The sequence below is a fragment of the Candidatus Methylomirabilota bacterium genome (assembly GCA_036002485.1).
Classification (GTDB): domain Bacteria; phylum Methylomirabilota; class Methylomirabilia; order Rokubacteriales; family CSP1-6; genus AR37.
This window is the reverse complement of the sequence record DASYTI010000033.1, coordinates 57,672-106,029: the sequence shown is the minus strand read 5'-3', so window position 1 is coordinate 106,029 and position 48,358 is coordinate 57,672. Positions and strand designations below refer to the sequence as shown.

Annotated in this window: 44 protein-coding genes, 3 tRNA genes and 1 other RNA gene (1 of these 48 running past the window's edge); 35 read left to right on the top strand and 13 right to left on the bottom strand. The window is 67.1% G+C overall.

Annotation, left to right across the window (positions count from 1 at the left end):
- Positions 1–220, top strand: a 220-nt coding sequence (locus tag VGT00_04085; protein ID HEV8530575.1) for an ATP-binding protein, incomplete at its 5' end; no start/stop codon positions are given.
- A gap of 401 nt (positions 221–621) precedes the next feature.
- On the opposite strand, the gene VGT00_04080 is transcribed toward VGT00_04085, so the two are convergent.
- Positions 622–708 (bottom strand) — tRNA-Leu (locus VGT00_04080).
- Between the two features lie 67 nt (positions 709–775).
- Here VGT00_04080 and smpB point away from each other — a divergent pair.
- The 6 genes from smpB (at position 776) to VGT00_04050 (ending at position 5,924) form a co-directional block, all read left to right on the top strand.
- Positions 776–1,237: an SsrA-binding protein SmpB gene (smpB, locus tag VGT00_04075; GenBank protein HEV8530574.1), complete on the top strand. Its 462-nt coding sequence runs from the start codon at positions 776–778 to the stop codon at positions 1,235–1,237.
- 2 nt (positions 1,238–1,239) lie between these two features.
- Positions 1,240–1,595: a transfer-messenger RNA gene (gene ssrA / locus VGT00_04070) on the top strand.
- A gap of 118 nt (positions 1,596–1,713) precedes the next feature.
- Positions 1,714–3,255, top strand: coding sequence for an N-acetylmuramoyl-L-alanine amidase (locus tag VGT00_04065; protein ID HEV8530573.1), 1,542 nt, complete (start codon positions 1,714–1,716; stop codon positions 3,253–3,255).
- A complete protein-coding gene (gene rph, locus VGT00_04060; protein HEV8530572.1) occupies positions 3,252–3,992 on the top strand; it encodes a ribonuclease PH in 741 nt (246 codons plus the stop codon). The genes VGT00_04065 and rph overlap by 4 nt, the downstream gene beginning before the upstream one ends.
- Positions 3,925–4,587, top strand: coding sequence for an RdgB/HAM1 family non-canonical purine NTP pyrophosphatase (rdgB, locus tag VGT00_04055; GenBank protein ID HEV8530571.1), 663 nt, complete (start codon positions 3,925–3,927; stop codon positions 4,585–4,587). Before rph ends, rdgB begins: the two co-directional genes overlap by 68 nt.
- Positions 4,588–4,679: 92 nt before the next feature.
- Entirely contained in the window at positions 4,680–5,924 is a 1,245-nt protein-coding gene (locus VGT00_04050) for an amidohydrolase family protein (protein HEV8530570.1), read from the top strand.
- A 2-nt stretch (positions 5,925–5,926) separates the two neighbouring features.
- Here the strand turns inward: VGT00_04050 and VGT00_04045 are convergent, their stop codons facing one another.
- The 6 genes from VGT00_04045 to VGT00_04020 are packed head-to-tail and all read right to left on the bottom strand — an operon-like array spanning position 5,927 to position 11,293.
- Positions 5,927–6,820, bottom strand: coding sequence for an NAD(P)-dependent oxidoreductase (locus VGT00_04045; GenBank protein ID HEV8530569.1), 894 nt, complete (start codon positions 6,818–6,820; stop codon positions 5,927–5,929).
- 23 nt (positions 6,821–6,843) lie between these two features.
- The gene (locus VGT00_04040) at positions 6,844–7,731 is read right to left on the bottom strand and encodes a branched-chain amino acid ABC transporter permease (protein ID HEV8530568.1); all 888 of its coding nucleotides are present in this window, start codon (positions 7,729–7,731) and stop codon (positions 6,844–6,846) included.
- Positions 7,732–7,741: 10 nt separating this feature from the next.
- The gene (locus VGT00_04035; protein HEV8530567.1) at positions 7,742–8,602 is read right to left on the bottom strand and encodes a branched-chain amino acid ABC transporter permease; all 861 of its coding nucleotides are present in this window, start codon (positions 8,600–8,602) and stop codon (positions 7,742–7,744) included.
- A 14-nt stretch (positions 8,603–8,616) separates the two neighbouring features.
- Positions 8,617–9,831, bottom strand: a complete 1,215-nt coding sequence (locus VGT00_04030; GenBank protein ID HEV8530566.1) for an ABC transporter substrate-binding protein — start codon at positions 9,829–9,831, stop codon at positions 8,617–8,619.
- 20 nt (positions 9,832–9,851) lie between these two features.
- Positions 9,852–10,559 carry an ABC transporter ATP-binding protein gene (locus VGT00_04025; protein ID HEV8530565.1) on the bottom strand — a complete coding sequence of 236 codons (708 nt, stop codon included), beginning with the start codon at positions 10,557–10,559 and terminating at the stop codon, positions 9,852–9,854.
- Entirely contained in the window at positions 10,556–11,293 is a 738-nt protein-coding gene (locus VGT00_04020; protein ID HEV8530564.1) for an ABC transporter ATP-binding protein, read from the bottom strand. The genes VGT00_04025 and VGT00_04020 overlap by 4 nt, the downstream gene beginning before the upstream one ends.
- A 520-nt stretch (positions 11,294–11,813) precedes the next feature.
- On the opposite strand from VGT00_04020, the gene VGT00_04015 reads away from it, so the two are divergent.
- From VGT00_04015 to VGT00_03935, 17 genes are all read left to right on the top strand, one after another.
- Positions 11,814–14,990, top strand: a complete 3,177-nt coding sequence (locus VGT00_04015; GenBank protein HEV8530563.1) for an adenylate/guanylate cyclase domain-containing protein — start codon at positions 11,814–11,816, stop codon at positions 14,988–14,990.
- A 108-nt stretch (positions 14,991–15,098) separates the two neighbouring features.
- A tRNA-Pro gene (locus VGT00_04010) sits at positions 15,099–15,175 on the top strand.
- Between the two features lie 95 nt (positions 15,176–15,270).
- Positions 15,271–15,684 (top strand): hypothetical protein, encoded by a 414-nt coding sequence (locus tag VGT00_04005; protein HEV8530562.1) that lies wholly within the window; start codon positions 15,271–15,273, stop codon positions 15,682–15,684.
- Positions 15,685–15,703: 19 nt separating this feature from the next.
- Positions 15,704–16,420 (top strand): carbonic anhydrase, encoded by a 717-nt coding sequence (locus VGT00_04000; protein ID HEV8530561.1) that lies wholly within the window; start codon positions 15,704–15,706, stop codon positions 16,418–16,420.
- Between the two features lie 42 nt (positions 16,421–16,462).
- Positions 16,463–17,179: a DUF3047 domain-containing protein gene (locus VGT00_03995; protein ID HEV8530560.1), complete on the top strand. Its 717-nt coding sequence runs from the start codon at positions 16,463–16,465 to the stop codon at positions 17,177–17,179.
- Positions 17,180–17,375: 196 nt separating this feature from the next.
- Positions 17,376–17,726, top strand: a complete 351-nt coding sequence (locus VGT00_03990) for a hypothetical protein (protein ID HEV8530559.1) — start codon at positions 17,376–17,378, stop codon at positions 17,724–17,726.
- The gene (locus VGT00_03985) at positions 17,723–18,292 is read left to right on the top strand and encodes a glycine zipper family protein (GenBank protein HEV8530558.1); all 570 of its coding nucleotides are present in this window, start codon (positions 17,723–17,725) and stop codon (positions 18,290–18,292) included. Before VGT00_03990 ends, VGT00_03985 begins: the two co-directional genes overlap by 4 nt.
- A gap of 100 nt (positions 18,293–18,392) precedes the next feature.
- Positions 18,393–19,025: an ABC transporter substrate-binding protein gene (locus VGT00_03980; protein ID HEV8530557.1), complete on the top strand. Its 633-nt coding sequence runs from the start codon at positions 18,393–18,395 to the stop codon at positions 19,023–19,025.
- A 74-nt stretch (positions 19,026–19,099) separates the two neighbouring features.
- A tRNA-Arg gene (locus tag VGT00_03975) sits at positions 19,100–19,176 on the top strand.
- A gap of 1,081 nt (positions 19,177–20,257) precedes the next feature.
- Positions 20,258–21,619 carry a sigma-54 dependent transcriptional regulator gene (locus tag VGT00_03970; GenBank protein ID HEV8530556.1) on the top strand — a complete coding sequence of 454 codons (1,362 nt, stop codon included), beginning with the start codon at positions 20,258–20,260 and terminating at the stop codon, positions 21,617–21,619.
- A gap of 1 nt (position 21,620) precedes the next feature.
- A complete protein-coding gene (locus VGT00_03965; GenBank protein ID HEV8530555.1) occupies positions 21,621–23,423 on the top strand; it encodes an ATP-binding protein in 1,803 nt (600 codons plus the stop codon).
- 1 nt (position 23,424) lies between these two features.
- The gene (locus tag VGT00_03960) at positions 23,425–23,967 is read left to right on the top strand and encodes a hypothetical protein (protein HEV8530554.1); all 543 of its coding nucleotides are present in this window, start codon (positions 23,425–23,427) and stop codon (positions 23,965–23,967) included.
- A 357-nt stretch (positions 23,968–24,324) separates the two neighbouring features.
- Positions 24,325–25,134, top strand: a complete 810-nt coding sequence (otsB, locus tag VGT00_03955) for a trehalose-phosphatase (GenBank protein ID HEV8530553.1) — start codon at positions 24,325–24,327, stop codon at positions 25,132–25,134.
- On the top strand, positions 25,131–27,401 hold the full coding sequence (locus VGT00_03950) for a trehalose-6-phosphate synthase (GenBank protein ID HEV8530552.1): 2,271 nt from the start codon (positions 25,131–25,133) through the stop codon (positions 27,399–27,401). Before otsB ends, VGT00_03950 begins: the two co-directional genes overlap by 4 nt.
- Positions 27,385–27,843, top strand: a complete 459-nt coding sequence (locus VGT00_03945) for a CBS domain-containing protein (GenBank protein ID HEV8530551.1) — start codon at positions 27,385–27,387, stop codon at positions 27,841–27,843. The genes VGT00_03950 and VGT00_03945 overlap by 17 nt, the downstream gene beginning before the upstream one ends.
- A gap of 260 nt (positions 27,844–28,103) precedes the next feature.
- Positions 28,104–28,760, top strand: coding sequence for an OmpA family protein (locus VGT00_03940; GenBank protein HEV8530550.1), 657 nt, complete (start codon positions 28,104–28,106; stop codon positions 28,758–28,760).
- A 97-nt stretch (positions 28,761–28,857) separates the two neighbouring features.
- Complete coding sequence (locus VGT00_03935; GenBank protein ID HEV8530549.1) at positions 28,858–29,310, top strand: response regulator; 453 nt, start codon at positions 28,858–28,860, stop codon at positions 29,308–29,310.
- A gap of 67 nt (positions 29,311–29,377) precedes the next feature.
- On the opposite strand, the gene VGT00_03930 is transcribed toward VGT00_03935, so the two are convergent.
- Together VGT00_03930 and moeB are read right to left on the bottom strand one after the other, a co-directional pair.
- Positions 29,378–29,914, bottom strand: coding sequence for a hypothetical protein (locus tag VGT00_03930; GenBank protein ID HEV8530548.1), 537 nt, complete (start codon positions 29,912–29,914; stop codon positions 29,378–29,380).
- An 11-nt stretch (positions 29,915–29,925) separates the two neighbouring features.
- Positions 29,926–31,140: a molybdopterin-synthase adenylyltransferase MoeB gene (gene moeB / locus VGT00_03925; GenBank protein HEV8530547.1), complete on the bottom strand. Its 1,215-nt coding sequence runs from the start codon at positions 31,138–31,140 to the stop codon at positions 29,926–29,928.
- 149 nt (positions 31,141–31,289) lie between these two features.
- Between moeB and VGT00_03920 the strand changes: the two genes are divergently transcribed.
- From VGT00_03920 to greA, 11 genes are all read left to right on the top strand, one after another.
- Positions 31,290–32,351, top strand: a complete 1,062-nt coding sequence (locus VGT00_03920) for a glucose-1-phosphate thymidylyltransferase (GenBank protein ID HEV8530546.1) — start codon at positions 31,290–31,292, stop codon at positions 32,349–32,351.
- Positions 32,351–32,890, top strand: coding sequence for a dTDP-4-dehydrorhamnose 3,5-epimerase family protein (locus tag VGT00_03915; protein HEV8530545.1), 540 nt, complete (start codon positions 32,351–32,353; stop codon positions 32,888–32,890). The genes VGT00_03920 and VGT00_03915 overlap by 1 nt, the downstream gene beginning before the upstream one ends.
- A gap of 9 nt (positions 32,891–32,899) precedes the next feature.
- Positions 32,900–33,898, top strand: a complete 999-nt coding sequence (rfbB, locus tag VGT00_03910) for a dTDP-glucose 4,6-dehydratase (protein ID HEV8530544.1) — start codon at positions 32,900–32,902, stop codon at positions 33,896–33,898.
- A gap of 3 nt (positions 33,899–33,901) precedes the next feature.
- On the top strand, positions 33,902–34,921 hold the full coding sequence (locus tag VGT00_03905; GenBank protein HEV8530543.1) for a S1C family serine protease: 1,020 nt from the start codon (positions 33,902–33,904) through the stop codon (positions 34,919–34,921).
- 10 nt (positions 34,922–34,931) lie between these two features.
- Positions 34,932–36,338, top strand: a complete 1,407-nt coding sequence (locus VGT00_03900; protein ID HEV8530542.1) for an HD domain-containing protein — start codon at positions 34,932–34,934, stop codon at positions 36,336–36,338.
- 16 nt (positions 36,339–36,354) lie between these two features.
- Positions 36,355–37,527 carry an acyl-CoA dehydrogenase family protein gene (locus tag VGT00_03895; GenBank protein ID HEV8530541.1) on the top strand — a complete coding sequence of 391 codons (1,173 nt, stop codon included), beginning with the start codon at positions 36,355–36,357 and terminating at the stop codon, positions 37,525–37,527.
- A 98-nt stretch (positions 37,528–37,625) separates the two neighbouring features.
- Positions 37,626–38,846 carry an MFS transporter gene (locus tag VGT00_03890; protein HEV8530540.1) on the top strand — a complete coding sequence of 407 codons (1,221 nt, stop codon included), beginning with the start codon at positions 37,626–37,628 and terminating at the stop codon, positions 38,844–38,846.
- A gap of 13 nt (positions 38,847–38,859) precedes the next feature.
- Positions 38,860–39,693, top strand: a complete 834-nt coding sequence (locus tag VGT00_03885; protein ID HEV8530539.1) for a tRNA (adenine-N1)-methyltransferase — start codon at positions 38,860–38,862, stop codon at positions 39,691–39,693.
- A gap of 3 nt (positions 39,694–39,696) precedes the next feature.
- Positions 39,697–41,082, top strand: a complete 1,386-nt coding sequence (locus VGT00_03880) for an NCS2 family permease (GenBank protein HEV8530538.1) — start codon at positions 39,697–39,699, stop codon at positions 41,080–41,082.
- A gap of 86 nt (positions 41,083–41,168) precedes the next feature.
- Positions 41,169–43,079, top strand: a complete 1,911-nt coding sequence (locus tag VGT00_03875) for a peptidyl-prolyl cis-trans isomerase (GenBank protein ID HEV8530537.1) — start codon at positions 41,169–41,171, stop codon at positions 43,077–43,079.
- 68 nt (positions 43,080–43,147) lie between these two features.
- Complete coding sequence (gene greA, locus VGT00_03870; protein HEV8530536.1) at positions 43,148–43,636, top strand: transcription elongation factor GreA; 489 nt, start codon at positions 43,148–43,150, stop codon at positions 43,634–43,636.
- A 67-nt stretch (positions 43,637–43,703) separates the two neighbouring features.
- On the opposite strand, the gene VGT00_03865 is transcribed toward greA, so the two are convergent.
- From VGT00_03865 to VGT00_03850, 4 genes are all read right to left on the bottom strand, one after another.
- Positions 43,704–44,831 (bottom strand): DGQHR domain-containing protein, encoded by a 1,128-nt coding sequence (locus tag VGT00_03865; GenBank protein HEV8530535.1) that lies wholly within the window; start codon positions 44,829–44,831, stop codon positions 43,704–43,706.
- 286 nt (positions 44,832–45,117) lie between these two features.
- Positions 45,118–46,812: an IlvD/Edd family dehydratase gene (locus VGT00_03860; GenBank protein ID HEV8530534.1), complete on the bottom strand. Its 1,695-nt coding sequence runs from the start codon at positions 46,810–46,812 to the stop codon at positions 45,118–45,120.
- Positions 46,813–46,831: 19 nt separating this feature from the next.
- Positions 46,832–48,181: an MmgE/PrpD family protein gene (locus VGT00_03855; protein HEV8530533.1), complete on the bottom strand. Its 1,350-nt coding sequence runs from the start codon at positions 48,179–48,181 to the stop codon at positions 46,832–46,834.
- On the bottom strand, positions 48,181–48,358 hold the 3' end of the coding sequence (locus VGT00_03850) for an amidohydrolase family protein (GenBank protein HEV8530532.1). Its footprint extends 1,247 nt past the window's final position; only the last 178 of its 1,425 coding nucleotides appear in the window; its start codon lies beyond the right edge, outside the window — the gene reads right to left on this strand; its stop codon occupies positions 48,181–48,183. Before VGT00_03850 ends, VGT00_03855 begins: the two co-directional genes overlap by 1 nt.

The following is a 48,358-nucleotide window of genomic DNA, read 5'->3' as shown; positions in this document are numbered from 1 at the left end:
CTCGGTGACGGATACCGGCATCGGCATCGCGCCGGAGGATCAGGAAGCGGTGTTCGAGGCGTTCCGCCAGGTCGGGAAGGCGGAGAAGAAGGCCGAGGGCACGGGCCTGGGTCTGGCGCTGTGCCGCAAGTTCGTCGAGCTGCACGGCGGACGGATCTGGGTGAAGAGTCAGCTCGGGCAGGGATCGACGTTTACGTTCACGTTGCCGTTGAGTCAGTAACGGGAGACGCCGCCACTACAAGCGCCGCGAGGTGCCGATGCGCGACAAGGTCTACGAGATCCTCTCCAAGATGCCCGAGCCGCATAAAGGCCGGGTGTTTCCCACGTCGAGCATCCGCGCGGCCTTTGAAACCGCGGTGGAGCAGGCGAAGGTCGAGGACTTCCGCTTTCACGATCTCCGACACTCCTTCGCGAGCCAGTGGATGATGTCGGGTGGGCGGCTGGAGAGTCTGAGCAAGGTTCTAGGACATAGCACATTGGCCATGACCATGCGTTACGCACACCTGTCGCCTGACTTCCTCCAGGGGGAAATGCTGAAGACCGCCAGAGTAGTGACAGCAAGTAGTGACAGCAGCAAACTGGCCGAGAGACTAGCCGAGAGGGAAGTGCTTGATTTGAGTGTGGTGCCGAAGGGGGGACTCGAACCCCCACACCCTTGCGGGCACATGACCCTGAATCATGCGCGTCTGCCAATTCCGCCACTTCGGCCCGGAGAGCGCCATTAGAATACCGAGCGAGACCGTGAAGTCAAGGGGCCCGCGGGCTCCCGCCAGCCATGGCCGCTGACAAAGTCGTCGCCACCAACCGGAAGGCCTTTCACCACTACGAGGTCCTCGAGACGTTCGAGGCCGGGCTCGTGCTGCGGGGCACCGAGGTCAAGTCGCTGCGCGAGTCCCAGGTCAACTTCAAGGACTGCTATGCCGCCGTCGACAACGACGAGGTCTGGCTGATCGGCTGCTATATCAGTCCCTATCACCACGGCTCGGACGCCAACCACGACCCGGAGCGGCGGCGCAAGCTGCTCCTGCACCGCCGCGAGATCGCGCGGCTCGTGGGCAAGGTCGCCGAGCGCGGGTTGACCCTCATCCCACTTCGTCTATACTTCAAGGCAGGGCGCGCCAAGATCGAGCTGGGCCTGGCGCGCGGCAAGAAGCTCCACGACAAGCGCGCAAGCCTCCGCGAGCGCGAGGCGAAGCGCGAGATGGCCAAGGAATCACGGGCGCGGCAACGCGCCTGAAAGGGGGCGACTGGTTTCGACGGGGATCAGTGACGCACAGGTGGCATCCCGAGGTGCTCGCTCCTCGTAAAACTGTGGGCACGGTTATAGCTGCCGACACTCAGCTAGCTCTGGCGGCCTAACACCCGCTAGCGTCCTCCGGGTCGAGTCATCGGGGCCCGGGTTCGGACGTCATATTCCGGTGACTGGCCCCAAGTCCCGCTCTTGGGCAAGGGGCGAGATCTTCAAGGAGCTGGCCGCCCTGACAACCAGCCGGTTGGAGGGAGGGGTGGCGAGAGCACAAGAGAACCGGCTATGGATGTAGATGCCTGTTGCTGAGGATTTCCGGACGTGGGTTCGATGCCCACCGCCTCCACCATTTCCGAGCTGTGGGAGCCGCCCTCCGGGCCCGATCCGAGACCCTGGAGGGCGGTTTTCTTTCTCCTGCCCGCCTGTCCGCGATTGGTAGAATGACCGAACCGCAGAGGCTTGACACGATGGCTCGATGGCCGGCAGCGCTGCTCTTCATGTGCGCGGTCCTCATGGGAGCGATTCCCGTCGAGGGCGCGACGCCCGCGCGCCCGGCCTCCGTCGAGGTAAGAGGCAAAGCAGGTTCACTCGGCCAGCTGACTATCGTGAGCTTGGACGATGGCGGCTCGTACGTCTCTGCCGAGCGCCTCGCGGGGCTGCTCAAGGGTTCGTGGAGCGTCAAGGGCTCCCGCGCCACCTTGACGGTGTCGAAACGGGTGGCCCAGTTCACGCGGGACCAGGCTCGACTGACCGTCGCGGGCGAACCCCTCACGCTCGAGGCGCCCGCGCGGGCCACCGCCAAGGGTTGGCTCATCCCGGAGGGCTTCCTCGCCAAGGGACTCGGCAAGCTCGCCCCCGGCATCACGGCGGCGCGACCAATGGCGGCCCTGGAGAACCGGCCGCGCCTCAAGCGCGTCAACGCCAGCGTGCCGTTCGAGGAGCTGCGATACCGCTCGTACCCGTCCTTCACGCGAATCGTCGTCGAGGCAGGCGCGGAGCTTTCCTATCTCGTCGCCCCCGGTCAGAAAGAGATTCGCGTGCGCCTGTCCAGCCTGGCCGTCCCGAGGGTGCGCGTCGAGGAGATCGATGACGGGCTCGTCAAAGAAGTGCGTCTCGAAGCGACCGGACCGGATGCCCTCCTCAGGATCGTGCTGGAGAGCAGGGCGGCCGACGTCAAGACCGCGTCGCTCCAGGATCCCTTCCGGGTCGTCGTGGACATCTACCGCCCGAAGGAGAGCGCGAGTGGCGCCGCTCCCAAGACCAATGGCGGCGTCACCCCCCTCCAGCTCATCGTGATGGACGCGGGCCACGGCGGCCACGACCCCGGGGCCACCGGTCCCACGGGCGTCATGGAGAAAGACGTCGTGCTCGACGTGACGCGCCGCGCCGCCCGCATGGTCGAGGACGGGCTGGGGGTCAAGGTCGCCCTCACTCGGAGCACGGACGTCTTCGTGCCATTGCGCGAACGGACCAATTTCGCCAATAAACGGCGCGCCGATCTGTTCGTGTCCATCCACGCCAACGCGCACCCGCGGTCGGTGTCGGAGGGGGTGGAGGTGTACTTCCTGTCCTCGGAGGCGACCGACAATGAGGCACGCCAGACGGCGGCCATCGAGAACGGCGTGGTCGAGCTCGAGAACCCGCAGTCGCGTCAGAGGACGGATCTGCTCAAGAGCATCCTCTGGGACATGGCGCAGTCCGAGTTCCAGCAGGAGTCGAGCTTCCTCGCCGAGACCGTGCTGGACTCGACCACGCGCACGCTCCGCCTCGTCAACCGGGGCGTCAAGCAGGCGGGCTTCTACGTCCTGGGCGGCGCCGCCATGCCTGCCATCTTGATCGAGATCGGCTTCCTCACGAATCCGCGGGAAGAAAAGAAGCTCGCCTCCGTGGAGCACCGCGAGGCGGTGGCCAAGGCGATCTATGTGGGCCTCGCGGAATACAAGCGGCGGTACGATCAGCGCGTGCGGACCGTCCAGACCGAGCCGGGCAAGAGCGGGACCTCGCGATGAGCGCGCGGAGCGACGGGCGGCAGCCGGACGACCTCCGTCCGGTGCGGGTGACGCGCGACTACCTCAGGCATCCGGAAGGGTCGGTGCTCGTCGAATTCGGCGATACCAAGGTCGTCTGCACGGCCTCCATCGAGGAGAAAGTCCCGTCCTTTCTCAAGGGCCAGGGCAAGGGCTGGGTGACGGCTGAATACGGCATGCTGCCGCGCTCGACCAATACGCGCATGACCCGCGAGCGCAACGGACCGAGCGGCCGCTCGCAGGAGATCCAGCGGCTGGTCGGGCGCTCGCTGAGGGTCGTGGTCGAGATGGCCAAGCTGGGCGAGCGCACGGTGTGGGTGGACTGCGACGTCCTCCAGGCGGACGGAGGCACGCGGACGGCGGCCATCACCGGGAGCTTCATCGCGGTGGCCGATGCCATCGGCACCCTCGTCAAGGCAGGCACGCTGCCGGGCTCTCCGGTGCGCGACTGCGTGGCCGCCATCAGCGTGGGCATCGTCAACGGCACGCCCGTGCTCGACCTCAACTACGTCGAGGACTCGTCGGCGGAAGTGGACATGAACGTGGTCATGACGGGGGCGGGCGCGTTCGTGGAGGTGCAGGGAACGGCAGAGCAGACGCCGTTCGGGCGCGACCGCCTCACCGCCATGCTCGCCCTGGCCGAAGGCGGCATTGGCCGCCTCATCGCGCTACAGCGACGCGTCCTCGAGGCGCGCGCCGAGCTCTCCTTCGGCCTCTGAGCGTCCGCTCGTCCTCGCCACGGCCAACCACGCCAAGGCGCGCGAGATGGCCGCCCTGCTCGCCGGCATCCCGTTCCGTATCCTGAGTCTCGGCGATTTCCCGGGGATTGTCCTGCCTCCAGAGGGCGAGATCTCCTATGCCGCCAATGCGCGGGACAAGGCCCGTGCGGTCGCCACGGCGACGGGCGAGCTCGCGCTGGCAGACGATTCCGGGATCGAAGTGGATGCCCTGGGGGGAGGTCCGGGCGTGCTCTCCGCGCGATATGGCGGTCCGGGTCTCAGCGATCCCGAGCGTTGCCAGGTCATGCTGAGGGCGCTGGCGGGCGTGCCGAGGGAGCGCCGGACGGCGCGGTTCCGATGTCTCATCGCCGTCGTCTGCCCGCATCGACGCCAGGAAGCCTCAGTCGAAGGAGTGGTCGAGGGCGTCCTGCTCGAGTCCCCCCGAGGGGAGGGAGGCTTCGGGTACGACCCGCTCTTCTTCTACCCGCCCCTGGGTCGGAGCTTCGCGGAGCTGGCGCCCGAGGAGAAGAATCGGGTCAGCCATCGGGCCAAGGCTCTTGCCCAAGCCCGCGCCTGGCTGGTATCCCAGCCTTGAACGGTCTTCCGGCGGGGCGGTATACTCGCGGCACTTCACCGGCCTGCGGCGCAGCCCGGTAGCGATCGGCGAGAACCGAAAAGGAGCATGCCATGACCGACCGACCCGATCTGGTGATCGACGGCGACGGACACGTGATCGAGGTCAACGAGACCTACGAGCGGATCGATCCGAAGTACCGCGAGCGGCGTCCCGTCTATACCCAGGTGTCCCGGGGCAACATCGTTCGTCTCGTGGACGGCAAGGTCTGGGGACCCGACACGGAGTGCGGATTCGTGGGGGTCAATGGCAACCTGCCCGCGCCGCACGGCAAGGCCATTCACTATCGTCGGATGGGGACCTACAATCCCTGGGCTCGCCTGGCCGACATGGACCGCGACCAGATCGATGTGGCCGTCATCTATCCCACCGACGAGCTGCCGCTGACCGTCACCCACGACGCGGGCTTCGCCGCGGCACGGGCCCGCGCGTACAACGATTGGCTGTACGACTACTGCGAGGTGTGCCCCCAGCGGCTCAAAGGCATCGGTCTTGTGGCGCTCCAGGACGTGGAAGGCGCCATCGAGGAGATGCGCCGGGCGACGAGCCGATTGAACATGGTGGGCATCCAGATCGGGTGCACCGTGCGAGAAGACACGTTGCTGAGTGACGCGCGGCTCTCGCCCTTCTGGGCGGAAGCGGAGCGATTGAACGTGCCCATCGCCGTCCACGGTCCTGCCCTGCCGTCGTTGTTCCGGAGCTATTTCGACATCAACCGGCCGGACCACATGCTCGAAGCCTCGCACATGGCCCACACCTTCGCGCAGATGCTCGCGTGCTCCAACATCATCACGGGCGGGGTGCTGGAGCGGTTCAGCCGGCTGAAGGTCGCGTTCCTGGAAGCGGGCGCGGGATGGGTGCCCTACTGGATGCACCGCATGGACGAGTACAACGAGGTGGCGCCCGAGCGGTGGGCGCACATCTCGGCGAAGCCCAGCGAGTACGTCAAGGGGGGCCGCGTGTTCTTCAGCTGCGAGCCCGGCGACGAGTTCATCCCGTTCTTCCTCGACCACGTCGGCGAGGACGCCATGCTGTTCGCCTCCGACTATCTCCACTTCGACGCGCTGTTCGTCGGGGAGCGGGGGCACGACGGCAATCCTTATCCCGGGACGGTGGCGACACTCCTCGGGCGGAAAGACGTTCCCGACTCCGCCAAGCGCAAGATGCTGCTCGATAACAGCCTGAATTTCTACTCGATGGACAAGTCGAAGCTTGGCCGCCGGGGCATGCCGGTGGCGCGGCCGGAGCCGGAAGAAGCGCGGCGGGCCACCATGCCGGGGTCGATCTCCGCGCGGTAGGTCTACATTCTCAGCTTCACGCCGGCGCGCTCCTCCTGGAGCGTCGAGGCCTTCGTGCGGTCCTGATCGCCCCACCCGCGATTCATGGCCTCCAGCAGCTCCAGCTGACAGAGGTCGAGCAAGCGGGTGGGCACCCCGTGCTGCGTCGCGAGATCACCGGCGAGCCGGAAGTCCTTGTACGCGAGAGCCAGCGCGAACCGGGCGGCGAAATCTCCGCGGAAGAGCGTGGCAGGCATGCGCTTCGTGAAGGTCATGTTGTTGCTCACGATGCACCCCTCGCGGAACGCCTCGACGAGGCGAGGGACGGCGACGCCGGCTTTCGCGCCGAGGGTCAGGCACTCCGCGAGCAGCAGATCGATGCTCATGGCCAGGGCGTTGTGGACGATCTTGGTGACCGACCCCGCCCCCAGCTCGCCGACCCACACCACGCTCCGGGAAAACGTGTCGAGCACCGGCTTCACTCGGCGCAGGATGGCCTCGTCGCCACCGACGAACAGGGTGAGCTGCCCCTCGAGGGCGCCTTCGCGTCCGCCGTCGAGGGGCGCGTCGAGCAGGTGCGCGCCGCGCGCCTCCAGCGCGCCGCCGACCTCCCGCACGAGGCCAGGGGCGTTCGTCGTATGGTCGATCACCACGGCGCCTGGTTTCACGCCCTCCAGAATCCCTCTAACCCCGAGGGTGACGGCTTGCATCTCCAGGGGGCCGGGCACGCACGTGCAGATCACATCGCATCGGGCGGCCACCTCCGCGGGAGAGTCGGTCCAGATCGCCCCCTGTTCGAGCAGCGCGGCCGCCGCCTCTCTCCTGATGTCGTGGACCGCGAGCGAGAACCCCGCCTTGAGCACGAAGCTCGCCAGCGGCCCCCCCATGTTCCCCAAGCCAATGAATCCTACCCGCATCGCATCCTCCTTGGTCTGAACCCTTAGTCCGAACCCGGCTTCTCCGGCAGCAATCCCTCGGGACGCCGGACCATCAACACCACGAGAACCACGCCGACGAGAATCTGCTGCGCCGCGGCGAGTCGCACGCCCGTCAGGAACGGGATCACGTCCTTTGCGAATCGGCTGCCTTCGAGAAGACCGAGGAGCACCACCGAGCCGAGGAGAGCGCCGCGATTGTTGCCGCTGCCCCCGAGGATGAGGGCGAGCCAGACGAACAGGCTTTCCTGGGGCAGGAACATGTTCGGCTCGACGTACGCGAGATAGTGCGCGAAGAGAATGCCCGCGAGTCCCCCGATGCTCGCGCCGAGCGCGAAAGCTTGGACCTTGAACCGGAAGACGGGCTTGCCCGCGACGGCGGCGACGATCTCGTCCTCGCGGATGGCGCGGAGCACGCGGCCGAACGGCGACCGACGCAGGCGCTCGAGGGCGGCGTAGACGAGCGCGACCACCACGAGCACGAGGGCGAGGTAAAACACGTCGTAGTGCCGGGTGAACTGCGCGTGGAGCGGGCGCGGGATCGCCGTCACACCGTTGGCGCCGTGCGTGAGCCACGCCTCGTTCAGGAGGAACAGCCGCAAGACCTCGCCGAAGCCGAGGGTGACGATGGCGAGGTAGTCCTCTCTGAGTCGCAGGGCAACCATGGCCAGCCCGGCCCCGGCCGCCGTGGCCATCCCGACCGCGGCGGGCCACGCGAGGGCGAGCGGCGTCCCCCCCACGGCCAGCAGGGCGGACGTATAGGCGCCGACGGCGAAGAACGCGACGGCGCCGAGGTTCACGAGCCCGGTCAGGCCCCATTGGACGTTCAGGCCGAGGGTCAGCACGGCGCGGATGCCGACGAGCGTCGCGATGGCGGTGAGATAGGCGATCACTTGCGCGCGCTCACGATCGCGCGCCGGCGAGGCCGGTTGGCCTCACGAGCAGCACGGCGAGAATGATCGTGAAGCCGATCGCCGTCTTGTACGTCGGCGGGACCACGAGCATCCCGACCTCTTCCATGATGCCGACGATCAAGGCGCCGGCGAGCGCCCCCGGCGCCGAGCCGATGCCCCCGAGGATGGCGGCGGCGAAGACCGAGATGATGAGGCCACCGCCCATCAGGGGATCGATGCTGGCGTCGAGGCCGAGGAACACCCCGGCCCCGCCCGCGAGCCCGCCGCCCCCCAGGGTGGCGAGCGCGATCACGCGTTCGGTGGGCACGCCCTTGACCGCGGCGAGCAGCGGATTGTCGGCGGTGGCGCGCATGGCGATGCCGAGCCGGGTCCGGAGCAGAAACGCCTGGGCAAGCGCCATCAAGACCACCGCGACGCCGAGGATGAGGAGCTGCTCGCGGCCGACGCGGAGCCCGGCCACGCTCATGCCGCGCGTGACCGGCACGTCGAAGCTCCGAAAATCGTTGCCCCACACGAAGCGCACGACGTTCTCGAGAACGAAGGCGACGCCGATCGACGCGATGGCCAGCGAGAAGGGACGCCGATCGCGCATCGGCCGGAACGCGATGCGGTCGACGACGAGCGCGACGGCGCCGGTCACCACGAGCGCGCCGAGCCAGGCCAGCTCGATCGATGCGCGCACGCCGTGGTTCAGCACCAGCGCGACGTAGGCGCCCACCGTGAGGTACGTGCTGACGGCGAAGTTCGGAAAGCGCAGGAGTCGCCAGAGGAGCGAGAAGGCGACCGCGGGAAGAGCGAGGATGCCGCCCGTCACGATGCCGTTGAAGACGTACTGCGCGATGGGCGGCATCCCCGAGGGGACCGTCAGGGATTGATGATCATCACACGCTCGGACTTGCCCTTTTGCACTTGCTGGACGCTGAAGGGGGCCGAGAGGATGTCACCGATCTGATCGAAGTCGCACGAACCCGACGCGCCCTCGTAGTTGATCTTCTTTCCCTCGCTCAGGAGCTTCGCGCCCTCGGCGAAGGAATACACGACGGTGCCCGGCGGGTTCGAAACCGTCCGCAGATGGTCCTTGATCACCGTTCCCGACACCTCGCCCTTGGCGGCCGCGAGGGCCAGCGCGACGAGCGTCATCTGATCCCACGCCTGCGGCGGGTACGGGCTGCCGTCCCCCCGCGGCACCGCGGCGGAGAATTCCTTGTAGGCCGGCGAGTCGAACAGCGGCGCCCGGTCCATGTTCCAGATTCCCTCCGCCACTTCGGCGCCCACGCCCTCGATGAACTTCGCGTTGATGGCGAAGCTTGGCCCGAGGATGGCGCCCTTGTAGGCGGCCTTGTAGATGTCCTTCGCCATGACGACGGAGTCGGGGGTGTAGCCCTCGAGCATGATCAGGTCGGGGTTGGTGGCGAGCACCCGCGTGACCTCGCTGCGATACGAGGGCTTCTTGTCCTCGTAGATCAGGCTGTCGGTGATCGTCAGGCCGGCCGCCTTCAGCACGCCCGCGAAGGCGTCGCCGAAGGACTGGGCGTACGGGGTTTGGAGCGCCATATAGGCGACCCGCTTCCACTCCTTCTTGGTCACGACGAACTTCGCGTACATGCGCCCCTGGAGCTGCGTGTTCGGCTGGGTGCGCGCGATGTAGCCCTTGTGATCTCCCTGGGTCACGCTGTCCGCGCCCGACACGCCGATGACGAAGACCTTCGCCTCGACACAGAGCGGCTTGACGGCCAGGGTCACCGCGGAGGCCCACGTGGAGACGATGGCCACCACCCTGTTGACGTCGATCAGCTTGCGCGCGGCGCGCACCCCGGCCTCGGCGTTCGTCTGGTCGTCCTCGTGGAAGAGCTGGACGGGCCGGCCGTTGATCCCCCCGGCCTTGTTGATCCGCTCGACGACCGCCACCACCGCCCGCTGCATATCGGGACCGTACGAGCCGCCGGCGCCCGTGAGGGGACACAAGGTCCCGATGGGGATGGGCTCCTTCGATTGCGCCGAGAGGATGGCTGGCGCGCCCAGCACCAGTCCGGCCGTTCCTGAAGCTTTCAAGAGTTCACGCCGTGTCATCGTCGTCATGTCTGGATCTCCCTGTGAGGTCAGCCGCCGAGATAGAGACGTCGGATCTCCGGGTCATCGCGAAGCACCCCGCCCGGCCCTTCGGCGCGAACCCGACCCATGGCGAGGACATACGCTCGTTGGCAGAGCGCGAGCGACTCGCGCGCGTTCTGCTCCACGAGGAGGATGCCGAGCCCGCGCGCGTTGATCTCGCGAACGCGGTCGAACACCAGGCGCTGGAGGGCGGGCGCGAGCCCCGCCGACGGCTCGTCGAGGAGGAGCAAGCGAGGCTCCACCATGAGGGCCATGGCCATCGCGAGCATCTGTCGCTCACCGCCCGACAGCGTTCCCGCCCGGGCGCGCCGGCGCTCGGCGAGGACGGGGAAGAGCTCGACGACGGCCCGGGCCCGCTCGCTCAACGCTCCGGGAGCCGTCCAGGCGCCGATGGTGAGGTTCTCCCACACGCTGAGCGACGCAAACACGTTTGCCTCCTGGGGCACGTAGCAAAGCCCGCTCGCCACGATGCGCTGGCTGCCCGCGCCCGTGATGTCGGCGCCGCCCAGCGCGATGTGCCCGGAGCGCGGGCGCACGAGCCCGGCCAGGGTCTTCAGCAGGGTCGACTTTCCAGCCCCGTTCGGTCCGATGACGGCGACCAGCTCACCGTCGTCGACGTGAAGCGAGAGACCATGGAGGATGTCGTTGTCGCCGTAGCCGGCGGAAAGATCGTGCACCTCGAGAAGCGCGGTCACCGGGCTGTCCCGAGATAGGCTTCGAGCACCCGCGCATCGTGCCGGACCTCCGCGAACGGGGCCTCCATGAGCTTGCGCCCCTGGGCCATCACGATGACCGGATCGCAGAGCTCGGTGACGAGATCCATGTCGTGCTCGATCAGGAGGAACGTCCGCCCGGCCGCCCGGAGCGCCTGGATCGCCTCGACGAGCGACCGCATCAGCGTCGGGTTCACGCCGGCGCCGGGTTCGTCGAGCAGGATGATGCGGGGATCGCTCATGAGCGCTCGCGCGAGCTCGAGCAGCTTCTTCTGGCCGCCGGAAAGCGTCTCCGCCCGCGCGGCCGCGAGATGCGCGAGCTCCACGGACTCGAGCAACGCATGCGCGCGCTCGCGCGCGTGGTTCTCCTCGGCCCTCACGCGCTTCGGCGCCGTGAACACGCGGGCGAGCCTTTCGCCCGGCTGATCGTGGGCGTAGACGAGCACGTTCTCCAGCACGGTCATCCGCCCGAGTGGACGCGGGATCTGGAAGGTGCGCCCGACGCCTCGCCGGGCGATGGCGTGCGCGGGAAGCCCGTCGAGACGATCGGTGCCCAGACGGATCTGGCCGCCGTCGGCCGGGGTGAGGCCGCTGATCACGTTGAAGAGCGTTGTCTTGCCCGCGCCGTTCGGCCCGATGAGACCCGTGATGGAACCTTCGCCAACGGAGAGGGTGCACCCGGCGAGCGCCTCGACGCCGCCGAAGCGCTTGGTGATGCTGGTGACGGCGAGGAGCTCAGCCGTGACAGGGTCCCCCGTGGCCTCGGCGCTCGGGACAGCATCGCCTCTGGGCTTTCGAATCGCCGCGTATCATACGTCAGGCCCGGGGACCCCCGCAACGTAGCACGGCTTCCTGCGTGTCACGGCGACTGGCGAGGTCCACCGAGGCAAGCTGTGCTACGGTGGCTGCGCGTCGTCGACCGAGGCAAGGTGCCGGCAGAGCCTGCCGACGGGTATTCGAGACGCTTGGGTGGGCCGGCCACGGCGAGGGTGCGCGCAAACCGGGACTGGAGGTTGCGACATGAAATGTCCCCGGTGCCAGGCAGAGAATCGCGAGGAGGCACGATTCTGTCGCGAGTGCGGTGCCCTGTTCGCTGCCGTCTGTTCGAGCTGTGGCGCGAAGACCGAGGCCGGGAGCAAGTTCTGCGATAGCTGCGGAGCACCGCTGGCCCCGATTCCCGCACCGACATCCGAGCCAATACATCTTGGCCGGGCGGAGGCCGCCCCCGCCGCCGACGTGACCGAGATCGACCGCTCCTCGAAGAGTCCTGCAGAGGCGCAACGCCGGCAACTGACCGTGATGTTCTGCGACCTCGTCGGATCGACAGAGCTGGCCGCCCGGCTCGATCCCGAGGTGCTCCGCGACGTCGTGCGTTCCTACCAGCAGGTATGTGATGCCGTGATCGGCCAGCTTCACGGCAATGTCGCGCAGTATCTTGGTGACGGTCTGCTCGTGTATTTCGGGTATCCGGTCGCCAGCGAGCACGACCCTCGGCGCGCCGTACGCGCCGGCCTCGGTATCATCGACGCGATGGCGACGCTGAATGCGCGCCTGCAGCGCGAGAGAGGGATCACCCTTGCCGTCCGGGTCGGCATTCACACGGGGCCGGTGGTAATCGGAGAAATCGGGGGAGCGGGCCGCCGCGAAGAGCTGGCGCTTGGTGAAACGCCGAACGTCGCGGCGCGCCTCCAGGCGATCGCAGAGGCCGATACCGTCGTGATCAGCGCCGCGACGCATCGACTCCTGCGGGGATCGGTCATGGCGACTGACCTCGGCGCGCAGGTTCTCAAGGGGCTGCCGGTACCGCTGCGCGCGTACCGGGTCCATGGTGACGGCGGGGCGGCGGATTCGCTGGAAGGTTCGGCGGCGGGGACGCTCACGCCGCTGGTGGGGCGCGATCAGGAAGTCGGCCTGCTCCTCGATCGCTGGGAGCACGTCAAGGATGGACGCGGCCACGTGGTGTTGCTCAGTGGCGAGCCCGGGATCGGCAAATCACGGCTGGTTCGGGTCTTGAAGGATCACATTGCGGCGGAGCGGCACCTCAGGTGGGAATCTCGCTGCTCTCCCTACCATCAAGATAGCGCCCTCTATCCGCTCATCGACCTCTTCGAGCGCTCGCTCCGGTTCGATCGAGACGACGCGCCCGCCGAGCGGTTCGGGAAGATCGAAGCGGGACTCGTCCGCTATGGGCTGGCCCAGCCCGAGGTGGTGTCGCTCTGGGCCGCGTTCCTGTCCGTTGCCGTTCCCGAGCAACACCCGCCCTTGAGTCTCACGCCTCAACGCCAGAAGGAGAAGACGTTCGAGGCCATCGTCGCCCTGCTCTTGGCGCTCGCCGCCGAGCAACCGGTCCTCTTCATCGTCGAAGATCTTCACTGGGCCGACCCGTCCACGCGCGAGCTCGTCGATTTCGTCGTCGGTCAGGTGCCGGCCGCATCGATCTTGTTGCTCATGACGTCGCGGCCGGAATTTCGACCGCCGTGGGCCAATCGCAGCCACTTTACGTACCTCACGGTCAACCGAGTGACGCGACAGCAGACCGAGTTGATGGTCGAGCGAATGGCGGGCGGAAAGACCCTGCCCGCCGAAGTCCTGCAGCAGGTCGTGGCAAAAACCGACGGCGTTCCCTTGTTCGTGGAAGAACTCACGAGAATGGTGCTCGAATCCGATTGGCTTCGGGAGCAGGATGACCGCTACGAGCTCAGCAACGCCCTTCCTCCGTTGGCGATTCCCTCGACGCTCCAGGACTCGCTCATGGCCCGGCTCGATCGACTGGCCACGGTCAAGGAGGTGGCGCAAGTCGGCGCGGCGATCGGACGCAGCTTTCATTACGAGCTGCTGCGCGCCACCGCGTCCATCGACGACACGACGTTGCAACGGGCGCTGGCCAAGCTCGGCGAGTCCGACCTGCTTCATCAGCGCGGCGTGCCCCCCAATGCCACGTACATCTTCAAGCACGCGCTGATCCAGGACACCGCCTACCAGTCGATGCTCATGAGCCGGAGGCAGCAGCTCCACACGAGAATTGCCGACACCCTCGTCGAACGATTCCCGGAGACGACGGGAACGCAACCGGAGCTCGTCGCCCACCACTACACGGAAGCCGGTCTGGCCGACCAGGCGATCGCCTACTGGCAGCAAGCGGGTCAACGCGCGGTCGAACGTTCAGCGAACGTCGAAAGCATCGGGCATTTCACGAAGGGGCTGAACCTCCTCGCGAAGCTGCCCGACACTCGCGGCCGGCTCCAGCGCGAACTCACCCTGCGGACAGCCCTGGGGCCGGCCTTGATGTCCACGAAGGGTCTCGGAGCGCGCGAAGTGGAGGAGAACTACACGCGAGCGCTGACTCTGTGCCGGCAGGGGGGCGAGCGGTCAGAGCTCTTCGCCGTGCTGAGAGGCCTCTGGGAATACCACGAGCTCCGTGGCGATCTGAAGACCGCACTGGAACTGGGCGAAGAGCTGCTCCGACTGGCTCAGACGGCCGGCGACCCGGTGTTGCGGCTGGTCGCCCACGACGTCCTCGGCGACACGCTGTACTGGTGCGGCGACTTCACTCGCTCCCTGGAGCATCTGGAGCAGGGCATCGAGCTGTATCGCCCGGACGAGCATCGCACTCTCGCCCACCAGCATGCCGGCTATGACCCCGGTGTCGCATGCCGGGGTTTCTCAGCATATGCGCTGTGGTACCTGGGCTATCCCGACCGAGCCGCTCGGCGTGCCGAGGAGGCCATCGCGCTCGCGGATGACCTGTCCCAGACGGTCAGCATGATCCTGGCTGTCTGGTTCGGCGCCCTGGTACATCATCTTCGTCGAGAGGGCCCTCGTGCCAGGGCCCTCGCCGAGACCGCCATTGCCTTGTCGACGGAACAGGCGGCCGTCAATTTTCTCGGCAATGGCCTGGTCGAGCACGGCTGGGCGATCGCGCAGGAAGGCCGAACGGACGAAGGCGCCACGGTCATCATCCGCGGAATGGACGTTTGTCGGAGCGCGGGGGCCGTGCTCGAACAGCCACACGGTTGGGCGTCACTCGCCGAAACGTATCGCGGCGCTGGCCTCATCGACCAGGCGCTGGAGGCGGTCAGCAAAGGCCTGGCGCGCGCGCGAGAGACGTCGGCCCGCTTCAACGAGGCCGAGCTGTTCCGGCTCAAAGGGGAATTGCTCCTGGCCCGCGACGGTCCCGACGCAGACGACGCGGAACGCTGCTTCCGGGAGGCCGTCGACATCGCTCGGCGGCAGAGCGCGAAGTCGCTGGAGCTGCGAGCAGCGATGAGCTTGAGCCGCCTGCTCCGACGACGGGGCAACCGCGAGGAGGCCCGACGCCCTTTGGCGGAGGTCTACGGCTGGTTCACCGAAGGATTCGATACCGCCGACCTGAAGGATGCGCGGGCGTTGCTCGACGCGTTGGCGACAGACTGATAACAAAGGCGCATACCTCAGCTCTCTCCCAGGCAGCTCTCCCAGGCACACCTGTTGACGTAGGGAGATTCGCGGAGGCGGTTAATAGTGATAACATTCACGCAAGTACGGGGTGTGGCGCAGCCCGGTAGCGCACCTGCTTTGGGAGCAGGGAGTCGGAGGTTCAAATCCTCTCACCCCGACCATTCCACGCCTCGCCGACGGCCGAGGAAATGCGCGGCCGTCGGCGAGCGTTCCCTGACATTCACGATCGACGGGAGATCTCAAGGAGGAGACGCTCATGGCGGATAGCGTGAAGCGCGTGACCTACTTCAAGATGATGGTGCCCAACCGCGCGGGGCAGGGGGCGCGGGCGCTCGCCGTGCTCCATGAAGCGGGAGTCAACTTGGTCGCCTTCTCCGGCTTTCCGCATCGAGGGAACGCGCAGATGGACTTCGTGCCGGCGAATCCGTCGGCCTTCCGCAAGGTGGCCAAGAAGGCCAAGTGGAAGATCGCGGGGCCCAAGCGCGCCTTCCTCGTCTCGGGCGACGATCGCGTGGGCGCGGGAGCGCGGCTGCTCAGCAAGCTCGCGGCGAAGCGGATCAATGTCATCGCCATCGATGCCGTGCAGGCGGGCAAGGGACGCTACGGCGCCATCCTGTGGGTCTCGCCCGCCCAGTATGGCAAGGCGGCGCGCGTTCTCCGCGTTCGCTAGATCGGCGGCCTCCACGCTCGTGTCCGGCCGGGGAGCGGGCTTCTCGCGCCGCGATGTGCTGCGCCTCACCGCCCTGGGAGCAGGGCTTGTCCTCGCGCGGAGTCCCGCGACGCACGCCGCGGGGCCGGGCGGGGCGGGACCACCGCCGGATGAGGTGCTCCGACGGCTGCGCGAAGGCAATGAGCGGTTCGTGAGGGGGGCGCCGCTGAGTCCGCGCCGGAGGCCGGAGGACTTTCGGCCGCTCGCGGAGGGCCAGCGCCCCCTGGCCGTGATCGTGGGCTGCGCGGACTCGCGCGTGCCGCCCGAAATTCTCTTCGACCAAGGGGTGGGCGACCTCTTCGTCGTACGCGTGGCCGGCAATGTGATCGGAGGGGCGGGCGCCTTCGTCAAGGGGAGCATCGAGTACGGCATCGTCGAGCTGGGCACGTCCCTCGTCATGGTGCTCGGACACAGCGAGTGTGGCGCGGTCAAGGCCGCCGTCAAGCACCTCGACGATCGCGATGCCTTGCCCGGCTCCATCGGTCCCCTCGTCAACAGCATTCGTCCCGCGGTGCTGAAGGCCAAGTCCCGCTCGGGAGATCCGCTCGACAACGCGATTCGCGCGAACGTGGAGATCGGAGTCGGGCAACTCCGGAGCCTCCAGCCCATCGTGGCTCCCGCGGTGAAGCGAGGCGCGGTGCAGGTGGTGGGTGCGGTCTATGATCTGAGCACCGGGAGGGTCAGCCTGATCGGGTGAGTGAGCCATCCAGGTGGTCGAGCTCGCGGTGAAGCGCGTGTCATGAGATTACCGGGTACGCTCGCGTGTGCCCTCGCCGTGGCCCTCCTCGCCGTCTCGTCCTCGGACGCGGAGGTCAATATCGTCGAGGACTGGGCCCAGCATGCCGTCGGCGCCACGGGCGTTCCCTCCGGGTGGAGGCCGTATGAGACGTTTGGAGGCCGGCCGGCCTACGACTTCTCCGTGACCGAAGACGAAGGGCGTCGGGCCCTCCATCTCAAGAGTCGGAACGAGCACTCGACCATCGCCAAAGAGGTCCGTATCTCGCTTCGCTCCACGCCGACCCTGGAATGGAGCTGGAAGGTCGTGCAGCATCCGGTGGGAGCCGATCTTCGCAAGCGGGAGACCTCGGACCTCACCGGGCACGTCTTCGTGGTGTGGCCGCGCTTCCCTGGCCCTTTGCGCTCCCGCCTGATCGGGTACGCGTGGGACGCGACTTTGCCCGCCGGCGCCATGGAACGAAGCCGCAAGACCGGGAGCGTCATGTTCGTCATCGTGAGATCGGGAACTCGAGAACTCAACCGATGGGTGACGGAGCGGCGCAACGTCTACGAGGACTACCGGAAGGCGTTCGGCGAGGACCCCGAGGATCCCCGGGCGGTCGCCATCTCCATCGATACGAACGACACGCACTCGACGGCGGAAGCCCTGGTGGGTCGTATCGTCTTCACGAGTGGTACGGCCGGTGCCTCGCTGCGGCCACATCGTACGCCCGGGTAGTCCGCTCCACGCCTCTTCGCTTCACAGTTCTTTACCCCTGGAATATACACGCTTTACGCCTCGATTCCGGGGTCCTGGAGCTAGGGGAAGATGGGGGTCGGGAACATGCCGGCGACGAGGCAGTGACAGAGGCAACGCAGCGTCCCGGGTGGTATCCTGAGTGCGGCCCGATCGATTCTCGTTCAATGAGGCAACCATGAAAAGGTCGGCGGTGGTCGTGCTGGCGGTGCTGTTGTTTGGCCTGCTCGTCTTCCCGGTTGTCCCGAGCTATGCGTGGCATGGCCGTGGCGGTGTGTTCATCGGGGTCGGTCCGGCGTGGTGGGGCCCACCCTATCCCTACTGGTGGTATCCGCCCCCGTACTATCCTCCGGCCCCCGTCGTCATCGAGCAGCCGCCCGTATATGTCGAGCAGCCGCAGACTTCGCCGCCTCCGCCACCGTCAGCGCCGCCTGCTTACTGGTATTACTGCTCGACCGCCCAGGCGTACTACCCTCAGGCGCAGTCATGTCCCGAGGCATGGATCAAAGTGCCGGCGAGGGCGCAATGACGAAGCGAGTCGTTGTTCTGCTCGTAGTGGCCGCTTTGTTTCTGACGTCATGCGCATCAGTGCCGACGGGTCCGAGTGTCATGGTGCTGCCGGGTACCGGCAAGGGCTTCGAGCAGTTTCAGAGTGACGACGCCGTGTGCCGTCAGTGGGCGGCGCAGCAAACCGGGACGACGACGGGCAAGGCCGCGACAGAGAGTACGGTCGGCGGAGCCGCGATCGGGACGCTGGTGGGGGCCGCGGCGGGGGCAGCCCTTGGCGCTGCCGCCGGCAGCCCCGCTACCGGAGCGGCCGTGGGAGCCGGCGTGGGACTGCTGGGTGGCACCGCGGTCGGCGCCGGCAATGCCCAAGGTGCTTCCATCTCCGTGCAGCGTCGTTACGATGTAGCCTACATGCAGTGCATGTATCTCAAGGGTAATCAGATTCCCGTCGCGCGGGGCTCGCGGCCGGCCTATACGGCGGCCCCGCCACCGGCCCCGCCCGCTCCTCCGAGTGCGACGCTCCCTCCGGGTATCCCTCCTCCGCCTCCGGGTACGCCGCCGCCCCCACCGCCGGGGCCGGCGCGCTAGGCGGTCGCGGCAACTCGGGAATACTTTCGCCGAGAGACAGTCGAACACCTTAGAGACAGTCGAATACCAAAGAGGACTACTGTCGGTGCCAAGGACTCTTGTGCGTAGGCTGCTGATCATCCTGCTCGGCGTGATCCTCACGCTGGGTGCCGTGCAATTCTCGTGGGCGGGGGCACCCACGGACCAGCTGCGCGCCTATACCGATCAGGTGCTCAAGATCCTGGAGGATCCCGGCCTCAGCGCGCCTGATCGGCGCACGGCGGTGCGGAAGCTTGCCAACGAGGCCTTTGATGTCTCCGAGACCGCCAAGCGGGCATTGGGCCAGCACTGGCCGCAACGAACGCCGGCCGAGCGCGAGGAGTTCACACACCTCTTTGCGAGCCTGCTCGAGCAGACCTATATCTCTCGGATCGGCGAGTACGGTGGTGAGCGCATCACCTATGTGAGCGAGCAGATCGAGGGTGATCGGGCTACGGTCCGGGCACGCATCGTCACCAGCAAAGGCACCGAGGTACCCGTCGAATCTCGGCTACTGAAGAACCAAGATCGATGGCTCATCTACGATGTCCTGATCGCGAACATGAGCTTGATCTCCAACTACCGGACGCAGTTCGATCGAGTGATCCGGACGAGCTCATATTCAGACCTGGTCCAGCGCCTAAAGACCCGAGGGGAGCTTCTGAACGAGAAGGAAAACAGCGCGCCGCGGGGCTCGGCCCCCGGCAAACGCTAGGACATCGACCGCTTCAAGGGTTGCCGCACTTCTTCGTCCTTCCCCGCCCTGCATTCGGGCGATAATCCCGTCGGGCGCCCGTAGCTCAGGTGGACAGAGCATCGGCCTTCTAAGCCGAGGGTCGGGGGTTCGAATCCCTCCGGGCGCGCCATTTGTGCAACAGTGGTGGCGCTCCGCTCAGTAAATCCTACACGCGAGTCGGAAATTTCTTCCCCATAGCCGTTCCAGTAGAGCGGCTCATGTGATCCGAAGATTGCCGAGATCGTTCAGTCAATCGGAGCATTAGGGTTCAGGAAGCTGTCTGATTCTTGGGCAGTCGCTGGCACATCGGATGCAGCCCCGCGGAGGCGGAGGTGACGGCCATGCGATTGACTCGGTCGGCAAGCCTCGGCATCCCGTTGAGCGCTTCGCTCTTGATGTTCGCATCAGCCGTGGGGGCACAGACCCCCGTGCGGGTTCAACCTACGGCAGCAACCTCAGCTTCGACCACGCCTGCGGACCAAGTGTCGCAGCCAGGTAAGTCGCTCATCAGGCAGGCACAACAGGAACTCCAGAAGAAGGGCTATGACCCAGGTCCGCACGATGGAATTCTCGGACCGCGCACCCAGACGGCCATCAAGGACTACCAGCAGGCCGAGGGACTCCCGGTGACGAGTCTGCTAGACCAGGCCACCACGAAAAAGCTCGGCCTGCGGGACGAAAGGCGTGGCGCCACCCCTGAACGCATCCGCGAGGTACAGAAAGCCCTCGTAGAGACCGGACACGATCCTGGGCCCATTGACGGAGTGTTGGGACCACGAACGAAGACTGCCCTGAGGCAATACGCGTCGGTGCCTCCTCCCCAGGTGCCGACGGCCGCCCAGGCGATCATCGCGCGCTTCAAGAGGGGGAATGACCGAGCCGAAAGCCCGTGAAGATGGTGAGCTTCCTCAGGCGCCCACGCCCCATGATTCCCAATCCGCCCGGATCGGTGCTCGGGATCTGAATCGCCTGGTGCGACACTGAAGAGCCGGATTGCCGATCCCGCCGCCGGGCGACACTAGAGCCCGGCGGCACGCCAACGGGAAGGTCCGGCCGGTGGCCAGAATCAGCCCATAGCACCTGAGCGGGAGCAGGTCCATGCTCCGACCCTTCGGTTCGGCATCCCGCTCGGAAACCCCCAGTCCTGCTATGCTATCCGGACGGTCAGCGAGAGTGAACCCGGCAAGGTCCGTGGTCAACATGGGACACGCATGGCACTGAGAGTCCTGGTCGCCGACGATGAAGCGGCTGCCCGTAAGGGCCTGACGTCGCTGCTGTCGGGCTGGGGATACGAAGTCGAGGAGGCGAGCGACGGCGAGGAGGCGCTCCAGAAGGCGACCGTCTTCCTGCCATCGGTCGTCGTCTCCGACCTCGTCATGCCGAAGCTCGACGGCCTTGCCCTCCTCAAGTCCCTTCAACAGGAGCTTCCCTTCGTGAGCGTCATCCTGCTCACGGGGCAGGGCAGCATCGACAGCGCCGTGGCCGCCATGAAGGAAGGTGCCTACGACTATCTGATGAAGCCGGTGCATGTCGGACGACTCAAGGCGCTTCTTCCCAAGGCCGCGGAAAAAGGCGAAGCCCTCCGCGAGATCATCCTGCTCAGGCGACGGGTCAGACAGGTCTGGGGCCTGGGCAAGCTCGTGGGCACCAGCGCGCCGATGCAGGAGGTCTACCGACTCGTGGAGCTGGCGGCGCCGACCCCCGCGCCGGTCCTGATCACGGGCGAGAGCGGCACGGGCAAGGAGCTGGCCGCGCGCACGCTCCACGAGCTGTCGCCACGCGCCCAGGGTCCTTTCGTCGCCGTGAATTGCGCGGCCATCCCCGAGACCTTGCTGGAGAGCGAGATCTTCGGCCATGAGAAGGGTGCCTTCACGGGCGCCCTGGAGCGTCGACTGGGGTGCTTCGAGCTGGCCCATCAGGGCACGCTGTTTCTCGATGAGATCGCCGAGATGAACTCCGGGACGCAAGCCAAGTTCCTTCGCATCCTGCAGGACGGCACCATGCGACGACTGGGGAGCAAGACCGAGGTGAGGGTGGACGTCCGCGTGCTCGCCGCCACCAACAAGGATCCGATCAAGGCGCTGCGCGACGGAACGTTTCGCGAAGATCTCTACTACCGCCTCAACGTGGTCAGCCTGCCCATGCCCACCCTGCGAGAGCGGCCGGAGGACATTCCTATCCTGATCCAGGCCCTCGTGGAGGAGTTCAACGCGAAGTACGACAAGCACATTCGCTCGGTGGACGACGACGTCCTCAAGATCTTGATGGCGCATCCATGGCCGGGAAATGTGCGAGAGCTCCGGAACACCCTCGAGCGAGCCGCCATCGTGTGTGACGGAGAGCTCATCGCGGCCAAGCATCTGCCTCCCGAGCCTCCCGTCCGGCCCGAAGCCGACGTGCTCGAATCTCCCGATACCGTCTCGTTCCGAATCGGCACCAGCCTTGACGAAGCGGAAAGGCAGCTGATCCTCCGGACCCTCGCCGCTCACGGCAACAACAAGACGCGAACGGCGGAAATCCTGGGGATCAGCCTGAAAACTCTTCATAACAAGCTGAAGTCCTACGGCGCCTAGCATGCGATTCGGCATTCGTAGCAAGGACGCCGTGGCGGTGACGCTGCTCACTTTCCTCGTGGTGGCCACCACCACCATGGTGCATATCTCCCAGCTCACCCGAGTGGTCGTCCAGGAAGCCTCGGGACAGGCGCAGCTGGTGGCCAAGCAGATCTACGCGCAGATCGGGCAGGCGCTCACGCGCGCCCCCGGACGCCCTCCTCTCGAGGCCCTGCGCCGGGACCGCGAGCTGCGAAACCTGCTCGAGGCCAGCGTGGGGTACTCGCCGCATCTCGTCTATGCCTTCGTGTCCGACGGCGGCGGGGCCGCCCTGCTGGATACGCGGCGGGATCGCGAGGGCGCTCCCGCTCTCCAGCCGGGCCGACTGGACGATCTGCTCGGCCTCGGCACCATCCGGCGCTTCTCCGCGCTGTACCGGAGCGGCGAGACCTACGAGACGGTGCTGCCCATGAACCTCAATGGGCAGCCCTTCGCGAGCATCCATCTCGGTGTCTCCACCACCCTATTGAGAAAGGAGCTCAACGCCTCGGTCGGACGGAGTCTGGCCCTCGCGGGCATCACGCTTCCCGTGGCCTGGCTCGCGGCCATGGCCCTGGCCCAGCTCACCCTGCGCCCGCTCCGCGCCCTGGGCGGAGAGCTGGATCGCCTGCGCCGCGGCGAGTTCGACGTGGGGACCAGCCTGGGGGGCGGGAACGAGTTTCAGGAGCTTTCCTCCCAGCTCCAGCAATTGGGGCAGGAGATGCAGGCTGATCGGACGGCGACCTTGAGCGAGAAGGCCCAGCTCGAGCATATCGTCGACCAGCTCGAGGACGGTGTCATCTTCCTCAATACGGATCAGCGGATCCTCTTCTTCAATCGGGCGGCAGCGGCAGCGGTAGGCCGGCCGCTGGAACAGGTCGTGGGCCTCCCGCTGACCGAGGTCCTTCCCGACGACCATCCGCTCTGCGAGCTCATGGCCGAGAACGGCATGGGCACCGCAGCGCCGCACAACCGGACCCTGGCCTTTCCCCAGGACGGGAGCACGCGCGAGTTCCTGGTGTCGATCGTGGCCATGCGAGACAAGAACCGGGCCATGGGGGCGGCCATCCTCATGAAGGACCTCGATTCCATCAAGACGGTCCAGTCCCTCGTCAGCTATTCGGCCAAGCTCGCGGCCCTGGGCCGTCTGACCTCCGGGGTGGCGCACGAGGTCAAGAATCCGCTCAACGCCATGATGATCCACCTCGAGCTGCTCAAGGAGCGCCTGGAAGCGCCGACCGCCGAGGTGCAGCAGAGTCTCGAGGTGATTGGCTCGGAGATCCATCGCCTGGACCGGGTGGTCCAGGGCTTTCTCAGGTTCATGCGACCGCAAGAGCTGGTCCTGAAGACGATAGACATGAACGGGCTGCTGCGGAACTTGACCGCGTTGATCGAGGCGGAGTGGCAGGGCGAGGGGATCCGGATCGCCTGTGAGCTGGATCCTACCCTCCCGCCCGTGGGCGCGGACGAGGAGCTCTTGCGCCAGGCCTTCCTGAACGTGCTGCAGAATGCCAGTCAGGCCATGCCGAAGGGCGGGACGGTCACCATGCGCACCACGTGCGAGGGCCGGGACGTGGTGCGCGTGGACATCGCGGACGAGGGCGTGGGCATCGCCCGGGACGATCTCGAGCGAATCTTCAAGCTCTACTACACCACCAAGCCGGAGGGCACCGGGATTGGCCTCTCCGTCGCCTATCGCATCGTTCAGCTGCACGATGGGGTGATCGATGTGGACTCCGAGCTCGGGCGCGGGACCACCATGACCATCCGGTTGCCCGCGAGATAGCATGCGGCCACTGGCCTGGGTGCTCGTGTTTGCGCTGAGCCTCTCCGGATGCGCGTCCCTCAAAGAGTTCTTTTCCCCGGCGCCGGCCGCGCCACCCCTGCGCTCAGCGCCCGCCCCCGCCGAGCCTTCCGTTCCTCCCGCGTCCACGCCGGCGGTGCCCGCGGTGCCCGCAGTGGCCGCCCCGCCCGCGCCCCCGCCCCCGCAGCGGCCGGCCTCGCCGGGCGATTCTCCCTTCCGGACGGTGCCTCCGCCTCCGGAGCCATCGCCGTCTCCGCCTCCGCCCGTCCTGTCTCCACAGGTCAGCAGCGAGGAGGACGCGCGACTGCGTGGCGATGCGCAGAACAGGATGACGGGGACGGAGACGCTGCTGCGTCAGGTCGATTCGAAAAAGCTCGGGGGACAGCAGCAGGAGAACTTCCGGATCATCGAGAGCCTGCTCGCCAGCGCAAAGGACGCGCTCTACGCGCGCGACACGCACCGAGCCCGCACGCTCGCCGAGAAGGCATATCTGCTCGCCGAAGATCTGGTCCGCAGTCTTCGCTGACCGCCCGTGTAAGGCTTACACCCGTCCGGTAAGTCTTGCTGTGCGCTCGCGGACCCTCTCCGATAACGCGTCGCGTCTGCAAGGTCTAACTCTTCGAAACTCTGAGGGTTCTGAGTCCTGATCTGCATGGCATGCCCGTTGCGATATTCCTTCCGACAATGCGCGGATCAAACGGGCGACCCGAGCCGCGCGCGCATCGCCTAGACTTGCATCGCCTAAAAAGGAACATGGAGACTTCTCGCATGCTCCTATTCGCCTTTGTTCTCCGGCTAGACCTGTCGAGTGGCGGCAGGGACTGGGCGTCGCCGCGAGCAGCATTGTGCGCGATCCCTGTTCTCGAACCCGGGAGGCGCCGCCATGCCTGAGACCGCCGTGCATATCCCGGAGTGGCTTGGCGACTGGGTCGGAGGCGGGGGCAGCCTCCTGTTGATGACGGACTATGACGGGACCCTCACGCCCATCGTCAACGATCCCGAGGATGCATGCCTGACCGATGGGGTGCGCGAGCGCCTCCGCGCCCTCGCCCGGACGCCGGGAGTGCGAGTGGCCGTCATATCCGGACGAGATCTCGAGGATCTTCGTGAGCGCGTCGCGGTGCCCGAGCTCATCTATGCCGGCTGTCATGGGCTCGAGATCAGCGGGCCGAATCTCACCTTCAGCCATCCCGACGCGGAGGCGCAGCAGGATGACGTGCATGCGGTGAGCATGGCCCTCTGCCTCGGGGCACCCTTCATCGAAGGGATGCGAGTGGAGCCGAAGCGCCTCGGGGTGGCCGTGCACTATCGGCACGTGGCCTCGGCGGCCCGCCAGGAGCTGGAGACGGTGCTCGCTCGATCCCTCCACCGTAAGGGCGGGCGGTTCAAGCTCATGCACGGTCACAAGGTCATCGAGGTCCTGCCCCAGGTCTCGTGGAACAAGGGACTGTGCGCCCTCTGGATCCGGGATCGCATGATGGTCGAATTGCCAGCGCCCATGATCGTGTTCTACGTGGGTGACGATTGGACGGACGAGTACGCCTTCGAGGTGCTGGTGGGGAAGGCGGTCACCGTTCGCGTCGGGGACGGCTCTGAGCCGTCGAAGGCGGACTACCGGATCAGCGACGTCGACGAGGTTGAGCGTCTGCTCACCAATATCGCGTCAGCGGTGGTGGAGAGGAGAGCCTCGTGAGAGTCACGACCAGACTCGTCCTGGCCATCTGGGTAGCCGCCCTCGCCGTGGGGGCGAGCTTCGCGTATCTCCAGGTCTCGGAGGAGCGGCAGCGTCTGCGTCAGGAGCTTGAGCGGCGAGCCGCGCTGCTCGGAGAAGGGCTCCAGGACGGGGTGGAAACCGCCCTGAGCCGCAACTCTCGCCCCGCTCTCGAGCGGCTGCTGAAGCGCTTCGGGCGGTCCGGCCAGAGGCTCGCCGTGTATGACAAGACGGCGACCCTGATCGCCTTGGCGCCGGAATCCTTCGTGCCGCGACCCGAGTCCGTCTCCGACGTGACGGCGGCCATGACCAGCGGCTCGGTGCAGCAGGTCTTCCGAGAGATGAGCGGCCGGACGTTTTACGTCTACGTCATCCCCGTTCCGCGTGACGAGAAGCCCGTGGGCGCGGTGGCCGTCGTGCTCGATGCCTCCTACCTCGCGGAGGCCGAGCGGGCCCTCTGGCGTGAGAACGGGATCCGCTTCCTGGTCCTGGGAGCCGTCCTGTCGCTCATCGCGCTGCTCGTCGTCCGCATCAGCATCACGGGTCCGATGGCCAAGATCGCCAGATGGACCAAGGCGGCCCGCCGCGGCCAGCCCCTCGAGCCCATGAAGCTCGGAGATCCGAGCCTCTTCGGTCCCATCACGCGGGAGGTCTCGGTGCTGGCCCGGAGCCTCCAGCGGGCGCGGGCCGCCGCCGAGGAGGAAGCGGCCCTGCGCCTCAAGGGAGAAACCCTCTGGACAGAGGAGCGGCTCAAACAGTTCGTCAAGCTCCGGCTCGGGGAGGCCCCGCTCTTCGTGGTGTCCAATCGCGAGCCGCTGAGCCACGTATGGAAGGATGACCGGATCATCGCCCGCCGGCCCGCCAGCGGTCTCGTCACGGCCATGGAGCCGGTCATGCGGGCGTGCGGCGGCGTGTGGACCGCTCAGGCCAGCGGCGATGCCGACCGCGAGACCACGGACGCCCGAGGCCACCTGGGCGTGCCCTCGGACGATCCGCGCTATGTGCTGCGACGGGTCTGGCTCTCGAAGGAAGAAGAAGACGGCTACTACTATGGCTTCGCCAACGAGGGGTTGTGGCCGCTGTGTCACATCGTGCACACGCGGCCGCAGTTCCGCCCGGGCGACTGGGCCCAGTACCGCGCGGTCAACGAGCGCTTTGCCGACGCCGTGCTCGAAGAGATCAAGCAGACGGAGTCGCCCCTCGTGCTCATCCAGGACTATCACTTCGCGCTCCTGCCCGCCCTCATCAAGGCGCAACGCCCCGATGCGCGCACGGCCATCTTCTGGCACATCCCGTGGCCGAACTACGAGGCGTTCAGCATTTGCCCCTGGCAGGAGGATCTCCTGCGCGGCATGCTGGGCGCCGACCTCATCGGCTTCCACACCCAGTACTTCTGCAATAATTTTCTGGAGACCGTGGAGCGCGTGGTGGAGGCTCGCATCGACAGGGAGAACTTCTCGGTCAATCGAGGTCCGCACACCACCTCCGTCAAGCCGTTCCCCATCAGCGTGGCCCCCACTTTCGTCGACGATCCGCCCAAGACCTCGCGGGAGGAGCTGCTCGCGGAGCTCGGTATTTCCGCCGAGTTCGTGGGGGTGGGGGTCGAGCGGCTCGACTACACCAAGGGGATCCCCGAGCGGTTCCTCGCCATCGGGAGGCTCTTTGAGCGATTCCCCGAGTATCGCGAGCGCCTCGTCTTCATCCAGCTCGCGGCGCCGAGCCGCAGCACCATCCGGCGCTACCAGGAGCTCGAGGCGGAGGTGGAGGCGGCCGTGCAGGCGGTCAATCGCGCGTTCCAGACGCGGCGCTGGCGCCCCATCGTCTACCTCAAGGGCCATCACGAGCATCGGGACATCTGGCCGTTCTATCGGCACGCCGACTTCTGCATGGTCACCTCCTTGCATGACGGGATGAACCTCGTGGCCAAGGAGTTCATCTCCGTCCGCGACGACGATGACGGGGCGCTGATCTTGAGCCAGTTCGCCGGCGCCTCCTCCGAGCTCCGCGATGCCTTGCTCGTCAATCCGTACGACATCGACGGGGTGGCCGACGCCATACGGGCGGCGGTGGCCATGACGCCGGAGGAGCGGCGAGCGCGAATGGTGCGGATGCGCCAGACCGTTCGCGAGCACAACATTTATCGGTGGGCGGGGCTGCTCCTGAACGATCTGTCGCGGATTCCGGAGGAAGGTACCGCGATGCAAACGGCGACGACGCCGGGGAGGTCCAGCGATGAAGAAGCTGCGTGACATCATGCGCCCGGATTTTCTCTTCACGGTGCAGCGTGACGCGATGGTGACCGAGGCGGTGCGGACGATGGCCAAGGAGAATGTCGGCATCGTCATCGTGCTGGACGGTACCCGGCTCGTGGGCGTGCTCTCCGAGCGGGACGTGGTCCGGCGGGTCGTCGACGCGGGGCGTGACCCCGGCCGGACTCCCGTCATGGACGTCATGACCGTGGGGGTCATCGGGGCCGATCCTGACGACGACTATCAGTCGGCGATCCGCCAGATGGACGACGCGAATATCCGGCACCTGCTCGTGGTCAAGGACGGACGCATGCTGTCCATGGTTTCCATTCGAGATCTGATCCGGGTGGACATGCACGACAAGAGCGAGGAGCTGCGCTACCTCCGGGAGTATCTCTACCAGGTCCCGCCCGAGATTGCCGGTCGCCACGATGCGGCATGAGCAACCCGACGGCCGGGGTCCAGACGGCGGCCGGGCGCCCAGGGCCGGGGCTGCCTCGGGATTTTCTCCAGGATGTAAGGCTTACAAGGCCCGCATGTAAGGATTACGAGAAAGTGACGGTCTCTCGGGGCATGAGCCCTACAATTCCATCGCGGGAGGACGAATTCTCCCGCGTGGAGATCAGGGGCCTCGTGGCTCGGATGTTGCACGGCTCCCTGGTTGCGGTTCGAGCCGGGCTTCGACACTTCAAGGAGGTGTATATGCGGAAGGTTGCCAGCCTCGCGGTACTCCTGCTGGCCATGGTCATTCTTCTTTCGGGATGCGCCACACGGGACTGGGTGCGGGACCTTCTGGGCAAGAAGGAAGTCGAGATCGGGGAGCGGGTGGACAAGGTGTCGGGCCGGGTGGATGAGCAGGGCGTGCAGGTGAAGACATTGGAAGGCTCGCTGGGCGACGTGCGAGGCCGCTCGGATGCCGCGCTCGCCAAGGCGGATGGCGCGTTCGCCAAGGCGGATGGCGCGTTCGCCAAGGCCGACGGAGTCGACAGCCGACTCTCGCGGCTGTGGGGCAACCGCCACAAGCGCAAGGTGGCTGACAGCATGGATGTCTACTTCGGCTTCGACCAGGCCGAGCTGAGCGATGGCACCCAGACGGCGTTGCTCGGCCTCGTCAAGGAGCTACAGTCCAACCCGGGCACCACGGTCGAGCTCGGCGGCTTCACGGACCCCAAGGGGTCTCGCGACTACAACTATCAACTCAGCCAGCGTCGCGTGGAAGCCGTGCGTCGTTTCCTCATCGAACAGGGTGTCGAGATCACAAGGATCCTGTCCGTGGGGCTCGGCCCCCTCGCTGATCGCGGCGTGCCCGATGAGAAGAAGCGGCGCGTCACCGTGCGGCTGATGGTCGATCAGGACTAAGCCGCGCCGGCGTGCGACGGAGCCGGCGAGCGCTAGCGCCGGCTCCGCTCGCGCGTTGGATGCGCCACCAGTGAACTCGCAGCCAGGGTATCGCGCCATGCCGGATGCTGGAGGCGCCGTCAAACGGGTGCAGGGTGAAACGGAGCCGACGAGGATTCTCATCGTCGACCCCTACGGTCACAGCCGTGACGGATTGAGCCTGGCCCTCCTCGGCCGCCTCTCCCAGGTCGACACGGCGTCCACGAGCTGGGAAGCCATCAAGAAGATCAAGGAGCGCCCCTTCGATGTCGCCGTGGTCGACGCCGAGCTTCCGTCGACGCACGGCCTCGCCATGACGGGCTGGGATGTCGCGCGTATTCTTCGTGCCTTCAATCCGGCGCTGACCATCGTCGTCGTCACCGCCGAGAAGGGGCCCGACGCCCAGAGGCAAGCCGATCGGCTCGGGATCTCGAGGCTCCTGGAAAAGCCCATCAGCCCTCGGGAGCTGCGGACGTTCCTGCAGACGCTTGAGCCGGGATCAGTGGGCGGACGTCAAGGCGCCGGACGCTAGCCGGACAGGCCCCCTGGCGTTCTCGTCGCGCCAGGCGCGGGAGCCCCCTTTTCTCCGAAGAGCGACACTAGGCTGACGCGGCTCGTTGCCAGGCGCGCCAGGTCTCGTTCGCGAGGATCGCCATGGCCGTCAGGATCAAGCCGAGACCGAGGAGCCAGGTGAGGCGGCCGAGGAGGTCGGTGGCGCCGAGCAGGTGGAGCTGGGCGAGCAGGTAGTTCCAATCGTGGGTGACGCCCTCCCCGCCCAGGAGGGGCAGCGCCTGCTTCTTTGCGTCCGCCATGTAGATCGCCACATCGATGATGCTCTCGCCCGTCCAGAAGAGGGCGACCGCGAAGGAGGCGGGCTGGCCCTGGCGAAGGAACGTCACCGCGCACACGGCGGGAAGGATGACCTGGAGCGCCGAGCCGGCCAGGATGTAGAGGAAGCGCGGCAGGAAGAATGCGAAGGTGTGCCCGGCCTCGTGAATGACGAGGTCGATGCCGTGGATGAAACGAAGCGCTCCGCTGGCGGCATTGAAGTCGAGGCCGCGGGCCAGGACTTGCCACGCCAGGACCATCATCAAGAGGAGACCCGCGCCGCGACCGAGGACGGGCGCCAGACGCACTGTTGCCGGAGCTAGCCTCCGGCCTTGGCAACGGGCGCGGCGGGCGCCGCGGCCGACGCGGGATGGCCATTGCCATCGACGGCGCAGGCGGCCGCCCCGCCCTCGCGATGGATGGAGAGATCCGTGATGCTCGGATGCTCGCCGCACACGGGGCACTTGGGATCGCGGCGGAGCTTGACCTCACGGACGCGCATGCCGAGCGCGTCATAGGTCATCAGCCGGCCGATCAGGGGCTCGCCGATCCCGAGCAAGAGCTTGATGGCCTCGGTGGCCTGCACCACTCCGATCACGCCTGGGAGCACGCCCAGGACTCCCGCCTCACTTCAGCTGGGGACGAGGCCCGCGGGCGGCGGCGTCGGGTAGAGGCAGCGATAGCACGGGCCCTGGTTCGGGGCGAACACCGTGGCCATGCCCTCGAACTGGAAGATCGAGCCGTGGACATTGGTCTTGCCCGCCAGATAGCAGGCGTCGTTGACGAGGTAGCGCGTCTCGAAGTTGTCCGATCCGTCCACCACGAGGTCATAGTCCTTGATGATGTCCATCACGTTGTCCACGTCGATACGCGTGGGCAGCTTGATGACCTTGACGTCCGGATTCAGGGCCTGGATCGTCTCCGCGCCGGAGTTGACCTTGGATCGCCCGATGCTCGCCGTGGTGTGGAGCACCTGACGCTGAAGGTTGGAGACGTCCACCACGTCGCCGTCCATGAGCCCGAGCGTGCCGAGTCCGGCCGCGGCGAGATAGAGCGCCGTCGGCGAGCCCAGGCCTCCCGCCCCGATGAGCAGGACCTTGGAGCGGAGGAGCTTGCGCTGCCCCTTCTCCCCCACATGGGGCAGGAGGAAATGGCGGCTATAGCGCTGGATCTGCTCGGAGGTCAGCGGCGTGTCCTTGACCACGGGCAACCCGGACTGTGCCCACCGCTGGAAGCCACCCTGAAGATTGACCACGTTCTTGTAGCCCAGATCGTGGAGCGCCTTGGCGGCCAGCATGGAGCGCAGTCCCGTCTGGCAGTAGAGAACCAAGGGCGTCGAAGGATCGCTCGCGACCGAGCCGATGCGAAACTCGAGGAAGCCGCGACTGATGTTGTTCGCCGCCTCGATGGAGCCGTCGCGGTACTCGTCGGGATCGCGCACATCGATGACGACGACGGGCTCGCCGGCATCGAGGCGCTTTTTGAGCTCGGCCGGTAGCTGTTCCGGAATGATCTGTCGCGCTTCGGCCAGCATTTCCTTCAGCGTCTTCATATCAGCACCCCTTGCGCCGGTTCTCGCTTTCGAATTGCGGTTTTCATATTACCACCCTTCCCGACCGGAGCAACGGACAAGGCCCACCACCCTGTCGAAGCCGCGACAAGACTGCTATAATTGGCCGCGAAATGAAAGGGTTAATCCTCTCAGGCGGACGCGGAACCAGGCTCCGCCCCATTACCTTCACCTCGGCCAAGCAGCTGGTCCCCGTGGCCAACAAGCCCATCCTCTTCTACGGGATCGAGGCGCTGGCCGCCTCGGGCATTCTTGAGATCGGCATCGTGGTTGGCGACACGCATCAAGAGATCCGGGACGCGGTGGGCGACGGCAGCCGCTTCGGTGTCGCCGTCACCTATATCCAGCAGGACGCCCCCCTCGGGCTCGCCCACGCCGTCCTCGTCTCGGAGTCCTTCCTGGGCTCGGACCCGTTCTGCATGTACCTGGGGGACAACTTGATCCGTGAGAGGCTCGAGCCCCTGGTCACGCGCTTCCGCGAGGAGAAGCCCCAGAGCCAGATCCTCCTGGCCCGCGTGCCGGATCCGACCCAGTTCGGCGTGGCCGAGCTCAAGGACGGCAAGGTCGTGCGCCTCACCGAGAAGCCGAAGGTGCCGCCGTCCGACCTCGCCCTGGTCGGCGTCTACATGTTCGACGCGACCGTGTTCCGGGCGGTCAAGGCCATCAAGCCGTCGGCCCGGGGCGAGCTGGAGATCACGGACGCCATCCAGTGGCTGATCGACCAGGGCCATGTCGTGCGGCCGCACGTCATCGAGGGGTGGTGGAAGGACACGGGCAAGCTCGAGGACATGCTCGAGGCCAACCGGATCATCCTCGACACCCTCGTGCCGAGGACGGATGGCACCATCGAGCGCTCCGACATCACGGGCAAGGTCGTCATCGAGGCCGGCGCCCGCGTGGTGGCCAGCAGCGTCCGGGGGCCGGCCATCATCGGCAAGGGCGCCCAGATCGAGAACGCCTATGTGGGGCCCTTTACCTCCATCGGAGACGGGGTGATCGTGCGAGGCAGCGAGGTCGAGCACTCGATCATTCTCGAGGGCGCCAGCATCTCGGACATCGGCGGCCGCATCGAGTCGAGCCTCATCGGCCGCAATGTCTCCATCTACCGCAGCCAGCACAAGCCGCGGTCGTTCAATTTCATGCTCGGCGACCGCAGCGAGGTCGGCCTCATCTGATGCGTCTCAACGACGACGCGCAGCGGGCATTCTCGGTCCAGGACTACGGCGCGCCCCCCGCCATCCAGGGCGTGGAGATCGTGGATCTCAAGCGCTTCAGCGACGACGGCGGGTCCTTCATCGAGCTCGGACGGCTCGGGAAGGGGGGCGTGCACGCGGCCTTCCCCGGCTTCGAGTGCCGGCAGATCAACTACAGCGAGATGGATCCCGGCGTGGTCAAGGCCTTTCACATCCACCGGCGCCAGACCGACGTGTGGTTCGTGCCGCCCGGAGACAAGATGCTGCTGGTGCTGGTGGACGTGCGCGCCGGCTCGCCCACCGAGAAGGTCGTCCGCCGGCTCGTCCTGGGCGAGGGGGCGGCGCGGCTCGTCCGCATCCCGCCGGGGGTGGCCCACGGCGTGAAGAACCTGGCCGCCTCGCGCGGGCGCATCTTCTATTTCGTGGACACGCACTTCGAGCCGGCTCCCGAGGCCTGCGACGAGGGGCGGCTGCCCTGGGATCATGCGGGCGCGGATGTCTGGGACGTCGCCAAAGGCTGAGCGCCCCTCGTGAAAATCCTGGTCACGGGCGGGGCGGGCTTCATCGGCTGCAATTTCGTCCGCCACATCCTGACCGCGCATCCCGACGATGCCGTCGTCAACTTCGACAAGCTGACCTATGCGGGCAATCTGGAGAACCTTCGCGACGTCGAGAAGGACCCGCGCTACCGCTTCGTTCGCGGCGATATCTGCGACCGCGCCCAGGTTCGGGAGGCCATGGAGGGGGTGGAGGCGGTGGTCCACTTCGCCGCCGAGACGCACGTCGATCGCTCCAACGCGGGCGCCGCCGAGTTCCTGAGCACCAATGTCACGGGAACCTTCACCCTGCTCGAAGCGGCCCGCGAGCTCAAGGTGTCCCGGTTCGTGGCCATCGGGACCGATGAGGTCTACGGCAGCATCACCAAGGGCGCCGCGCGCGAGCTGGACCCGCTCAACCCGTCCAACCCGTACTCGGCCTCCAAGGCCGCGGCCGACCTCCTGGCCCGCGCGTACTGGACCACGCATCGCCTGCCCGTCATCGTCACGCGCAGCAGCAATAACTTCGGGCCCTACCAGTACCCGGAAAAGATCATCCCCCTCTTCATCACCAATGCCATCGAGGACAAGCCGCTACCCCTCTACGGGGACGGCAAGAATGTCCGCGACTGGCTCTACGTGCTCGACAACTGCGCGGCCATCGACCTCGTGCTCCGCAAGGGCAAAGATGGCGAAATCTACAACATCGGCGGGAGCCACGAGGTGGAAAACATCGTGCTGACGCGACAGGTGCTGCGCCTCGTGGGCAAGCCGGACACCCTGATCACACCGGTGGCCGACCGTCCCGGACACGATCGCCGCTACGCTCTCGACTCCGCCAAGGCTCACGGGCTCGGATGGAAGCCGGCGCACACCTTCGCCAAGGCCCTCGAGGCGACGGTGAGCTGGTACAAGAGCCACGAAGCCTGGTGGAAGCCGATCAAGTCGGGCGCCTTCCGCGCATACTACGAAAAGCAGTACTCGCCAAGCTAAGCCATGCCCCGCTCTCTGTTCGCCTGGGCCGTGCTGCTGGCAATGCTGCCGACGTTGCTCGAGGCCGCGCCCCAGGGCGCCGCGCCCAAGCCCGATTCCAAGGAGATCTCCGCGCTCCCGACCTACGTCCGGCGCGTGGCGCCGGCCATGGTCGGCCTTCGCGTCCAGGTGCCGCCCGACCGGCCCTCCGCGGCGACCCTCGGCGTGGAGCGGGGGGGCAGCGGTGTCATCTTCGATCAGGCCGGCTATGTCCTCACCGTCAGCTACGTGGTGCTGGACGCCGCGCGAATCGAGGTGGCGCTGCGCGACGGGCGCAAGGTGCCGGGCAAGCTACACGCCCTCGATCTCGAATCCGGGCTCGGGGTGGTCAGGCTCGAGGGAGCCGGGCCTTGGCCCGCCGCAGCCCTCGGCGATTCGAGCAAGGTCGCCGCCGGCGATGTCACGGGGACGATCGGGATCGACGAGGACGGAGACCTCGTGGTCGCGCAGAGCCGCGTGCAAGCGATTCGCCCGTTCTCCGCCTCCTGGGAGTACATGCTCGACCGCGCGTTCCTCGTCGCCCCCCACAACCCCGCCTTCGGGGGCGCGGCCCTCGTGGATCAGACGGGGGCGGTCATCGGCATCACATCGCTCCGGCTCGGCCAGTCCCCCATCGTCAACCTGGCCATTCCCGTCGAGAAGTTCCTCGCGGGTAAAGACGAGCTGCTCGCCAAGGGGCGTGTGGAGAGCCGTCCGCCGCGGCCATGGCTCGGTCTCTACACCCAGGAGCGCGCGGGGGGCGGGGTCGTGGTCGCCGGCGTATCTCCGGCGGGGCCTGCCCGGAACGCCGGCTTCCGCCGGGGCGACGTCATCGTCCGTATCAATGGCGAGCAGGTCTCGACCCAGGAGGAATTCTACCGGCGTCTCTGGTCGGGAGGGATAGGCCAGGAGGTCCAGCTCGTGGTCCTCCGCGACCAGCGCTTCGAGGCCATCACGGTACGCCCCGTGGATCGCTACCGCATCTACCGCACCGGCGATCGCTGAGGATCACCGCATGCGTGGGGTGGATACGTACCAGGGGCGCGGGCTCATCGCCGACCCCATTCACCGGTACATTCTCTACACGCGTCCGGATGGCGTACCCGGGGAGGCGACGGAGCAGGACCTGATCGACTCGTCCTGGATGCAGCGCCTCCGGCGGGTGCCGCAGCTCCAGTCGGCGCGCTGGGTCTTTCCGGCCGCCGAGCACAGTCGCTTCCAGCATTCCCTGGGCGCCATGCACCTGGCCGGACGCTTCGCCCAGCAGCTCCACCCGTCGCTCAAGGCCGAGTTTCCCGACGCCCCGTCGGCCGCGCTCATCGAGGAGCTCCTGCGGATCTCGGGCCTCCTCCATGATATCGGGCACGGGCCCTTCGGCCACTTCTTCGACGACAACTTCCTCGTGGATTTCGACTTGACGCACGAAAAGCTCGGCCAGCGCATCATCACCGAGCAGCTCGGCGACCTCGTCCGTGGCCTTCGCCGTAGCCCCTCGGGACCCTTCGAGCCCGGCGAGGCCATAGACCCCGAGTGGATCTGCTATCTCATGGGCAAGAGCTACACCAAGCCCGAGCTGGCCCATCCGCGCTGGCTCGCGCATCTCAAGCCACTGCTCTCCGGCATCTACACCGCCGACAACATGGACTACGTCCTGCGAGACTCCTACATGTGTGGGGTGGGCGTGGTGGGGCCCATCGAGATCGATCGGATCATCTACTACTCCTTCTTCAGCGAGAAGGGGCTCACCCTCGACCGCGGGGGCATCCAGGCGTTCCTCATGTTCCTGAACGCGCGCTTTTACATGTACACCAATGTCTACTACCACCGCACCACGCGCGGCATCGACCTGCACCTGAAGGAGATCTTCCGCGACACCATCCGGCTGGTCTTCCCCCACGATCTGCGGAAGGACATCCATCCGTACCTCCAGCTGACGGAGTGGACCCTCCTGGAGGAAGTGGCGCGCTGGCAGGACGCCGACGATCCGGAGAAGAAGGCCCTGGGGCAGGAGTGGCGGCATATCCTGGACCGGCGGCTCAAGTGGCGGATGTCTCACGAGGTGGTGCTGGACATCTTCGAGCCGCGCCGGGGTTTGGGCTTCATGCAGGCGGAAGAGGTCGAGCGCCGGGTGCGCGAGCACCTGCCCGCGGCCCTCAAGGATTTTTCGTTCAAGATCGATATGGCCCAGCAGGATCCCCGTCCGCTGAACCCCATCGGCATGCAGGACCGCCAGATCTACGTGTACGATTCGGCGTCGAAGGACGTCTCCCCGGAGCCGCTCAAGGAGCTGCTCAAGCACCTGCCGGGGAAGGTGGCGCAGTGCCGGATCTTCGCCCAGACGCACGAGCACGACCAGCTCTTGGCCCGGGCCCTCAACCAGGCCCTCGGCGAAGAGCGGCCCGCCCACCCGACCAACCTCTAGTAGAAGGGACAGGACGATGGAAAGCTTCCGCGGCGTCGACTACTACGGCATCGAGGCCTTGCTGACCGAGGAGCAGCGGATGGTGCGGGATGCCGTCCGCGACTGGGTGGAGAAGGAGTTCATGCCCATCGTCGCCACGCACCATCGGGACGAAACGTTCCCGCTGGAGGTGGCCAAGCCGCTCGGCGAGATGGGCGTCTTCGGAGCCACCCTCAAGGGCTATGGCTGCGCCGGGCTCGACAATGTCGCCTACGGGCTGATCATGCAGGAGCTCGAGCGCGGGGACTCCGGCCTGCGTTCCTTCGCCTCCGTCCAGAGCGGGCTCGTCATGTACCCGATCCATGCCTATGGCTCGGAGGCGCAGAAGGAGAAGTGGCTGCCCCGGCTCCAGTCCGGCGAGAGCCTCGGCTGCTTCGGCCTCACCGAGCCCGATCATGGGTCAGACCCGGGCTCCATGGCCACCCGCGCGATCAAGAAGGGCAATGAGTACGTGCTCAACGGCACCAAGCTCTGGATCACCAATGGCTCGGTGGCCGAGGTGGCCGTGGTCTGGGCCAAGGGAGACGACGGCGAGATCGGCGGCTATCTCGTCGAGCGCGGCACCCCGGGCTTCTCCACGCTCGACATCCACGGCAAGTTCTCCATGCGCGCGTCGATCACCTCGGAGCTCGCCTTCGCGGATTGCAAGATCCCGCTCGAGAACAAGCTGCCCGGCGTCAAGGGGCTCAAAGGCCCGCTCGGCTGTCTCTCCCAGGCCCGCTACGGCATCGCCTGGGGCGCCATCGGGGGGGCCATGGCCTGCTATGACTGGGCGCTGCAGTATGCTCAGCAGCGCATCCAGTTCGGCAAGCCCATCGCCTCCTTCCAGCTCGTCCAGCAAAAGCTGGTCTGGATGATCACGGAGATCACCAAGGCGCAGCTCCTGTGTCTCCGGCTCGGTCAGCTCAAGGACGAGGGCAAGGTGCGCGCGCAGCAGATCTCCATGGCCAAGATGAACAACGTCCAGATGGCCCTCGACACGGCCCGCCTGGCCCGCGACATGATGGGGGCCGCGGGCATCGTGGACGAGCACCCCGTCATTCGTCACATGCTGAACCTCGAGACGGTGAATACCTACGAGGGCACCCACGACATCCACACGCTGATCATCGGCCGCGACATCACGGGACTGGACGCCTTCGGCATCTGAGCCTATCTCCCGCTGGCCAAGCTGGTCCTGGGAAGTTTGGGCACCCAGTGCCCGATCGCGGTCATCAGCGCGAGGCGCTTGGTGTAGCATGGGGTTCCATGACTCCAGACCGGATCGCTCCGGCAGTAGCGCTGCCGCGTGCCGCTGTCGCCGCTCCCTCCGTTTCCGAGCGGGCGCGACCGAACTACAAGCTGCTGGGGCTGCTCGCCCTCGGCCATCTCGTGATCGACACCAATCAGGGCTCGCTGCCCGCGCTCTTGCCGCATCTCAAGTCAGGACTGGGGCTCACGTACGCGGCCACGGGCGTCATCGTGCTGATGGCGAACGTGACCTCATCGCTGATCCAGCCGCTCTTCGGCTTCCTCGCCGACCAGACGGCGCGGCGCTGGCTCCTGCCCGTATCCGTCTTCCTCTCTGCCGTCGGCATCTCCTTCACCGGCGTGGCACCGTCCTATTACGCCGTGCTCGCCCTCGTGATGCTGGGCGGCTTCGGCGTGGCCGCCTATCACCCGGAAGGCTATCGGACGGCCACCCAGGTGGCGGGCGAGCGCAAAGCCACGGGCGTGTCGATCTTCTCGACGGGCGGAAACATCGGGATCGCCCTGGGCCCGCCCGTGATGACGGCGCTGGTGACGACGCTGGGGTTGCCGGGCAGTCTCGGGCTGCTCATCCCGGGACTTCTCGTGGCGGGGCTTCTCATGGCCGTGCTGCCCGGGCTCTCGCGGCCGCTGCCCGCGCGGACGCAGGGTGCCTCGCGGGCGCCGAGGACCATGGTCGGGGCCATGTCGCTGCTCATCGTGGTCGTGGCGATCCGGTCCTGGACCCAGATCGGCTTCAGCACCTATGTCCCCTTCTACTACCTCGAGGTCCTCAAGGGCGACCCGCGCATGGTGGGCACGCTCCTCGCCGTCTTTCTCGGGGCGGGTGCCGCGGGCACCCTCATCGCGGGACCTATCTCGGACCGCATCGGCCATCGGCGCTACATGGTCGGCGTCTTCTTTCTCGCCACGCCGCTCGCCGTCGGCTTCATGCTCGTGAGCGGTATCTGGAGCTTCATTCTGCTCGCCGCCCTCGGCGTCGTCCTCGTCTCGACCTTCACGGTCTCGGTCGTGCTCGGGCAGGCCTATATGCCGCGCAATGTGGGGATGGCTTCGGGGCTCATCGTGGGGTTCGCCATCGGGGCGGGCGGCACGGGCGCCACCGTCCTCGGCTGGATCGCGGACCACTGGGGCCTGCCCTCGGCCCTCTGGATCTCGGCCCTCACGCCCGTGCTCGGCTGCCTCCTCGCCTTGACCCTGCCTGAGCCGCGCCCGCGCTGAGGAGATCACGCGCGTGACCGCCCTCCACCACTTTCAGGACGGCGAGCAAGTCCTGCTCATCGACCAGCGCGGCAAGCGCTACCTTCTCCTCCTGAGAAAAGGCGATACCTTCCACTGCGACCGGGGCTGGATCCACCACGAGGCCATCATCGGCCAGTCCGACGGCGCCTGGGTGCGGACCTCGAAGGGCACGCGCTGTCTGGCCATCCGACCCACGCTGGCCGAGTACGTGCTCGACATGCCGCGCGGCGCCCAGGTCATCTATCCCAAGGACCTGGCCATGGTTCTCTTCTGGGCGGACATTTTCCCTGGCGCGCGCGTGCTGGAGGCGGGCACGGGCTCGGGCGCGTTGACCCTGGCCCTGCTGCGCGCCGTGGGCCCGGAGGGCAAGGTCATCACGTATGAGCAGCGGGAAGACTTCGCCCGGCGCGCCCTCGCCAATATCCACACCCGCATGGGCGAGGTGACGAACCTGGCCGTGCGACTGCGGCCCGTGCAGGAGGGACTGGGGGAGGAGGAGCCGGTGGACCGCGCGGTCTTCGATCTGCCCGAGCCCTGGCATCTCGTCGAGCCCGTCACCCGTTCCCTGCGCCCGGGCGGTATCTTCCTCTCCTACTTGCCCACCATCGTGCAATCGCACCAGCTCTCCGAGGCCCTGCGGCGGCATCCCGGGTACGCGCTCGTCGAGACTTTCGAGACGCTGATGCGCCCGTGGAATATCGACGGGCTCTCCGTGCGTCCCTTTCATCGGATGGTTGCCCACACGGGCTTCATCACGGTGGCGCGCCGGGTCGTACCGGAAGAGGGCGTCACCGTGCGCCCCATCGAGACCGACCAGAGCTACTGAGCGGTGCTCGAACGCTTCTTCGAGTTGTCCCATCGTGGCGCGAGCGTGGGGGCCGAGGTGCGCGGCGGCCTCACCACCTTCATGGTGATGGCCTATATCATTTTCGTGAATCCCGCCATTCTGGGATTCGCGGGTATCCCGGATCTGCAGGGCCAGGGCCCGGGCTTCGCCGCCACTCAGGCCGCCACGTGCCTCGTGGCCGGCGTGATGACCATGGCCATGGGGCTTGTCGCCAACTACCCGCTGGCTCTGGCCTCGGGTATGGGGCTCAATGCCGCCGTCGCCTTCCAGCTCGTGGCCGCCATGAAGCTGCCCTGGCCGGCCGCCATGGGCGTCATCGTGCTCGAGGGCGTGGTCATCACCATCCTGGTCCTGACCGGTCTTCGCGAAGCGATCATGCATGCCATCCCCGCTTCGCTCAAGCGGGCGATCGGGGTGGGCATCGGGCTCTTCATTCTCTTCATCGGTCTCAATACCGCGGGCATCGTCAAGCCAGGCCCGCCCGGCGTGCCCGTGACCCTCGGCGAGCTGACGGCAGCGCCCGTGGCCGTGGCGCTCTTCGGGCTCCTGCTCATGGTGTGGTTCCAGTCGCGGGGCATGTCGAGCGGGCTCTTGGTGGGCATCGTTCTGACCACGCTGCTTGCCGTGGTCGTCAACGCGTGGACGGGCGGGCGCGCCTTTCCCCTGCCGGGGCAAGCGGTGATCCCGAAAACTCTCGTGGGCTGGCCCGACCTGTCGAGTCTTGGCGCGGGCCTTGATTTCACGGTCTTTGCCCGGGTGGGCGCGGTCGCCGCCGCGGTCACCATCTTCTCCATCATGCTCTCCGATTTCTTCGACACCATGGGCACGGTCATCGGGATCGGCACCGAGGCGGGATGGGTGGGTCCGGACGGGCGGCTGCCCCGCCTGAACCGCGTGCTCCTCGTGGATTCACTCGCGGCGGTGGCGGGCGGCGCCGCCGGCGCCTCCTCGGCCACGACCTATGTCGAGTCAGCCGCGGGCGTGGCCGCCGGAGCCAAGACCGGGCTCGCCTCGGTGGTGACCGGCCTCTGCTTCCTCGTGGCCCTCTTCTTCGCGCCGGTGGCGGGGGTGGTGCCCGCCCAGGCCACGGCCCCCGCGCTCATCCTGGTCGGATTTCTCATGATCCGTCTGGTGCGCGACATCCCCTTCGGCGACCTCGAGGAAGGCTTCCCCGCTCTTCTGACCGTGACCCTCATGCCCTTCACCTACTCGATCACGGACGGCATCGGGGCGGGCTTCGTCGCGTACTGTGTCATCAAGCTTCTTCGCGGCAAGGGGGCCCAGGTGCATGCCATGATGTACGGGACGGCCGCCGCCTTCGTGATCTACTTCGCCATGCCCGCCGTGCGCGCCCTCCTGCGCGCCTGAGCACGGCTCGATCCTTGTGGTAGGCTAGATAGTCCGTCGCCACCGCGTCGGAATCTTCCGCAAAATCTTCCAAGGAGGCCCGTTCGTTGATCACGGCCATGCGCGAGTACTTCCGGGGGATGAAGCTCATCCTCCTGGTCGTGGGCGTCGCCTTCATCGCCACCAGCCTCGTCTTCTACGGCTCCACGTCGCTCCGGGGCGAGGGTGCCAAGGCCTCCGCGCAGATCGCGACTGTCAACGGGGAGGACGTCCCGCCCGCGCGGTACCAGCGCGTGCTGCGGAATTACCTCGAGTTCTACCGCCGGACTTATCAGCAGAACCTCACCCCGGAGATGGCGGAACGCGTGGGGCTGACCCAGCAGGTGATCAACGAGCTGGTCCAGGAGGCCCTCATCCTCCAGCAGGCCAAGCGCGAGGGCATCACCGTCAGCGACGAGGAGCTGCGCCTGCGCATCCAGGGAATTCCCGCCTTCCTGGAGGATGGTCGCTTCTCTCTCGACCGGTACAAGATGCAGCTGAAGCAGATCCGGATGGAGCCCGCGGAGTTCGAGAGCGAGGTGCGCCGGGAGATGCTGCGCCAGCGCATCGAGACCCTCGTCAAGGACGGCATCAAGGTCTCGGACCCCGAGGTCGAGCAGGCCTACGGGCTCCGTTACGAGCGGATCCGTGCGGAGTGGGCCTATGTCGAGGCGGCTCCCCTCATGGCGCAGGTGACGGTGAGCGACGCGGACGCAGAGGCGTATCTCAAGAGCCACGAGGCGCGCTTCAGCCGGCCCGAGCGCCGGAAGATCCAGTACGTTCTCCTCACCCCCAAGGCCTTTGCCCAGGCCGTCTCCGATCAGGAGGCCGAGAGCTACTACAAGGAGCACGGGGCGGAGTTCGACAAGCCGAAGCGGTTCAAGACGGCGCACATCCTCGTACGGGTGCCTCCCACGGGGGGCAGCGAAGCCGAGAACAAGTCGAGGGCCAAGATCGAGGAGGCCATCCGCCGCGTGAAGGCGGGCGAGGACTTCGGCAAGCTCGCCAAGGAGATCTCCGAGGACACGGCCACGGCGGGACAGGGCGGCGATCTGGGGTTTGTCGGCAAGGGCGAGATGGTGCCGCAGTTCGAGGAAGGGGTCTTCGCGCTCAAGAAGGGCGAGGTCTCGCCCCAGCCGGTGAGGACGCCGTTCGGATATCACGCCATCAAGGTCTCCGATGTCCAGGACGCGGGCGTGCAGCCCTTCCGTGAGGTGGCGCCCAAGATCAAGGAGAAGCTCGGCGCCGAACGGAGCGAGCGCGCGGCTCAGGCCAAGGCCGACGAGGCCCGTCCGGCCTTGGCGGCCGCGAAGGACTTCGCCGCCGACGCGAAGCGACTCGGCCTCGAGGCCAAGGAAACGACCATCGCGCGCGGCGACGGGCTCGAGGGAGTAGGGCGCGATCCCGGAGTCGAGGAGGCGCTCTTCGGTCTGGCCGTGGGCGGCGTCACCCCCCCGGTGAAGATGGCGCTGGGCATCGTGATCGCCAAGGTGACCGAGCAATTCCCCGCGGGCGTGCCGCCCTTCGCCGAGATCAAGGACCGTGTCGTCGAGACCATCAAGCGCGAGCGCGCCCAGGCGGCTGCGGAAGAGCGCGCGAAGGCCTTGGCATCCTCTGTGGGCGCGGGTGATCTGCTCGCCGCGGCCAGACGCGACAAGCTGCCGGGCGGCGAGACGCCGCTCTTCTCACGGGCGGAGCCGCCGAAGGAGCGCGAGACGCTGCCGGGCGCCGTGCTGCTGGCCGCCCTGCAGACGCCTGCGGGCAAGCTGAGCGAGCCCGTGAAGACGGCCACGGGGGCCTACGTCGTGCAGACCCTCGAGCGGCGGCCGGCCGATCCGCAAGGCTTCGACAAGGCCCGCGATCAGCTGCGCACCCAGCTGCTCGAGCAGAAGCGCGCCTTCGCCTGGGAGCGCTGGATCAAGGCCCTCTACGCGGGCGCCAAGATCAAGGTTCAGGGCGAGACCATCAGTGTCAACTGATGTCGGGTCGATGGGCGTGCGACGTCCGTGCGCCAGCTCATCCATGACTGCGGTCGCAGGATAGGCCGATGTCGGTCCAGCGCACGCCCATGACCCGCGAGGGTCACGTCCGCCTCCAGGAAGAGCTCGAGCGCTTGAAGCGCGTGGAGCGGCCCGCCATCACCAAGGCCATCGCCGAGGCGCGCGCCCACGGTGACCTCTCCGAGAACGCCGAGTATCACGCCGCCCGCGAGAAGCAATCCTTCACCGAAGCGCGGATCAAGGAGCTGGAGGGCAAGCTGGGCGCGGCCGAAGTCATCGCGCCGCCGACCTCAGGCGATCGGGTCACCTTTGGCTCGACGGTCAGGCTCGAGGATGAGACCGGGAAGGAAAGCCGGTATCAGATCGTGGGATCGGACGAGACCGATCCGGCGCGGGGCCGCATCTCCGTCATGGCGCCGCTGGCGCGCACGCTCATCGGCAAGAAGGTCGGCGATACGGTGACCGCGCAGCTCCCGGGGGGCAAGAAGACCTTCGAGATCCTCGCCGCGAACTTCCCCATGGATGGAAAAGCCTAGCAGAATCCTGCGGGTTGCATCCCTCTCCCCTCGGGGGAGAGGGCAGGGTGAGGGGGCAAACGGCAGCCTAGCGGAGGGCGTCTCGCAGTTCGCGCGTCAGCGCTTCCACCGTGCCGCGGGTGCCGCCCTGGAGCTTGTTCTTCCATTCGGCCTCGGTCTCGAAGCGCCGGTCGCGCAGCCGCTCGCCCCAGGGCTTGACCGCCTCGCGGATCGCGTTGTGGTCGAAGGCGTCGCGCTTGAGCTCGCGGGCGCGCGCCATCACGTCGGGCGCCACGCGGATGAAGGCGCGGAGCGCCGCGCCCGTCTTGATCGAGTACTTACGGCCTGCCCACGCCGTGGGAAAGACCCCCGACACCGCTTTCATGTAGTTCAGGAAGAAGCGCTTGGCGTTCTGGCGGAGCTCGTTCATGCGCGCGCCGCCCCCGATCTTCTCGACGGTCTCCAGGAAGTCCACGATCTCCTCGGCGAGCGGAGCCTGCGAGACCCGCCCGCGCCCGGTGCCGAGCATCTTGATCTCGCCGTGCAACGGCGAGGTCTCGTCCTCGTTGAGCGAGCGGATCACGTCGTGGGCCAGGGCCTGGTTCGGATCGGGGTAGAGCTTGCGCCCGGCCAGGCTCACGATGTGCGAGGGATTGAGCCGCGTGTGCTTGGCATTGATGGTGACGAAGAGCTCGACGATCTGGCGCGCGTCGAGGCGGTCGAAGAGCACGGCCGGGACCTCGATGCCCATGTTCTCTCCCGCCTGGGTGAGCGCGTGGAGGGCGAGCAGCCGGTGCTGGCCGTCCAGCACGCGGAGGACGCCATGCTCCTCGGGGATCTGCAGGAGCCCGAGATCGTGCTGGCTCGCCATCGGCGTGAAGGTGAAACGCTTCTCGGAGGTGATGATGACCGCGCCGGGAATGGCGGGCAGCGTGCCCGCGTCCTTGCAGTCGCGATAGTAGCTGACCAGCTCGTCGATCTTGCGGCGGATGACCGGACGCTGGTAGGCGGCCTCGCTCTCGCCGATCCGCTTCTCGAGGGCCTCCCAGTTGACCCGCGAGCGGTTTCCGCGCTTGGCCTTGGTAGGAGGAGCGGCCGCACCCGCGTAACCCAGGACCTCGAACTTGACCAGGCGATCGATATCCTTGGCAGAGAAGGACGCCTGAAAGAACTCCACACCGAATTGTTTCACACGGTGCGCGGGAACGGTGATCATGAACTCCTCCACCTAGTTCAGTTGAGCCAGAAGCAGTCGAGTGGAGCCTTAGTAGAGTAATAAATGGATAAACCCCTGTCAACATGTGCTTTTTTGAGGACTGCCCTGCCAGGACGGCACCCCACATGATGTGGATTTTGCCAGCCACGTCCACAACAGGTGGGTAAGCTGGGGATGGATCGTCTAAGTAGCTGAAAAGACTACGATGTGGTCAGAACGGGCGGTGGAGAACCGGCAAATGCCGGATTTTCCGGCCGAAATACGTCAGAACCAACCGGCCGAAGGCCTATCTGATCGCGCTCTTCTTTAAGAAGTCGAAGTCGCAGCCCTGATCGGCCTGGAGCACGTGGTCCATATAGAGGCGTCGATATCCACGGTTCGGAGCCGGCGCTTCGGTGCGAGCCGCCTGTCGCTTCGCGAGCACGGCCTTGTCCACGACGAGATCGAGCCGGCGATCCTTCACGCTGAGCCTGATGCGATCGCCCGTTTTAGCCAAGGCCAGCGGCCCGCCCACGGCGGCCTCGGGCGTGACATGCAGCACGATGGTCCCGAAGGCCGTCCCGCTCATCCGCGCGTCTGAGATGCGCACCATGTCCTTGACGCCGGCGCGCGCCAGCTTCTGCGGGATGGGCAGATAGCCTGCCTCGGGCATGCCGGGAGCGCCCTTGGGCCCCGCATGCTTCAAGACGAGGATGCTCTCCGGCGTCACGGGCAGCGCGGGATCATCCACACGCGCGGCGAGGTCCTCCAGCGAGTCGAAGACCACGGCCGGCGCCTCGATCTCGAAGAGGCGCGCATCCGCGGCGGAGCGCTTCAGGATAGCGCCGCCCGGGGCCAGCGAGCCGAAGAGCGCGACGAGGCCGCCCACGGGCAGGATGGGCTCGCTTCGCGGCCGGATCACCGAGTGGTCGACGTAGCGCGGAGTCGCCTCCAGCCGGTCGCCGAGCGTCTCGCCGGTGACGGTGAGGCAGCCCAGGTGGAGCTGGAGGCGCAGCTCGGCGAGCACGGCGCCGAGCCCGCCCGCGTTGAAGAAATCCTCCATGTAGAAATCGCCGGAGGGCTTGAGGTCGACGAGGACGGGCGTCTCGTCGGAGATGGCGTTGAGACGCTCGAGCGAGATGGGCACGCCCACGCGTCCGGCGATGGCCGTGAGATGAATGATGGCGTTGGTCGAGCCGCCGATGGCAAGGAGCACGCGCACTGCGTTCTCGAATGCCTCGGCGGTCAGCACGCGATCGGGCGTGATTCGCGAGGCGGCCAGCCGCACCGCCGCCTCGCCGGTGGCTTCGCCCGCGCGCAGCCGGTCGGCGTGGACGGCGGGAATGGCCGCGGTGCCCGGCAGGGTCATGCCGAGCGTCTCGGCGACGCAGGCCATGGTGCTGGCCGTGCCCATGACGGCGCAGGTGCCGGTGGTCGTGGCCAAGCGGCTCTCCACGCCGTCGATCTCCTCTCGCGAGATGGCTCCCGCGCGATAGCGTGCCCAGAAGCGTCGGCAATCGGTGCAGGCGCCCAGCCGCTCGTTCTGCCAGCGGCCCGTCATCATGGGACCCGTCACCAGCTGGATGGCGGGCACGCCGGCCGAGGCCGCGCCCATGAGCTGAGCCGGCACCGTCTTGTCGCAGCCGCCCACCAGCACCACCGCGTCCATGGGCTGGGCGCGCACCATCTCCTCGACGTCCATGGACATGAGGTTGCGGTACATCATGCTGGTCGGGTCGAGAAAGACCTCGCCGAGCGAGATGGTGGGGAACACGAGGGGCAGCCCGCCCGCGGCCAGCACGCCGCGCTTGACGGACTCGATGAGCTCCGGGAGCGCCCGGTGACAGTTGTTGAAGCCCGAGCCCGAGTCCGCGATTCCCACGATGGGCTTGGCGAGGCTCGCCGACGAGTAGCCCATGGAGCGCGCGAACGAGCGCCTCAGATAGAGCGCGAAGTCGCGGTCGCCGTAGTTGGTCAGTCCGCGCGAGAGTCCGTGGTCCATGCTGTTGGGAACGGCGCGGTCACGCGGGGGTCGGTACCAGGAGCGCGGTCAGGTCGCGAATATCCTTGAGACCGTCCATGCCCTCGACGACCTCCACGATCTCTCGGGCGCGGGCCGCGCCGAGGGGGCCGCCGGCGAGCGAGTGAAACTTGGCGACGATCTCGTCCTGGGCGACGGGATTGACGGCATCGCCGCGCACCACGCCGGTCTTTCGCGAGAGCACTCGCCCGTCGCCGAGGGTGATCCGCACCTCGGCCGTGGGATAGTCGGTGCGCTTGAGGGCCATCTCGGGATCGGCGGCGATCTCGACGCGCGCGGCCAGGTTACGGATGCGCGGATCGGCCAGCCGCGACTCCTCGAAGGCCGCGACATCCGTGCGCCCGAGCACGAGGGCGGCGGCCACAGCATACGGGATGGAGAACTTGGCGCCGAGCATGTTCGTGGGCGCCGCCTCCGCCATGCGCAGGCCGAAGGGGACGGAGGTGATCTGCACCCGCGCCACCTGCTCGGCCGTGAGCTTGGACTCCGCGCGCAGCGCCATGATGGCGTCCAGCGCCGGGTGGTTCATGCGGCAGCAGGCGTGGAGCTTGAAGTAGTTCTGCTCGATCCGGTAGTGCTCGCCGAGGCCACGCACGGCCTCCTCGGGCTCGAAGCGATCGGCCAGGATGGTCCCGTAGACATCGGACGGCGCGTCCTCGAGGGCGGTGAAGCCCGCCCGAAGCAGATCCACGGCGAGAATGCCCTCGAGCCCCGAGCGCCCCGGATAGGCATTCCTGATGGTGGCGCCTTCGAGGGCGGGCGTCCAGGTGTTGGCCGGGCTCATCGACGCCGAGAGATTGATGACGCGCCTCATGTCGTCCGCTGCGAGATCATTCAAGCGCGCGACGGCCGCCGCGGTGCTGATGGTGCCCCAGGTGCCGTGGGAGTGGACGTTGGGACGCGCGAGCGTCGCCCCGCCGATGCGCGAGCCGATTTCATAGCCCGCGATCACGCTCTCGAGAAGCCGGCCGCCGTCGGCACCCATTTCCTCGGCGACGGCGAGCGCTCCGGGAATGACGTGGATGGCCGGATGGCCGCCGCCCAGGCGATTGCCTTCGTCCATCTCCAGGGCCACGCCGGCCGTGGCATTGGTGAAGGCGGCGAGGAACGAATCGGCCTTGAGGGCGTGACCGAGCAGGCTCGAGCTGCCGTGGGGCGCGCGGCGGGCGGCCATGCGGGCCAGCCGTCCGTTCTCGGGGAGCGCGCTCCCCGCCACGATGGCGCCCATCGTGTCGAGCAGCACGAGCTTGGACGCTTTGACCGTGGAGGCGGGAAGATCGGCTACGCGAATGCCGCAGGCGAAGCTGGCCAGCCGCGCGAGATAGTCCATCAGCGCACGGCGCCGCCGAGGGGGGCGATGGGTCCACCCCGCGCGAGGAACTGGCCATAGCCGGGCTTCTGCTCGAGCGTGCCCTGGTTGAGCACGACCTGGCCGCGCAGGAGCGTCATCCAGGCCTTGCCGTGCGCCGGCCAGCCTTCATACGGCGTGAAGCCCGCGATGCCGAGA

Coding starts and splice junctions, on each gene's coding strand:
- VGT00_03935 (HEV8530549.1), top strand. CDS start 28,858: ATGCCGGATGCTGGAGGCGCCGTCAAACGGGTGCAGGGTGAAACGGAG.
- VGT00_03940 (HEV8530550.1), top strand. CDS start 28,104: ATGCGGAAGGTTGCCAGCCTCGCGGTACTCCTGCTGGCCATGGTCATT.
- rph (HEV8530572.1), top strand. CDS start 3,252: ATGAGCGCGCGGAGCGACGGGCGGCAGCCGGACGACCTCCGTCCGGTG.
- VGT00_03890 (HEV8530540.1), top strand. CDS start 37,626: ATGACTCCAGACCGGATCGCTCCGGCAGTAGCGCTGCCGCGTGCCGCT.
- VGT00_03905 (HEV8530543.1), top strand. CDS start 33,902: ATGCCCCGCTCTCTGTTCGCCTGGGCCGTGCTGCTGGCAATGCTGCCG.
- VGT00_03965 (HEV8530555.1), top strand. CDS start 21,621: ATGCGATTCGGCATTCGTAGCAAGGACGCCGTGGCGGTGACGCTGCTC.
- otsB (HEV8530553.1), top strand. CDS start 24,325: ATGCCTGAGACCGCCGTGCATATCCCGGAGTGGCTTGGCGACTGGGTC.
- VGT00_03945 (HEV8530551.1), top strand. CDS start 27,385: ATGAAGAAGCTGCGTGACATCATGCGCCCGGATTTTCTCTTCACGGTG.
- VGT00_03985 (HEV8530558.1), top strand. CDS start 17,723: ATGACGAAGCGAGTCGTTGTTCTGCTCGTAGTGGCCGCTTTGTTTCTG.
- VGT00_03970 (HEV8530556.1), top strand. CDS start 20,258: ATGGCACTGAGAGTCCTGGTCGCCGACGATGAAGCGGCTGCCCGTAAG.
- VGT00_03920 (HEV8530546.1), top strand. CDS start 31,290: ATGAAAGGGTTAATCCTCTCAGGCGGACGCGGAACCAGGCTCCGCCCC.
- VGT00_04045 (HEV8530569.1), bottom strand. CDS start 6,820: ATGCGGGTAGGATTCATTGGCTTGGGGAACATGGGGGGGCCGCTGGCG.
- VGT00_03860 (HEV8530534.1), bottom strand. CDS start 46,812: ATGGACCACGGACTCTCGCGCGGACTGACCAACTACGGCGACCGCGAC.
- VGT00_03855 (HEV8530533.1), bottom strand. CDS start 48,181: ATGGACTATCTCGCGCGGCTGGCCAGCTTCGCCTGCGGCATTCGCGTA.
- VGT00_03865 (HEV8530535.1), bottom strand. CDS start 44,831: ATGATCACCGTTCCCGCGCACCGTGTGAAACAATTCGGTGTGGAGTTC.
- greA (HEV8530536.1), top strand. CDS start 43,148: ATGTCGGTCCAGCGCACGCCCATGACCCGCGAGGGTCACGTCCGCCTC.
- VGT00_03915 (HEV8530545.1), top strand. CDS start 32,351: ATGCGTCTCAACGACGACGCGCAGCGGGCATTCTCGGTCCAGGACTAC.
- VGT00_03900 (HEV8530542.1), top strand. CDS start 34,932: ATGCGTGGGGTGGATACGTACCAGGGGCGCGGGCTCATCGCCGACCCC.
- VGT00_04005 (HEV8530562.1), top strand. CDS start 15,271: ATGGCGGATAGCGTGAAGCGCGTGACCTACTTCAAGATGATGGTGCCC.
- VGT00_04030 (HEV8530566.1), bottom strand. CDS start 9,831: ATGACGACGATGACACGGCGTGAACTCTTGAAAGCTTCAGGAACGGCC.
- VGT00_04035 (HEV8530567.1), bottom strand. CDS start 8,602: ATGCCGCCCATCGCGCAGTACGTCTTCAACGGCATCGTGACGGGCGGC.
- VGT00_03990 (HEV8530559.1), top strand. CDS start 17,376: ATGAAAAGGTCGGCGGTGGTCGTGCTGGCGGTGCTGTTGTTTGGCCTG.
- VGT00_04065 (HEV8530573.1), top strand. CDS start 1,714: ATGGCTCGATGGCCGGCAGCGCTGCTCTTCATGTGCGCGGTCCTCATG.
- VGT00_03995 (HEV8530560.1), top strand. CDS start 16,463: ATGAGATTACCGGGTACGCTCGCGTGTGCCCTCGCCGTGGCCCTCCTC.
- VGT00_03960 (HEV8530554.1), top strand. CDS start 23,425: ATGCGGCCACTGGCCTGGGTGCTCGTGTTTGCGCTGAGCCTCTCCGGA.
- VGT00_04050 (HEV8530570.1), top strand. CDS start 4,680: ATGACCGACCGACCCGATCTGGTGATCGACGGCGACGGACACGTGATC.
- smpB (HEV8530574.1), top strand. CDS start 776: ATGGCCGCTGACAAAGTCGTCGCCACCAACCGGAAGGCCTTTCACCAC.
- VGT00_03895 (HEV8530541.1), top strand. CDS start 36,355: ATGGAAAGCTTCCGCGGCGTCGACTACTACGGCATCGAGGCCTTGCTG.